General features: G+C 36.1%; 55 protein-coding genes, 1 rRNA gene, 1 pseudogene and 3 riboswitches (1 of these 60 running past the window's edge). Of the genes and pseudogenes, 39 read left to right on the forward strand and 18 right to left on the reverse strand.

Going from position 1 to position 57671, the window contains the following annotated elements; all coding sequences use genetic code 11:
* Window positions 1-114: 114 nt before the first annotated feature.
* Window positions 115-230 (forward strand): 5S ribosomal RNA (gene rrf / locus ACK1U5_RS24140).
* Window positions 231-273: 43 nt separating this feature from the next.
* Here the strand turns inward: rrf and ACK1U5_RS24145 are convergent.
* Window positions 274-525, reverse strand: coding sequence for a hypothetical protein (locus tag ACK1U5_RS24145; protein ID WP_000953258.1), 252 nt, complete (start codon window positions 523-525; stop codon window positions 274-276).
* Between the two features lie 274 nt (window positions 526-799).
* A riboswitch (purine riboswitch) is annotated at window positions 800-901 on the forward strand.
* 110 nt (window positions 902-1011) lie between these two features.
* Between ACK1U5_RS24145 and purE the strand changes: the two genes are divergently transcribed.
* The 12 genes from purE (at window position 1012) to purD (ending at window position 14271) form a co-directional block, all read left to right on the forward strand.
* Window positions 1012-1497: a 5-(carboxyamino)imidazole ribonucleotide mutase gene (purE, locus tag ACK1U5_RS24150; RefSeq protein ID WP_000839367.1), complete on the forward strand. Its 486-nt coding sequence runs from the start codon at window positions 1012-1014 to the stop codon at window positions 1495-1497.
* Complete coding sequence (gene purK, locus ACK1U5_RS24155; protein ID WP_000196770.1) at window positions 1494-2645, forward strand: 5-(carboxyamino)imidazole ribonucleotide synthase; 1152 nt, start codon at window positions 1494-1496, stop codon at window positions 2643-2645. Before purE ends, purK begins: the two co-directional genes overlap by 4 nt.
* A complete protein-coding gene (gene purB, locus ACK1U5_RS24160; RefSeq protein ID WP_000625682.1) occupies window positions 2642-3949 on the forward strand; it encodes an adenylosuccinate lyase in 1308 nt (435 codons plus the stop codon). Before purK ends, purB begins: the two co-directional genes overlap by 4 nt.
* 88 nt (window positions 3950-4037) lie before the next feature.
* Window positions 4038-4757 (forward strand): phosphoribosylaminoimidazolesuccinocarboxamide synthase, encoded by a 720-nt coding sequence (gene purC, locus ACK1U5_RS24165; RefSeq protein WP_001170544.1) that lies wholly within the window; start codon window positions 4038-4040, stop codon window positions 4755-4757.
* Entirely contained in the window at window positions 4750-5004 is a 255-nt protein-coding gene (purS, locus tag ACK1U5_RS24170; RefSeq protein WP_000278823.1) for a phosphoribosylformylglycinamidine synthase subunit PurS, read from the forward strand. Before purC ends, purS begins: the two co-directional genes overlap by 8 nt.
* Window positions 5001-5684, forward strand: a complete 684-nt coding sequence (gene purQ / locus ACK1U5_RS24175) for a phosphoribosylformylglycinamidine synthase subunit PurQ (RefSeq protein WP_000666787.1) — start codon at window positions 5001-5003, stop codon at window positions 5682-5684. Before purS ends, purQ begins: the two co-directional genes overlap by 4 nt.
* Window positions 5668-7887 (forward strand): phosphoribosylformylglycinamidine synthase II, encoded by a 2220-nt coding sequence (purL, locus tag ACK1U5_RS24180; protein ID WP_000055565.1) that lies wholly within the window; start codon window positions 5668-5670, stop codon window positions 7885-7887. The genes purQ and purL overlap by 17 nt, the downstream gene beginning before the upstream one ends.
* Complete coding sequence (gene purF / locus ACK1U5_RS24185) at window positions 7872-9287, forward strand: amidophosphoribosyltransferase (RefSeq protein WP_000879025.1); 1416 nt, start codon at window positions 7872-7874, stop codon at window positions 9285-9287. The genes purL and purF overlap by 16 nt, the downstream gene beginning before the upstream one ends.
* Window positions 9288-9392: 105 nt before the next feature.
* Window positions 9393-10433: a phosphoribosylformylglycinamidine cyclo-ligase gene (gene purM / locus ACK1U5_RS24190; RefSeq protein WP_069604877.1), complete on the forward strand. Its 1041-nt coding sequence runs from the start codon at window positions 9393-9395 to the stop codon at window positions 10431-10433.
* Complete coding sequence (gene purN, locus ACK1U5_RS24195) at window positions 10430-11017, forward strand: phosphoribosylglycinamide formyltransferase (protein ID WP_000088596.1); 588 nt, start codon at window positions 10430-10432, stop codon at window positions 11015-11017. The genes purM and purN overlap by 4 nt, the downstream gene beginning before the upstream one ends.
* A 24-nt stretch (window positions 11018-11041) precedes the next feature.
* On the forward strand, window positions 11042-12577 hold the full coding sequence (gene purH, locus ACK1U5_RS24200; protein WP_000745436.1) for a bifunctional phosphoribosylaminoimidazolecarboxamide formyltransferase/IMP cyclohydrolase: 1536 nt from the start codon (window positions 11042-11044) through the stop codon (window positions 12575-12577).
* A 422-nt stretch (window positions 12578-12999) separates the two neighbouring features.
* A complete protein-coding gene (gene purD, locus ACK1U5_RS24205; protein ID WP_057528538.1) occupies window positions 13000-14271 on the forward strand; it encodes a phosphoribosylamine--glycine ligase in 1272 nt (423 codons plus the stop codon).
* Window positions 14272-14307: 36 nt separating this feature from the next.
* On the opposite strand, the gene ACK1U5_RS24210 is transcribed toward purD, so the two are convergent.
* The 3 genes from ACK1U5_RS24210 to ACK1U5_RS24220 all read right to left on the reverse strand — a co-directional run bounded on the left by ACK1U5_RS24210 (window position 14308) and on the right by ACK1U5_RS24220 (window position 15930).
* Window positions 14308-14472: a toxin-antitoxin system HicB family antitoxin gene (locus ACK1U5_RS24210; protein ID WP_001085171.1), complete on the reverse strand. Its 165-nt coding sequence runs from the start codon at window positions 14470-14472 to the stop codon at window positions 14308-14310.
* A gap of 15 nt (window positions 14473-14487) precedes the next feature.
* Entirely contained in the window at window positions 14488-15333 is an 846-nt protein-coding gene (locus tag ACK1U5_RS24215; RefSeq protein ID WP_000660669.1) for an SPFH domain-containing protein, read from the reverse strand.
* Window positions 15334-15552: 219 nt separating this feature from the next.
* A complete protein-coding gene (locus ACK1U5_RS24220) occupies window positions 15553-15930 on the reverse strand; it encodes a YgaP family membrane protein (protein WP_000812345.1) in 378 nt (125 codons plus the stop codon).
* A gap of 337 nt (window positions 15931-16267) precedes the next feature.
* Between ACK1U5_RS24220 and ACK1U5_RS24225 the strand changes: the two genes are divergently transcribed.
* From ACK1U5_RS24225 to pruA, 6 genes are all read left to right on the forward strand, one after another.
* Complete coding sequence (locus ACK1U5_RS24225) at window positions 16268-16957, forward strand: heptaprenylglyceryl phosphate synthase (RefSeq protein WP_000272103.1); 690 nt, start codon at window positions 16268-16270, stop codon at window positions 16955-16957.
* Between the two features lie 12 nt (window positions 16958-16969).
* Window positions 16970-19219, forward strand: a complete 2250-nt coding sequence (gene pcrA, locus ACK1U5_RS24230) for a DNA helicase PcrA (protein ID WP_002100669.1) — start codon at window positions 16970-16972, stop codon at window positions 19217-19219.
* Between the two features lie 15 nt (window positions 19220-19234).
* A complete protein-coding gene (gene ligA, locus ACK1U5_RS24235; RefSeq protein ID WP_061140000.1) occupies window positions 19235-21244 on the forward strand; it encodes an NAD-dependent DNA ligase LigA in 2010 nt (669 codons plus the stop codon).
* A 16-nt stretch (window positions 21245-21260) separates the two neighbouring features.
* Window positions 21261-22457 (forward strand): CamS family sex pheromone protein, encoded by a 1197-nt coding sequence (locus ACK1U5_RS24240; RefSeq protein WP_000717034.1) that lies wholly within the window; start codon window positions 21261-21263, stop codon window positions 22455-22457.
* 96 nt (window positions 22458-22553) lie between these two features.
* A complete protein-coding gene (locus ACK1U5_RS24245) occupies window positions 22554-23324 on the forward strand; it encodes a TSUP family transporter (RefSeq protein WP_000391975.1) in 771 nt (256 codons plus the stop codon).
* Window positions 23325-23476: 152 nt separating this feature from the next.
* Complete coding sequence (pruA, locus tag ACK1U5_RS24250; protein WP_000259555.1) at window positions 23477-25024, forward strand: L-glutamate gamma-semialdehyde dehydrogenase; 1548 nt, start codon at window positions 23477-23479, stop codon at window positions 25022-25024.
* Between the two features lie 250 nt (window positions 25025-25274).
* Here the strand turns inward: pruA and ACK1U5_RS24255 are convergent.
* Window positions 25275-25839, reverse strand: a pseudogene (locus tag ACK1U5_RS24255) (cysteine hydrolase family protein).
* Between the two features lie 242 nt (window positions 25840-26081).
* A riboswitch (SAM riboswitch) is annotated at window positions 26082-26187 on the forward strand.
* A 123-nt stretch (window positions 26188-26310) separates the two neighbouring features.
* On the opposite strand from ACK1U5_RS24255, the gene ACK1U5_RS24260 reads away from it, so the two are divergent.
* The 3 genes from ACK1U5_RS24260 to ACK1U5_RS24270 are packed head-to-tail and all read left to right on the forward strand — an operon-like array spanning window position 26311 to window position 28861.
* Entirely contained in the window at window positions 26311-27330 is a 1020-nt protein-coding gene (locus tag ACK1U5_RS24260) for a methionine ABC transporter ATP-binding protein (protein WP_000622969.1), read from the forward strand.
* The gene (locus tag ACK1U5_RS24265) at window positions 27320-27985 is read left to right on the forward strand and encodes a methionine ABC transporter permease (protein ID WP_001261865.1); all 666 of its coding nucleotides are present in this window, start codon (window positions 27320-27322) and stop codon (window positions 27983-27985) included. Before ACK1U5_RS24260 ends, ACK1U5_RS24265 begins: the two co-directional genes overlap by 11 nt.
* A 21-nt stretch (window positions 27986-28006) precedes the next feature.
* Complete coding sequence (locus ACK1U5_RS24270; RefSeq protein ID WP_069604761.1) at window positions 28007-28861, forward strand: MetQ/NlpA family ABC transporter substrate-binding protein; 855 nt, start codon at window positions 28007-28009, stop codon at window positions 28859-28861.
* A 164-nt stretch (window positions 28862-29025) separates the two neighbouring features.
* Here the strand turns inward: ACK1U5_RS24270 and ACK1U5_RS24275 are convergent, their stop codons facing one another.
* From ACK1U5_RS24275 to ACK1U5_RS24290, 4 genes are all read right to left on the reverse strand, one after another.
* On the reverse strand, window positions 29026-29493 hold the full coding sequence (locus ACK1U5_RS24275) for an HXXEE domain-containing protein (protein WP_001986283.1): 468 nt from the start codon (window positions 29491-29493) through the stop codon (window positions 29026-29028).
* A gap of 61 nt (window positions 29494-29554) precedes the next feature.
* Entirely contained in the window at window positions 29555-29746 is a 192-nt protein-coding gene (locus ACK1U5_RS24280) for a DUF3926 domain-containing protein (RefSeq protein WP_000544105.1), read from the reverse strand.
* Window positions 29739-30920, reverse strand: coding sequence for an ArsA family ATPase (locus tag ACK1U5_RS24285; RefSeq protein ID WP_080481821.1), 1182 nt, complete (start codon window positions 30918-30920; stop codon window positions 29739-29741). Before ACK1U5_RS24285 ends, ACK1U5_RS24280 begins: the two co-directional genes overlap by 8 nt.
* Before the next feature lie 76 nt (window positions 30921-30996).
* The gene (locus ACK1U5_RS24290; protein WP_000942482.1) at window positions 30997-31479 is read right to left on the reverse strand and encodes a MarR family winged helix-turn-helix transcriptional regulator; all 483 of its coding nucleotides are present in this window, start codon (window positions 31477-31479) and stop codon (window positions 30997-30999) included.
* Window positions 31480-31710: 231 nt separating this feature from the next.
* On the opposite strand from ACK1U5_RS24290, the gene ACK1U5_RS24295 reads away from it, so the two are divergent.
* From ACK1U5_RS24295 to ACK1U5_RS24345, 11 genes are all read left to right on the forward strand, one after another.
* The gene (locus ACK1U5_RS24295; RefSeq protein WP_001254393.1) at window positions 31711-31947 is read left to right on the forward strand and encodes a YiaA/YiaB family inner membrane protein; all 237 of its coding nucleotides are present in this window, start codon (window positions 31711-31713) and stop codon (window positions 31945-31947) included.
* A 141-nt stretch (window positions 31948-32088) separates the two neighbouring features.
* On the forward strand, window positions 32089-32379 hold the full coding sequence (gene gatC / locus ACK1U5_RS24300; RefSeq protein ID WP_000086999.1) for an Asp-tRNA(Asn)/Glu-tRNA(Gln) amidotransferase subunit GatC: 291 nt from the start codon (window positions 32089-32091) through the stop codon (window positions 32377-32379).
* Window positions 32380-32394: 15 nt separating this feature from the next.
* Window positions 32395-33852, forward strand: a complete 1458-nt coding sequence (gene gatA, locus ACK1U5_RS24305) for an Asp-tRNA(Asn)/Glu-tRNA(Gln) amidotransferase subunit GatA (protein WP_000051455.1) — start codon at window positions 32395-32397, stop codon at window positions 33850-33852.
* A gap of 14 nt (window positions 33853-33866) precedes the next feature.
* Window positions 33867-35294, forward strand: coding sequence for an Asp-tRNA(Asn)/Glu-tRNA(Gln) amidotransferase subunit GatB (gene gatB, locus ACK1U5_RS24310; protein ID WP_001047685.1), 1428 nt, complete (start codon window positions 33867-33869; stop codon window positions 35292-35294).
* 558 nt (window positions 35295-35852) lie between these two features.
* Window positions 35853-36758, forward strand: coding sequence for a diacylglycerol kinase (locus tag ACK1U5_RS24315; protein ID WP_000977679.1), 906 nt, complete (start codon window positions 35853-35855; stop codon window positions 36756-36758).
* 139 nt (window positions 36759-36897) lie between these two features.
* Window positions 36898-37641: an HAD family hydrolase gene (locus ACK1U5_RS24320; protein WP_000416668.1), complete on the forward strand. Its 744-nt coding sequence runs from the start codon at window positions 36898-36900 to the stop codon at window positions 37639-37641.
* A gap of 154 nt (window positions 37642-37795) precedes the next feature.
* Entirely contained in the window at window positions 37796-39160 is a 1365-nt protein-coding gene (gabT, locus tag ACK1U5_RS24325) for a 4-aminobutyrate--2-oxoglutarate transaminase (RefSeq protein ID WP_001093007.1), read from the forward strand.
* A 115-nt stretch (window positions 39161-39275) separates the two neighbouring features.
* A complete protein-coding gene (locus tag ACK1U5_RS24330; protein ID WP_061140003.1) occupies window positions 39276-40643 on the forward strand; it encodes a sigma-54 interaction domain-containing protein in 1368 nt (455 codons plus the stop codon).
* The gene (gene gabD, locus ACK1U5_RS24335; RefSeq protein WP_000358127.1) at window positions 40636-42087 is read left to right on the forward strand and encodes an NADP-dependent succinate-semialdehyde dehydrogenase; all 1452 of its coding nucleotides are present in this window, start codon (window positions 40636-40638) and stop codon (window positions 42085-42087) included. The genes ACK1U5_RS24330 and gabD overlap by 8 nt, the downstream gene beginning before the upstream one ends.
* A 47-nt stretch (window positions 42088-42134) precedes the next feature.
* On the forward strand, window positions 42135-42458 hold the full coding sequence (locus tag ACK1U5_RS24340) for a DMT family transporter (RefSeq protein ID WP_000263262.1): 324 nt from the start codon (window positions 42135-42137) through the stop codon (window positions 42456-42458).
* 132 nt (window positions 42459-42590) lie between these two features.
* On the forward strand, window positions 42591-43082 hold the full coding sequence (locus ACK1U5_RS24345; protein WP_000915112.1) for a DUF4352 domain-containing protein: 492 nt from the start codon (window positions 42591-42593) through the stop codon (window positions 43080-43082).
* Between the two features lie 45 nt (window positions 43083-43127).
* On the opposite strand, the gene ACK1U5_RS24350 is transcribed toward ACK1U5_RS24345, so the two are convergent.
* The 3 genes from ACK1U5_RS24350 to ACK1U5_RS24360 all read right to left on the reverse strand — a co-directional run bounded on the left by ACK1U5_RS24350 (window position 43128) and on the right by ACK1U5_RS24360 (window position 45877).
* Window positions 43128-44357, reverse strand: a complete 1230-nt coding sequence (locus ACK1U5_RS24350; RefSeq protein WP_000007357.1) for an aminopeptidase — start codon at window positions 44355-44357, stop codon at window positions 43128-43130.
* A gap of 116 nt (window positions 44358-44473) precedes the next feature.
* Complete coding sequence (locus ACK1U5_RS24355) at window positions 44474-45556, reverse strand: polysaccharide deacetylase family protein (RefSeq protein WP_001233715.1); 1083 nt, start codon at window positions 45554-45556, stop codon at window positions 44474-44476.
* Between the two features lie 147 nt (window positions 45557-45703).
* Window positions 45704-45877, reverse strand: coding sequence for a hypothetical protein (locus tag ACK1U5_RS24360; RefSeq protein WP_000643592.1), 174 nt, complete (start codon window positions 45875-45877; stop codon window positions 45704-45706).
* 216 nt (window positions 45878-46093) lie between these two features.
* Here ACK1U5_RS24360 and ACK1U5_RS24365 point away from each other — a divergent pair, with 216 nt between their 5' ends.
* Window positions 46094-46801 (forward strand): hypothetical protein, encoded by a 708-nt coding sequence (locus tag ACK1U5_RS24365; RefSeq protein ID WP_069604851.1) that lies wholly within the window; start codon window positions 46094-46096, stop codon window positions 46799-46801.
* A gap of 51 nt (window positions 46802-46852) precedes the next feature.
* Here the strand turns inward: ACK1U5_RS24365 and ACK1U5_RS24370 are convergent, their stop codons facing one another.
* Window positions 46853-48049 (reverse strand): NupC/NupG family nucleoside CNT transporter, encoded by a 1197-nt coding sequence (locus tag ACK1U5_RS24370; RefSeq protein ID WP_069604852.1) that lies wholly within the window; start codon window positions 48047-48049, stop codon window positions 46853-46855.
* Between the two features lie 202 nt (window positions 48050-48251).
* Window positions 48252-48353: riboswitch (purine riboswitch) on the reverse strand.
* 121 nt (window positions 48354-48474) lie between these two features.
* Between ACK1U5_RS24370 and rlmD the strand changes: the two genes are divergently transcribed.
* From rlmD to ACK1U5_RS24385, 3 genes are all read left to right on the forward strand, one after another.
* Window positions 48475-49851: a 23S rRNA (uracil(1939)-C(5))-methyltransferase RlmD gene (gene rlmD / locus ACK1U5_RS24375; protein ID WP_069604853.1), complete on the forward strand. Its 1377-nt coding sequence runs from the start codon at window positions 48475-48477 to the stop codon at window positions 49849-49851.
* Between the two features lie 161 nt (window positions 49852-50012).
* Window positions 50013-51002, forward strand: coding sequence for a tRNA dihydrouridine synthase (locus ACK1U5_RS24380; RefSeq protein ID WP_000566706.1), 990 nt, complete (start codon window positions 50013-50015; stop codon window positions 51000-51002).
* 351 nt (window positions 51003-51353) lie between these two features.
* Complete coding sequence (locus tag ACK1U5_RS24385) at window positions 51354-51872, forward strand: YehS family protein (protein ID WP_053565385.1); 519 nt, start codon at window positions 51354-51356, stop codon at window positions 51870-51872.
* Window positions 51873-52110: 238 nt separating this feature from the next.
* Here the strand turns inward: ACK1U5_RS24385 and ACK1U5_RS24390 are convergent, their stop codons facing one another.
* From ACK1U5_RS24390 to ACK1U5_RS24400, 3 genes are read right to left on the reverse strand one after another with little or no spacing between them, the layout of a single operon-like run.
* A complete protein-coding gene (locus ACK1U5_RS24390) occupies window positions 52111-52878 on the reverse strand; it encodes a hypothetical protein (protein WP_113710824.1) in 768 nt (255 codons plus the stop codon).
* A 3-nt stretch (window positions 52879-52881) separates the two neighbouring features.
* Complete coding sequence (locus tag ACK1U5_RS24395; protein WP_113710823.1) at window positions 52882-53475, reverse strand: hypothetical protein; 594 nt, start codon at window positions 53473-53475, stop codon at window positions 52882-52884.
* Window position 53476: 1 nt separating this feature from the next.
* Window positions 53477-54307, reverse strand: a complete 831-nt coding sequence (locus ACK1U5_RS24400) for a ParA family protein (RefSeq protein WP_069604958.1) — start codon at window positions 54305-54307, stop codon at window positions 53477-53479.
* Between the two features lie 737 nt (window positions 54308-55044).
* Here ACK1U5_RS24400 and ACK1U5_RS24405 point away from each other — a divergent pair.
* Both ACK1U5_RS24405 and ACK1U5_RS24410 read left to right on the forward strand, forming a co-directional pair.
* Window positions 55045-55695 carry a hypothetical protein gene (locus tag ACK1U5_RS24405; RefSeq protein WP_069604959.1) on the forward strand — a complete coding sequence of 217 codons (651 nt, stop codon included), beginning with the start codon at window positions 55045-55047 and terminating at the stop codon, window positions 55693-55695.
* A 218-nt stretch (window positions 55696-55913) separates the two neighbouring features.
* On the forward strand, window positions 55914-56621 hold the full coding sequence (locus ACK1U5_RS24410) for a M48 family metallopeptidase (RefSeq protein ID WP_000582099.1): 708 nt from the start codon (window positions 55914-55916) through the stop codon (window positions 56619-56621).
* Between the two features lie 240 nt (window positions 56622-56861).
* Here the strand turns inward: ACK1U5_RS24410 and ACK1U5_RS24415 are convergent, their stop codons facing one another.
* Both ACK1U5_RS24415 and ACK1U5_RS24420 read right to left on the reverse strand, forming a co-directional pair.
* On the reverse strand, window positions 56862-57557 hold the full coding sequence (locus ACK1U5_RS24415; protein ID WP_000217576.1) for a hypothetical protein: 696 nt from the start codon (window positions 57555-57557) through the stop codon (window positions 56862-56864).
* A gap of 14 nt (window positions 57558-57571) precedes the next feature.
* Window positions 57572-57671 carry the 3' portion of a mandelate racemase/muconate lactonizing enzyme family protein gene (locus ACK1U5_RS24420; protein ID WP_050964627.1) on the reverse strand. Its footprint extends 1010 nt past the window's final position, so 100 of the gene's 1110 nt are visible here — the last part of the coding sequence; the start codon falls outside the window, past its right edge; its stop codon occupies window positions 57572-57574.

Here is a 57671-nt window from a genome sequence, read left to right on the forward strand (position 1 = left end):
GTTCGAGGTGGAAGCATGGTGACATGTGGAGCTGACGAATACTAATAGATCGAGGACTTAACCATATAATATGAAGCAATGTTATCTAGTTTTGAAGGAATATACCTTCAATAGTTTGGTGATGATGGCAGAGAGGTCACACCCGTTCCCATACCGAACACGGAAGTTAAGCTCTCTAGCGCCGATGGTAGTTGGGACCTTGTCCCTGTGAGAGTAGGACGTCGCCAAGCAAGAACCTAAGTCATTTTGACTTAGGTTTTTTTGTGTTTATTTCTATTTACCGAATGTTATAATCCATAAATTTAATAAAGCTAAAGACGAAAAAAGAATGAAATAGAGACTGTTTAAAATAATAGCAATAACTTTTAGTGTTCCTGATTTTCCTAATGCCACTAAAGTAATACTTAAAATAGGACACATTATTTCTATCATAAGTATATATTTTAAATAATGAGATGCTATAAATAAGTATTTAATAATTACAGAAATTACTGCAATAGAGAAAAATAAATAGGATGATAGCATAGTTCTTTCTTTAACAGTTATCCTCCTTAGAAATTAAATCGTTATAATAATACAAGAGTATATATATTTTGATTTAAAACATACTGAAGTGCCATTTAAACGATTATACGTAAAATAGATGTCTAGAAATATATATTCTAATTCCCTTTTCTTCTTGCATATAGTTGCAATTCTTCTTTTGAATATAACTAAAACACGAACGTTATTGACTACTAATAAAAAAACATTCGATTATTTATTGACATTGTTTATGAAATATTGTTAATATAGCCATAGAAACAATAATATAAGACCTCATATAATCGCGGGGATATGGCCTGCAAGTCTCTACCTAACGACCGTTATTCGTTAGACTATGAGGGAAAGTCACTCGGTATTTTTCTATTCACAAGGGATACGTATGCCTGAGTAGAGCGCTTTCTCTCATAGTAAAAGAGAAACTGTTCTATTTCAGGCTTTTTTTATTTGAATCGGGGGGATTCTAATATGAAATCACTAGTTGGAGTCATAATGGGAAGCACGTCAGACTGGGAAACAATGAAATATGCTTGTGACATTTTAGATGAATTAAATATACCGTATGAGAAAAAAGTTGTATCCGCTCATCGGACTCCGGATTATATGTTTGAATATGCAGAGACGGCTCGTGAACGTGGATTGAAAGTTATTATTGCTGGAGCTGGTGGAGCAGCACATTTACCAGGAATGGTTGCAGCGAAGACAAATCTTCCTGTAATTGGAGTTCCAGTTCAATCAAAAGCATTAAACGGCTTAGATTCATTATTATCCATCGTCCAAATGCCAGGAGGTGTTCCAGTTGCAACTGTTGCAATTGGTAAAGCTGGTTCAACGAATGCTGGATTACTTGCCGCACAAATACTTGGATCATTCCATGATGATATACATGATGCATTAGAATTGAGACGAGAAGCGATTGAAAAAGATGTGCGTGAAGGTAGTGAGCTAGTATGACGAGAATCATTTTACCTGGAAAAACAATCGGTATTATTGGAGGCGGCCAGCTAGGAAGAATGATGGCATTGGCAGCTAAGGAAATGGGATATAAAATTGCTGTTTTAGATCCTACAAAGCATTCACCATGTGCACAAGTTGCTGATATTGAAATTGTTGCACCATATGATGATTTAAAAGCAATTCAGCATTTAGCAGAGATAAGTGATGTTGTCACATATGAATTTGAGAATATTGATTATAGATGTTTACAATGGCTTGAAAAACATGCGTACTTACCACAAGGTAGTCAGTTGTTAAATACAACGCAAAATCGTTTTACAGAAAAGAATGCGATTGAGAAGGCTGGGTTACCAGTAGCAACGTATAGATTAGTTCAAAATCAAGATCAGCTTACAGAAGCAATTGCTGAGTTATCATTCCCTTCCGTCTTAAAAACGACGACAGGTGGATATGATGGGAAAGGACAAGTTGTTTTAAGAAGTGAAGCTGATGTTGAGACAGCAAGAAATCTTGTGGATAAAGCAGAATGTATTTTAGAGAAATGGGTGCCTTTTGAAAAAGAAGTATCAGTTATTGTGATTCGTAGTGTAAGTGGTGAAACAAAAGTGTTTCCAGTAGCAGAAAATATTCATGTAAATAACATTTTACATGAATCTATCGTTCCAGCTCGCATTACAGAAGAGCTTTCTCAAAAAGCAATTGCTTATGCAAAGGTACTTGCGGATGAATTAGAACTTGTGGGAACACTAGCTGTAGAGATGTTTGCTACAGATAATGGTGAGATTTATATTAATGAATTAGCGCCAAGACCTCACAATTCAGGACACTATACACAGGATGCATGTGAGACGAGTCAATTTGGTCAACATATTCGAGCAATCTGTAATTTACCTCTAGGAGAAACAAATTTGTTAAAACCAGTTGTCATGGTAAACATTTTAGGCGAACATATAGAAGGGGTCCTAAGACAAGTGAATAGATTAACCGGGTGCTATTTACACTTGTATGGAAAAGAAGAAGCAAAAGCACAGCGAAAAATGGGGCATGTTAATATTTTAAATGATAATATTGAAGTCGCTCTAGAAAAAGCGAAGAGTTTGCATATTTGGGACCATCAAGAACAACTGTTGGAGGGAAAAAGATGATTAGTCGTTATACACGCCCAGAAATGGGTGCAATTTGGACGGAAGAGAACAAATTTAAAGCATGGTTAGAAGTTGAGATTTTAGCTTGTGAAGCATGGGCTGAGCTTGGCGATATTCCAAAAGAAGATGTTAAGAAAATTCGTGAGCATGCATCATTTGATATTGATCGTATTTATGAAATTGAAAAAGAAACACGTCATGACGTAGTTGCATTCACTCGTGCTGTATCAGAAACGCCAGCATTAGGTGAGGAACGTAAATGGGTTCATTACGGTTTAACATCTACAGACGTAGTAGATACAGCATTATCTTACATCTTAAAACAAGCGAATGAAATTATATTAAAAGACTTAGAGAACTTTGTAAGCATTTTAGCTAACAAAGCGAAAGAGCATAAATACACAATCATGATGGGAAGAACACATGGTGTTCATGCAGAACCAACAACATTTGGTTTAAAACTTGGTCTTTGGTATGAAGAAATGAAACGTAACGTAGAGCGTTTCAAACAAGCTGCTGATACAGTTCGTGTTGGTAAACTATCTGGTGCGGTTGGTACATATGCAAATATCGATCCATTCGTAGAAAAATATGTTTGTGAAAACTTAGGATTAGAAGCAGCACCAATTTCAACACAAACATTGCAACGTGATCGTCACGCACACTACATGTCAACACTTGCACTAATTGCAACATCTATCGAAAAGATGGCAGTTGAGATTCGTGGTTTACAAAAGAGTGAAACACGTGAAGTTGAAGAAGCTTTCGCAAAAGGTCAAAAAGGTTCTTCTGCAATGCCACATAAACGTAATCCAATTGGTTCTGAAAATATGACTGGTTTAGCTCGTGTTATCCGCGGTTATATGATGACAGCTTACGAAAATGTTCCATTATGGCATGAGCGTGACATTTCTCACTCTTCGGCAGAACGTGTAATTTTACCAGATGCTACAATCGCATTAAATTACATGTTAAATCGCTTTGGTAATATCGTTAAAAACTTAACTGTATACCCAGAGAATATGAAACGCAATATGACAAGAACATACGGCTTAATTTATTCTCAGCGCGTAATGCTTACACTAATCGACAAAGGTATGGTACGTGAAGAAGCTTATGATATCGTACAGCCTAAAGCGATGGAAGCTTGGGAAACACAAGTACAATTTAAAGAGCTTGTAGAAGCTGATGAGCGTATTACAAGCAAGTTAACACAAGAAGAAATTAATGAATGCTTCAACTATGAGCATCATATGCAACACGTTGATACAATCTTTGAACGCCTTGGATTAAACGAAGCGTAAAATTTCATATGGCACAGAATAGAGTCATTCTGTGCCATTCTTTATAAAAACATTATTCACATTTTTCAAACTACAGGGGGCTTGCGAAATGCAAAAGCTAGAATTGCTGTATGAAGGTAAGGCAAAAAGAATTTATCGTACAGAATCAGCAGATATGGTTTGGGTAGAGTACAAAGATAGTGCGACTGCTTTCAATGGGGAGAAAAAAGAGACGATTACAGGAAAAGGTCGTTTGAACAATGAAATTACAACTTTATTGTTCAGAAAGTTACAAGAAGTGGGAATTAAAACACATTTTGTTGAGAAGTTATCTGAAACAGAACAACTTGTTAAAAAAGTGAGTATTATTCCTTTAGAAGTTGTCACAAGAAATGTAATTGCAGGAAGTCTTTCAAAACGATTAGGAATGGAAGAGGGAACTGTACTTGCAGAACCAATCGTAGAATTTTACTTCAAAGATGATGATTTAGGAGATCCGCTTGTAACGGAAGATCATATTCGTGTATTAAACGTTGCATCACCAGAGCAAGTAAGTGTATTACGAGATATGGCTCTACAAATCAATCAAGTGTTGATTGATCATTTCGCAAGCTGTCGTGTAAGATTAGTAGATTTCAAATTAGAGTTTGGTGTAACGGAAGAAGGAGAAATCATTTTAGCGGATGAAATTTCACCGGATACTTGCCGTTTATGGGATGAAACGAGCAATGAAAAGTTTGATAAAGACGTATTCCGTCGCGATCTTGGAAATTTAACAGATGCTTATGAAGAGATTTTAAAACGTTTAGGGGGAATTTCACATGTATAAAGTTAAGGTATATGTAACATTAAGAGAAAGCGTATTAGATCCACAAGGAACAGCAGTAAAAGGAGCACTTCATAGTCTTTCATTCACAGAAGTACAAGATGTTCGAATCGGAAAGTACATGGAACTAACAATTGATAAATCTGTATCTGATTTAGATAGCAAGGTAAAGGAAATGTGTGAAAAACTATTAGCGAACGTTGTAATGGAAGACTTCCGTTATGAAGTTGAGGAGGTTGTCGCACAGTGAAATTTGCCGTAATAGTATTTCCGGGTTCGAACTGTGATGTCGATATGTTCCATGCAATTAAAGATGAGCTTGGCGAAGAAGTAGATTACGTTTGGCACGATACAGAGAATCTAGATGAATATGATGCAATTCTACTACCAGGTGGATTTTCTTATGGTGACTACTTACGCTGCGGTGCTATCTCTCGCTTTGCTAATGCAATGAAAGCAGTGCAAAAAGCTGCTGAGCAAGGAAAGCCGATTTTAGGTGTATGTAATGGATTCCAGATTCTTGTTGAATCAGGATTACTACCAGGAGCGTTAATGAGAAACGAAAACTTAAAATTTATGTGTCGCACTGTTCAGTTGCGTGTTGAAAATAATGAAACGATGTTTACATCACAATATGGAAAAGATGAAGTAATTAATATTCCAATCGCGCATGGTGAGGGGAATTACTATTGTGATGAAGCGACGCTTAAACAATTAGAAGAGAACAATCAAATCGCATTCCGTTACGTAGAAAACCCTAACGGTAGCGTTTCAGATATTGCTGGTATTGTAAATGAAAAAGGAAATGTACTTGGTATGATGCCACATCCAGAGCGTGCTGTAGATGAATTACTTGGCGGTGCTGAAGGGTTAAAAGTCTTTCAATCTATCTTAAAACAGTGGAGGGAAACATATGTCGTTAATGCTTGAACCAAATCCAACACAAATTAAAGAAGAGCGTATATATGCGGAAATGGGGCTAACAGACGAAGAGTTTGCCATGGTTGAAAAGATTTTAGGTCGTCTGCCAAATTATACAGAAACAGGGTTATTCTCTGTAATGTGGTCTGAACATTGTAGTTATAAAAATTCGAAACCAGTTCTTCGTAAGTTTCCAACTACAGGTGAGCGCGTTCTGCAAGGACCTGGAGAAGGTGCTGGAATTGTAGATATCGGTGATAATCAAGCAGTTGTATTTAAAATGGAAAGTCATAACCATCCTTCAGCTATTGAACCATATCAAGGAGCTGCAACAGGTGTTGGTGGTATTATTCGTGACGTATTCTCTATGGGAGCACGCCCGGTAGCTCTATTAAACTCACTTCGTTTCGGTGAATTACAGTCACCACGTGTGAAATATTTATTCGAAGAAGTAGTAGCAGGAATTGCAGGATACGGTAACTGCATCGGTATTCCGACTGTTGGCGGCGAAGTACAATTTGATCCATGTTATGAAGGAAATCCACTTGTAAATGCAATGTGCGTAGGTTTGATTAACCACGAAGACATTAAAAAAGGGCAAGCGCACGGTGCTGGTAACACAGTAATGTACGTAGGAGCATCAACTGGTCGTGACGGTATTCACGGTGCAACATTCGCGTCGGAAGAACTATCTGAAAGCTCAGAAGCGAAACGTCCAGCGGTTCAAGTAGGGGATCCATTTATGGAAAAACTTCTTATTGAAGCGTGTTTAGAATTAATTCAATCCGATGCACTTGTTGGAATTCAAGATATGGGTGCGGCTGGTTTAACATCATCATCTGCAGAAATGGCAAGTAAAGCAGGAATGGGTATTGAAATGTACTTAGATGATGTACCACAGCGTGAAACAGGAATGACACCATATGAAATGATGCTATCTGAATCACAAGAGCGTATGTTAATTGTTGTGAAAAAAGGTAGAGAACAAGAAATAGTAGATTTATTTGAGAAGTATGGTCTTGCAGCGGTTACGATGGGGAAAGTAACGGAAGATAAAATGCTTCGTTTATTCCATAAAGGTGAAAAGGTAGCTGAAGTTCCAGCAGATGCTTTAGCAGAAGAAGCACCAATTTATCATAAGCCATCAAAAGAAGCAGCATACTTTGCTGAATTCCAAGCAATGAAAATGGAAACGCCAAAAGTAGAAAATTATAAAGAAACGTTATTCGCTTTATTACAGCAACCAACAATTGCAAGTAAAGAGTGGGTATACGATCAATACGATTACCAAGTTCGCACAAGCACAGTTGTTACGCCAGGTTCAGATGCTGCAGTTGTACGTGTACGCGGTACAGAAAAAGGATTAGCAATGACGACAGATTGTAACTCTCGCTACATTTATCTAGACCCAGAGATGGGCGGTAAAATTGCAGTAGCAGAGGCAGCGCGTAATATCGTATGTTCTGGAGGAGAGCCACTTGCAATTACAGATTGCTTAAACTTCGGTAACCCAGAAAAACCAGAAATCTTCTGGCAGATTGAGAAATCAGTAGACGGTATGAGTGAAGCTTGTCGCACATTACAAACACCAGTTATCGGCGGAAACGTATCGATGTATAACGAGCGTAGTGGTGAAGCTGTATATCCAACACCAACTGTTGGGATGGTCGGACTTGTGCATGACTTAAAACATGTAACAACACAAGAGTTTAAGCAAGCTGGTGATTTAGTGTATGTAATTGGTGAGACGCAAGCTGAGTTTGGCGGAAGTGAATTACAGAAAATGATTCACGGCAAAATTTTCGGTCAATCACCAAGTATCGATTTAGATGTAGAATTAAAACGCCAAAAACAAGTATTAGAAGCAATTCAAGCTGGTCTTGTTCAATCTGCACATGATGTTGCTGAAGGTGGTTTAGCAGTTGCGATTTCAGAAAGTGCAATTGGTGCTAAAGGCTTAGGTGCTACTGTGAAATTAGATGGAGAAGCAACAGCAGCATTATTCGCTGAATCACAGTCTCGCTTCGTGATAACTGTAAAACGTGAAAATAAAGAGGCGTTTGAGAAAGTGGTAGAAGCAATCCAAGTTGGAGAAGTAACAAGTACAAATGAAGTAACAATTCATAATGAAGAAAATGAAGTATTACTTACAGCAAATGTAGATGAAATGAGAAAGGCTTGGAAAGGGGCAATCCCATGCTTGCTGAAATAAAGGGGTTAAACGAAGAATGTGGCGTTTTCGGAATTTGGGGGCATGAAAATGCAGCACAAGTTTCATACTACGGATTGCACAGTTTACAGCACCGTGGGCAAGAAGGCGCAGGCATTGTCGTAAATAATGGGGAAAAAATCGTCGGTCACAAGGGGTTAGGTTTAATATCAGAAGTGTTTTCAAGAGGTGAGCTAGAAGGATTAAATGGAAAATCAGCAATCGGACATGTACGATATGCAACAGCTGGTGGAAGTGAAGTTGCTAACGTTCAACCATTGTTGTTCCGTTTTTCCGATCATAGTATGGCGTTAGCTCATAACGGAAATTTAATTAACGCAAAAATGCTTCGTCGTGAATTAGAAGCAGAGGGCAGTATTTTTCAAACTAGTTCAGATACAGAAGTACTTTTACATCTTATTAAACGTAGCACGAAAGATTCTTTAATTGAAAGTGTAAAAGAGGCTTTAAATAAGGTGAAAGGTGCGTTTGCGTATCTTTTACTAACTGGAAATGAAATGATCGTTGCATTAGATCCGAATGGGTTCCGTCCGCTTTCAATTGGAAAGATGGGGGATGCTTACGTTGTAGCATCTGAAACATGTGCTTTTGATGTAGTAGGTGCAACATACATTCGTGATGTAGAACCGGGTGAATTACTTATCATTAATGATGAAGGAATTCACGTAGATCGTTTCACCAACGATGTAGAACATGCAATTTGTAGTATGGAATATATTTACTTTGCACGACCAGATTCTAATATTGCAGGCGTTAATGTTCATGCAGCACGTAAGAATATGGGGAAACGTTTAGCGGCAGAAGCTCCTATTGAAGCAGATGTTGTTACTGGTGTACCAGACTCTAGTATTTCAGCTGCGATTGGCTATGCGGAGGCGACAGGTATTCCATATGAGTTAGGATTAATTAAAAATCGTTACGTTGGACGTACGTTTATTCAACCTTCTCAAGAACTGCGCGAGCAAGGGGTTAAGATGAAGCTTTCCGCAGTAAGAGGTGTAGTTGAAGGGAAACGAGTTGTTATGATTGATGACTCTATCGTAAGAGGAACGACAAGTAAACGAATTGTTCGTATGCTTCGTGAGGCTGGAGCGACAGAAGTTCACGTAAGAATTGCTTCACCACCTCTGAAATATCCATGTTTCTATGGCATTGATATTCAAACGAGAAAAGAATTAATTGCAGCAAATCATACAGTAGAAGAAATCCGTGAAATGATCGGAGCAGATTCTTTAACATTTTTAAGCGAAGATGGATTAGTAGATGCAATTGGACGTCCATATGAAGGGAAATATGGCGGCCTATGCATGGCTTACTTTAATGGGGACTATCCAACAGCTCTTTATGATTATGAGCAAGAGCTTTTAGAAAGCATGAAATAAGAAAAGTGAGAAAAGCTTCTACTTCTTTTGATGTAGAAGCTAGATCCTTTCTTAAAATAGCCCGCCCTGGATGGGGAGAAATTAAAAGACGAGGTGTAAATAACGATGGCGAATGCATATAAGCAAGCAGGAGTAGATATTGAAGCTGGATATGAAGCGGTATCTCGCATGAAAAAACACGTACAAACAACTATGAGAAAAGAAGTACTAGGCGGTTTAGGCGGTTTTGGAGGTATGTTTGATCTATCAAAATTTGCATTAGAAGAACCTGTATTAGTATCTGGAACAGATGGCGTGGGAACGAAATTGATGCTCGCTTTTATGGCAGATAAACATGACACAATTGGTATTGATGCAGTAGCAATGTGTGTAAATGATATTGTTGTCCAAGGAGCAGAGCCGCTTTTCTTCCTTGATTATATTGCTTGTGGTAAAGCTGAACCTAGTAAAATTGAAAACATCGTCAAAGGTATATCAGAGGGCTGTCGCCAAGCTGGTTGTGCATTAATCGGTGGAGAAACAGCTGAAATGCCAGGAATGTATTCTACGGAAGAATATGATTTAGCTGGTTTTACAGTTGGGATTGTTGATAAAAAGAAAATTGTAACAGGTGAAAAGATTGAAGCTGGTCACGTGCTAATTGGCTTAGCATCTAGCGGTATTCATAGCAATGGTTACTCTTTAGTACGAAAAGTGTTATTAGAAGATGGGGAACTATCTTTAGAGCGTATTTATGGCCGCTTAGAACTACCTCTTGGTGAAGAATTATTAAAACCAACGAAAATTTATGTCAAACCTATTTTAGAACTATTGAAGGAACATGAAGTATACGGTATGGCGCATATTACAGGTGGTGGATTTATTGAAAATATTCCACGCATGTTGCCAGAAGGAATCGGTGCTGAGATTGAACTAGGATCTTGGGAAATTCAGCCGATCTTTAGTTTGCTTCAAGAAGTTGGAAAACTGGAAGAGAAAGAAATGTTCAATATTTTTAACATGGGTATTGGTATGGTAGTAGCAGTGAAGGAAGAAGATGCAAAAGATGTTGTTCGTCTTCTTGAAGAGCAAGGAGAAATGGCTCGTATTATTGGACGTACTATACAAGGAGCTGGCGTTACTTTTAATGGGGGCACAGCACTATGAGTAGATTAGCAGTTTTTGCTTCTGGAAGTGGATCTAACTTTCAATCTCTCGTTAATGCGGTAGAAGAAAAAAGATTGGGTGCAGAAATTAGTTTATTAGTATGTGATAAACCAGAAGCACGAGCTGTTGGACGGGCAAATTATCATCATATTCCGTGTTTTGCTTTTTCAGCGAAAGCATATGAGTCAAAAGAAGCGTTTGAAAAAGAGATATTAAAGAAGCTAGAAGAATATGAAATTGATTATGTTATTTTAGCTGGATATATGCGTTTAATCGGGCCGACGTTACTAGAAGCATACGGCGGGAAGATTATTAATATTCATCCATCATTACTACCGAGCTTTCCGGGTAAAGATGCTGTCGGTCAAGCGTTAGAAGCAGGTGTGAAAGTAACTGGAGTAACAATTCATTATGTAGATGCAGGTATGGATACAGGGCCAATTATTGCACAAGAAGCAGTGGTTGTTTCTGAAGGGGATACGAGAGAAAGCTTACAAAAGAAAATTCAACAAGTTGAACATAAATTATACGTAAATACAGTGAATCAAATTGTTCAGTCTGTGAAAGAATCAACTGTTAACTAACATACAACCAGGGGTGAAGGATAAATGAAAAAGCGTGCATTAGTAAGTGTTTCAGATAAAACAGGAGTAGTAGAATTTGTTAAAGGGTTACTAGAACAAGGGATTGAAGTTATTTCAACAGGTGGTACGAAAAAGTTACTAGAAGAAAATGGCTTACAAGTAATCGGCATTTCTGAAGTAACTGGTTTCCCTGAAATTATGGATGGCCGTGTGAAAACATTACATCCAAATATTCATGGTGGTCTATTAGCAGTTCGTGATAATGAAACACATGTAACACAAATGAATGAGTTAGGTATAGAGCCAATTGACTTTGTTGTTGTTAACTTATACCCATTTAAAGAAACAATCGCTAAGCCTGATGTAACATTTGCTGATGCAATTGAAAATATTGATATCGGTGGCCCGACAATGATTCGCTCTGCTGCGAAAAATCATAAATTTGTATCGGTAATTGTAGATCCAGTAGATTACGATGTTGTATTAGCAGAACTGAAAGAAGACGGTGAAGTAAAAGAAGAAACGAAACGTAAATTAGCAGCGAAAGTATTCCGTCATACAGCGGCATATGATGCGTTAATCTCTAACTACTTAACAGAGCAAATGGGTGAAGAAAGTCCAGAAACATTAACTGTGACATTTGAGAAAAAGCAAGACTTACGTTATGGCGAGAACCCACATCAAAAAGCAACTTTCTATAAAGCGCCATTTGCAGCAACTTCTTCTGTTGCATACGCAGAACAATTACACGGTAAGGAATTATCGTATAACAATATTAATGATGCAGACGCAGCGCTTAGCATCGTAAAAGAATTTACAGAACCAGCAGTAGTAGCAGTAAAACATATGAATCCATGTGGTGTTGGAGTAGGAACTAATATTCACGAAGCATATACTCGTGCTTATGAAGCAGATCCAGTATCAATCTTCGGCGGTATTATCGCAGCAAATCGTGAAATTGATAAAGCTACAGCAGAAAAGTTACATGAAATTTTCTTAGAAATTGTTATCGCACCTTCGTTCTCACAAGAAGCTTTAGAGGTGTTGCAAAGTAAGAAGAACTTACGTTTATTAACTATAAATATTGAAAAAGCGACAAGTGCAAGCAAAAAACTAACTTCTATACAAGGTGGACTTCTCGTTCAAGAGGAAGATACGTTATCATTAGATGAAAGTACAATTTCAATTCCAACGAAACGTGAACCTTCAGAGCAAGAATGGAAAGATTTAAAACTAGCTTGGAAAGTTGTAAAACATGTGAAATCAAACGCAATTGTTTTAGCGAAAGATGATATGACAATTGGTGTTGGTGCGGGACAGATGAACCGTGTAGGTTCTGCAAAAATCGCAATTACACAAGCTGGTGAAAAAGCACAAGGTAGCGCACTTGCATCTGATGCTTTCTTCCCAATGCCAGATACATTAGAAGAAGCAGCAAAAGCAGGAATTACAGCAATCATTCAACCGGGCGGATCAATCCGTGATGAAGATTCTATTAAAGTGGCAGATACTTATGGGATTGCTATGGTGTTCACTGGCGTACGTCATTTCAAACACTAATAGAGGATGTTTAAAAAGTCCGGTTAAGAGAACCTTCGCATGTCGTCGTTGCATCGCCAGTGCGGTACTCATGTAGGAAAGCTACACTCCGTGTCCTCCTGGCAAATGCGCCTCGACCTGCTTGGTTCTCTTAATCCTCCTTTTTAAACCTTTATTGATATGGATGTTAAAAAAGTCCGGTTAAGATAACCTTCGCATGTCGTCGTTGCATCGCCAGTGCGGTACTCATGTAGGAAAGCTACACTCCGTGTCCTCCTGGCAAATGCGCCTCGACCTGCTTGGTTCTCTTAATCCTCCTTTTTAAACCTTTCTTGATATGGATGTTTAAAAAGTCCGGTCGAGATAACCTTTTATTGATATGAAAAAGCAAACTAGGAGCATAGCTTCTAGTTTGTACTTATTTAATTATTGGGGGATGAAATATGAATGTTTTAGTAATTGGCCGCGGTGGGCGTGAGCATGCTTTAGCTTGGAAGTTTGCACAATCTGAAAAAGTAGAAAAGGTATATGTAGCACCAGGTAATGAAGGTATGAGAGATGTTGCAACACCAGTTGATATTGATGAAAATGATTTTGATGCATTAGTTTTATTTGCAAAAGAGAATAATGTTGAGTTAACTTTCGTTGGACCAGAAATTCCGCTTATGAATGGAATTGTTGATCGTTTTAAAGAAGAGGGACTTCGCGTATTTGGTCCGAATAAAGCGGCTGCTGTTATTGAAGGTAGTAAAGCTTTTACAAAAGAGCTTATGAAAAAGTATGATATTCCAACTGCGGCGTACGAAACTTTTACAGATTATGAAGAAGCAGTACAGTACATTCAAAAAGTTGGTGCACCAATCGTTATTAAAGCTGACGGCCTAGCTGCTGGTAAAGGTGTAACGGTAGCGATGACGCTTGAAGAGGCATTACAAGCTGTGAAAGAAATGCTGCAAGATGTGAAATTCGGCGCGGCAAGTAAGAAGGTTGTTATTGAAGAGTTTTTAGATGGACAAGAATTTTCATTAATGGCATTCGTGAATGGAACAACTGTACATTCAATGGTAATCGCCCAAGATCATAAAAGAGCTTTTGATGGTGATAAAGGTCCAAATACGGGTGGAATGGGTGCATATTCTCCAGTACCACAAATTCCAGAATCAGCAGTTCAAGAAGCGATTCAAACCGTATTGCATCCAACTGCTAAGGCGATGATTGAAGAAAACCGTTCGTTTACAGGTATTTTATACGCAGGTCTTATTTTAACAAATGATGGTCCGAAGGTAATTGAATTTAATGCACGCTTCGGTGATCCTGAAACAGAAGTTGTATTACCTCGATTAGAAAACGATTTAGTTGATGTATGTAACGCTGTATTAGATGAAAGTGAACTAACGTTACAATGGTCAGAAGAAGCGGTAATCGGTGTTGTACTTGCTTCTAAAGGATATCCAGAAGCATATAAAAAAGGTGATATTATTAGCGGACTAGATGCACTGCAAGATGTGATTGTTTTCCATGCAGGTACAGCAATGAAACATGGGGACTTTGTAACGAACGGTGGCCGTGTATTATTTGTTGCTTGTAAGGCAAATAGTTTACAAGAAGCAAAAGATAAAGTATATAAAGAAATCGGTAAAATTGAGAGTGATGGTCTATTTTATCGAAGTGATATAGGATATCGTGCAATTGGGCATGAGATGACGAAAAGTTAATATGTAAAAATCCCGCTGAGGAATCAGCGGGATTTTTTATGCATCTTTATCTTTTTTTAATTTCCCTTTTTGCTTTGCCATTTCTCGAAGTAAATACTCGATGTGTGCATTGACGCTACGAAATTCATCATTTGCCCATTTTTCGATGACTGCGTGTAATTCAGGATCAATACGTAATGGAAAGCTTTTCTTTTTAGCCATAATTACTTATAGCCCTTAGTATAGGCTTCCTGTATTAATAACTGGCTGCGCACCTTTATCTGAAACGATGGCAACTAATAAGTTGTTTACCATATTTGCTTTACGCTCGTCATCGAGTTCTAGTACGCCTTCTTCATCTAACATATGGATGGAATCTTTCGCCATCTTCACAGCACCTTCAACAATTTCTTTTCTAGCAGCTAATACTGCTTTTGCTTGCTGGCGTTGTAGCATTGCATGGGCAATTTCTGTTGCGTAAGCTAAGTGCGTTAAACGAGTTTCTAATACTTCTACACCAGCAATTTCAAGACGCGCCTCTAACTCACGTTTTAATTCTTCAGAGATTTCTTCAGTATTTCCGCGTAACGTAACGCAGGTTTCATCCTGGAAATTGTCATAAGGATATTTTGTTGCAACATGGCGGATTGCCGTTTCGCTTTGAATTTCTACAAATCGATCATAATGTTCAACACCAAACATTGCTTTTGCAGAATCAACAACTTTATATACGATAACAGCTGCAATTTCAATTGGATTTCCATCAACGTCATTTACTTTTAATTTTTTACTGTTAAAGTTTTCAACACGTAAAGATACAGTTTGACGGAATGCGAACGGAATCGTTAAAAATAAACCGTTTTGACGAATTGTTCCTAAATAATTACCGAAGAACGTAATAACCTTCGCTTGATTCGGTTGAACAATACCGATACCTGTAGCGAGAACTGCGGCTAATATAATAGTTAGTGCCGCTCCTATGAAAATTTCTTGTGCAAGGAAAAATACACCGATAGCAGCTAAAATCAAAATTCCAATAATACCGAGAAAACCATTTACATAAAATACTTGTTTTTCTTTCATATGATCGCCTCCTGATATAAAAATGATATCACTTTTATATCATTTTAAGCAAGAGGTATGCATCTAATTTTCTGAATTTTATTGGTTGATATCTTTTATATACATTTTAAGGTTCAAAAAGAGAATATATGTTCTGTTTTATGGTAAAATAAAGAAGACTTAACCGCCCACTGCAGCAGCTAAGTCCCTTTGAGAGCATCTTACATCGTGACAAATGATTCAAAGCGGTTTTGCCAGGATTATATCTTCAATCGCTGACTCAATCTCTTTGTCAGAAGCGTCATAACTTCCTTTTGACTCTGGCTTGTCATGAGTGGAAGTTTGATTCACTTCTTCTTTAGCATGTCCTTTTTCAGCAAAATTCATGCTAGGCATTTTAAATGCCCCCATGTTCATGTATTTTCCGAATTTCCACATTTCAACAACAGGGCAGAAACGAACAATTCCTTCTGCAACTTTCATTGCACCAATCCATAGAAAAATGTTAGACCAAGTGCACCACGGCTTGCGTACAAGTTTAGTTGCACTACATCCGAAGAGGACGAGCCCAAGTGTAATTCGAATTAGAGCGTTTATTGTCCCGATATTTTGCTTCATTAGAAAAACACTCCTTTTTATGAAAGTTGAAATAGATAATACTATTTCTTTTATTAGTATCCCGTTTGATTTTTGGGATATGTAATCCAACATTTGACGTGGAAAAAGATGTTGGATTGTGCGTGTGTGTAAGTAACTTTTTTTGTTATAATGAAAGAATGCATAAAAGGAACTTCAAAATTAAATCCTCTAGTTTAAAAAATATGGAAGAGGTAATTCCAAACTTAATTCTCCGTTTTAAACAAATATTTAAGATGAAGTTAAAACAATAATGATGAAAATAAACTGTTATTTTGAACAGAAATATATATAACTAGAGAAAAGGAAGGGTGTTTTCATGTACGATATTTCCGGATGGAAACATGTATTTAAGCTTGATCCAAATAAGGAGTTAAGCGATGAACATTTAGAAATGATTTGTGAGTCTGGAACTGATGCGGTTATTGTAGGCGGAAGTGATGGAGTTACAATTGATAACGTATTACACATGCTAGTTAGCATTCGTAGATATGCAGTTCCTTGTGTATTAGAGGTTTCTGATGTAGAAGCAATTACACCAGGATTTGATTTTTATTACATCCCAAGTGTTTTAAATAGCCGAAAAGTAGAATGGGTAACAGGTGTTCATCATGAGGCATTGAAAGAATTTGGGGATATTATGGACTGGGACGAAATTTTTATGGAAGGGTATTGTGTTTTAAATCCAGAAGCGAAAGTAGCCCAGCTTACAGAAGCGAAATGTGATGTAACAGAAGATGACGTTATTGCATATGCTCGTTTAGCAGACAAGCTATTACGTTTACCGATATTTTATTTAGAATATAGCGGTACGTATGGAGATGTTGAACTTGTTAAAAATGTAAAAGCAGAATTGAAACAAGCTAAGTTATATTATGGCGGTGGTATTTCTAATGCAGAACAGGCGAAAGAAATGGCACAATATGCTGATACAGTAGTTGTTGGAAATATTATTTATGATGATATAAAATCGGCGTTAAAAACAGTTAAAGCAGTAAAAGGAGAGTAGGTGCAGGCGTATATGAGTATGACAGATAAGTTATTAAACGGTTTAAATCCACAGCAACAAAAAGCAGTACAAACAACGAATGGACCACTTCTATTAATGGCAGGTGCAGGTAGTGGTAAGACACGTGTGTTAACACATCGTATTGCGTATTTACTTGGTGAAAAAGGTGTAGCACCATGGAATGTACTAGCTATTACCTTCACAAATAAAGCAGCTCGTGAAATGCGTGAGCGTATTGATACACTTGTGGGACCAGAAGCAGAAGATATTTGGATTTCGACGTTTCACTCTATGTGTGTACGTATTTTACGACGCGATATCGATCGTATTGGTATTAATCGTAACTTTACAATCTTAGATTCAGGTGATCAGCTAACTGTAGTCAAAAAAATTATGAAAGAGCGCAATGTTGATCCGAAGAAATTTGAGCCGCGCTCTATTTTAGCGGGTATTAGTAATGCGAAAAATGAACTGTTATCTGCGGATAAATATGCAAAAAAAATTACAATGGCTGATCCATATGAAAAATTAACGAGCGATGTATATACAGAGTATCAAAAGCGTCTTTTGAAAAATAATTCATTAGACTTTGATGATTTAATTATGACGACGATTCAGCTATTTGAACGTGTTCCAGAAGTATTAGAGTTTTATCAGCGTAAGTTCCAATATATTCATGTTGATGAGTATCAAGATACGAATAAAGCGCAATATCTTCTTGTTAAACATTTGGCAGCGCGTTTTAAAAATCTTTGCGTTGTGGGTGACTCTGACCAGTCTATTTATCGCTGGCGTGGTGCAGATATTTCTAACATTTTGTCATTTGAAAAAGACTATGAGAATGCACAAGTAATTCTGTTAGAACAAAACTATCGTTCGTCACAAAATATTTTAAATGCAGCGAATGCTGTTATTGAAAAAAATACGAATCGTAAGCCGAAGAAATTATGGACAGACAATCAAGTTGGAAGTAAAATCTCGTATTATCGTGCTGCAACTGAAAAGGACGAAGCGTATTTTGTTGCAAAAAAAATTCGTGACGATATTCAAATGGGGAAACGAAAATATACTGATTTTGCAGTGCTATATCGTACGAATGCTCAGTCTCGTATGGTCGAGGAGATTTTCCTTAAATCCAACATTCCATATAAAATTGTCGGGGGTACGAAGTTCTACGATCGTAAAGAGATTAAAGATATTTTGGCGTACTTACGTTTAATCGGTAATCCAGATGATGAAATTAGTTTTGCACGTATTATAAATGTGCCAAAGCGTGGCATTGGTGCGACTTCTATCGATAAAATTATTAATTACGGTGTGCAAAATGGAATTTCATTAACTGCTGTATTTGATGAGATTGAGCATGTTGGAGTAAGTGCAAAAATTACAAAGGCAGTAAAAGAATTCGCGAATTTATTAAATAACTGGGTAAATATGCAAGAGTATTTATCTGTTACAGAATTAGTAGAAGAAGTTATTGAAAAAACAGGCTATCGCGATATGTTGAAAAATGAACGTTCTTTAGAAGCGGAAGGTCGTTTAGAAAACTTAGACGAGTTCTTATCTGTTACGCAAACATTTGAATCTCAAAGCGAAGATAAGAGCCTTGTTGCATTCTTAACAGATTTAGCACTTGTTGCTGATATTGATCGTGTAGATGAAGACCCAACTGCTGGTGAAGAAGTTATTTTAATGACGATGCACTCGGCGAAAGGATTAGAGTTCCCGGTTGTCTTTATTGTTGGCTTAGAGGAAGGGATATTCCCTCATACTCGTTCTCTTATGGAAGAGGATGAAATGCAAGAAGAACGTCGTCTTGCTTATGTAGGTATTACTCGTGCAGAAGAAGAGCTATATTTATCTAACGCGCAAATGCGTACATTATTTGGTAGAACAAGTATGAACGCTGCGTCTCGATTTATTACAGAAATCCCGACAGAACTAGTGGAATCATTAAATGAAACAGCGCCGAAGCGTGAAACATCGTTTGGTACAAAAGGCAGAACGGCAAGTAGCGGCAAAACGACAATCACAACAGCAACACGCTCTCGTTCAGCTTTCGCGCGCCCTGCAGCTAAGACGACAGGCGGCGAACAAATTGGCTGGGCAGTAGGAGATAAAGCTTCCCACCAAAAATGGGGAGTCGGTACAGTTGTAAGTGTAAAAGGTGAAGGTGATGCAAAAGAATTAGATATTGCGTTCCCAAGCCCAATTGGTGTTAAACGTTTGTTAGCAAAATTTGCGCCTGTGACGAAACAATAGGAAAGGAATGAGGATATGTCAAAAGAGATAGTAAAAAAACGTATAGAAGAATTACGTGACTTGTTAAATACATTTAACTATCAATATCACGTATTAGACAATCCTTCTGTTTCTGATGCGGAATATGACCGTAATATGCAGGAGCTTATAAAATTAGAAGCAGAGAACAAAGAGTTTATGAGTGAAGATTCTCCCTCCGTTCGCGTTGGGGGGACTGTTCTTGATATATTTGAAAAAGTAACACATAAGTCACCAATGTTAAGTTTAGGAAATGCATTTAACGAAGGAGATTTACGTGATTTCGACAGAAGAGTACGTCAAGGAATTGATGGTGCGAATGTAAGATATATATGTGAATTAAAAATTGACGGGCTTGCCGTTTCGCTTCATTATGAAAAAGGACGCTTCATTCAAGGGGCGACACGTGGTGATGGTGTAACAGGTGAAGATATTACTCAAAATTTAAAAACGATTAAAGCTATCCCACTTCGTTTAAATGAAGAAGTAACGTTAGAAGCAAGAGGCGAAGCTTATATGCCGAAGCGTTCATTCGTTAAACTAAATGAAGAAAAAGAGCAAAATGGAGAAGATGTATTTGCGAATCCGCGTAATGCAGCAGCAGGTTCAATACGTCAACTTGATCCGAAAATTGCAGCGAAGCGTAACTTATCTATGTTTGTGTATGGTCTTGCGAATGTAGAAGAAAAAACAATTTCATCACATAGTGAATCGCTGGATTTCTTAGGTGAACTCGGATTTAAGACAAATCCAAATCGCCGTACATGTGAAACAATTGAAGAAGTTATAGCTTATGTAGAAGAATGGCAAGAAAAACGTCCGCATCTTGATTATGAGATTGATGGAATCGTTATAAAAGTAGATGATGTTGCTCTTCAAGAAAGTCTAGGAACTACAGCGAAGAGTCCAAGATGGGCGATTGCTTATAAATTCCCAGCTGAAGAAGTTGTAACGAGATTAACAGGCATTGAATTAAGTGTTGGCCGAACAGGGGTTGTAACACCGACTGCAGAACTAGAGCCAGTGAGAGTTGCTGGTACGATTGTTCGTCGTGCTTCTTTACATAACGAAGATTTAATTCGTGAAAAAGACATTCGAATTGGTGACTACGTTGTTGTGAAGAAGGCTGGAGATATTATTCCTGAAGTTGTGAACGTTATTTTTGATAAGCGTACTGGTGAGGAAGAAGAATACCGCATGCCAACTCATTGTCCAGCATGTGAGAGTGAACTTGTTCGTTTAGAAGAAGAAGTAGCACTTCGTTGTATAAATCCAACTTGTCCTGCTCAAATTCGAGAGGGATTAATCCATTTCGTTTCAAGAAATGCGATGAATATTGATGGACTTGGAGAACGTGTCATTACACAACTCTTTGATGCAGATTATATTCGTACATTTGCTGATTTATATGCATTGACGAAAGAGCAATTATTACAGTTAGAACGTTTTGGTGAAAAATCAGCAACAAACTTAATACAAGCAATTGAAAATTCTAAAGAAAACTCGTTAGAGCGATTATTATTTGGTCTTGGAATTCGCCACGTTGGAGCGAAAGCAGCACGTACATTTGCAGAGCACTTTGAAACGATGGATGAGCTTGTAAAAGCAACGGAAGAAGAACTAAAAGCAATTAATGAAATTGGCGAAAAAATGGCTCAATCTGTTGTGACATATTTTGATAATGAAGATGTATTAGAGTTATTACAGCAGTTTAAAGAGTATGGCGTAAATATGACATACAAAGGTATAAAAATTGCAGATTTACAAAATGTTGAATCTTACTTCGCAGGAAAAACGGTTGTTTTAACAGGTAAGCTAGAAGTTATGGGACGAAGTGAAGCGAAGAAGAAGATTGAGGCATTAGGTGGAAAAGTAACAGGAAGTGTTAGTAAGAGTACGGATTTAGTTGTTGCAGGTGAAGCAGCTGGTTCGAAATTAGCACAAGCGGAGAAACATAATGTTGAGGTTTGGAATGAAGAGAGGTTCTTACAAGAGCTAAATAAGTAAGAGGTGCAAACTTACCATGAAAAAAATAGCATTAGCGGTATTAAGCCTTGGCCTACTTGTAAGTGGGTGTAGTGCAGGTGCCGACAAAGATGAAAAAGTGGCTGGGAAATCGGGGAAAGCAAAAGAACAATCAGTTGTTCCAAAATACGCTATTTCGGATGAATATTATAAGACGACTATTCCATTTGATGGTGGAAAGGCACGTGGTTTAGTGGTGCAAGGGTTAAATAGTCGCCTTGATATAGATGAATTTGAAACAGGATTAATGCGAATTGCAAAAGAATCATTTAGTACGAAAGATAATTTTTTAAAAGGCGGAAAAGCTCTAGATACTCAAACTATACAGATGCTTGTTAAAAGAAAACGTACAGATGCTGAACAAAAGGAACTAGAGGAAAAATTAAAAAAAGATGCAGTTAAATTTCCTAATATAGGATTAAATCCTGCATTAGGAACAGGATCCGAATCACTAGAAGTGAAAAATAAAAAAAATCCAATATATATTTCAAATATTTTAGAGCATGATTATTATGTGAAAAAAGGCGATAACGGCGAGGAACGTGTTGGTATGGTAGTTGGATTAGCGATGAATTCTGTTCAATATTTTAACGAAGAGCATGGTTACCCACGTGAAGCTGCAATCCCAGATGAAAAGATGTTAGCTGAAGGGAAAAAAATGGCGCAAGAAATTTTGAAAGTCATACATCAAAAAGAACCTGAAACAAAAAATATTCCGATAACATTTGCGATTTATCGCCAAGCTCCAAAGTCTTCGCTCGTGCCAGGTAATTTTGTTTCTTATGCAAATGTCGAAAAAGGTAGTGAAACGGTTGAAGATTGGAAACAAATTAATGAAAAATATTATTTGTTCCCATCAGAGCAAGCGAAAACAGATAATAAACGTGAAGATCTTGCAAGAGTATCCAACTTTAAGGCAAAACTAAGCGATTATTTCCAAGGCGACTATACAGCTGTTATTGGTACTGGTATGTATAGAGATGATGAATTAAGAGAAATGAAGCTTGATATTCCTGTCCAGTTTAATGGAAAAGCGGAAATAGTTGGTTTTACACAATATGTGGCAGGGCTTGTTATGGAATACTTCCCGAATTATATGAAAGTACAAGTAACGATTAAATCTGTAGAACGCCCAGAAGCTATTATTATACGTGAAGCAAAACAAGATGAACCACTTGTGAAAATTTTAGATTAAATATGAAGGCTGTTCCTCTATGGAACAGCTTTTTTCCTTATGTAATTTTGTTATAATTTAAAATGTTGTAAAAAATAGGGGTAAGGGGTAAAGCTCATGGAAGAATTAAGTTTTCAAGTCATTATTTTATTAATTGCATTCGGTTTTTTAGCAGCTTTTATTGATTCCGTTGTTGGAGGAGGAGGGTTAATTTCGCTTCCTGCACTTATGTTTGTTGGCCTATCGCCAGCTTCGGCAATTGCAACGAATAAATTAGCGGCAACAATGGGGACGTTTACGAGTGCGATGTATTTCATTCGATCAGGAAAAGTTGATTTTAAAATTGTAGGAAAGTTAATCCCGTTAACTATTGTTGGAGCTGTTGCAGGTGCTTTAGTAGTAAAATTTATTCCATCGGATATTTTACGCCCATTAGTACTTGTAATGTTGGTATTTATTGCTATTTATATTATTGCAAAAAAGAATTGGGGAAGTGTGTCTACCTATAAGAAGATGACGCAAAGAAAAACATTAATATTTTTCTTTGCTATTTTAATGATAGGATTTTATGATGGGTTTTTTGGACCAGGGACAGGATCGTTTTTAATTTTTGCATTTTTATTAATTGGCTTGGATTTTATTCAAGCGGCAGCATCTGGAAAACTTTTGAACTTTGTTAGTAATATTGTATCTTTAATTACTTTTTTATTCTTAGACATAATTCATTTTGAATACGGTATTATCATGGGGTTATCAATGATCTTAGGTGCTTATTTTGGATCGAAGTTTGCGGTTCAAAAAGGTGTTGGATATGTAAGGACTTTATTTTTATTAGTTACTATATTATTGATTGGGAAAAATGTTTTGGAATATACTCATATTTTGTAGATTCATACGCATGTATGAATCTCTTTTTTTATTATATTTTAAAAATTTATTAATTTTTAAAATATAAGTCTAGGAATATTTGAATAAATCTAAATTATCGTGTAGAATAATGTTGTAAAATGTAAACGTTTTTCTAAGGGGAGGCTAAAAAAATGGTAGTAGCATACAAACATGAGCCATTTACAGATTTTTCAGTGGAGGCTAACAAATTAGCGTTTGAAGAAGGTTTAAAGAAAGTAGAATCTTATCTTGGACAAGACTATCCATTAATTATCGGGGGAGAAAAAATCACTACAGAAGACAAAATTGTTTCTGTAAACCCTGCAAATAAAGAGGAACTTGTTGGTCGTGTTTCAAAAGCAAGCCGTGAGTTAGCTGAAAAAGCAATGCAAGTAGCGGATGAAACATTCCAAACTTGGAGAAAATCAAAGCCAGAAATGCGTGCAGACATTTTATTCCGTGCTGCAGCAATCGTTCGTCGCAGAAAACATGAATTCTCTGCTATTCTTGTAAAAGAAGCAGGTAAGCCATGGAATGAGGCAGATGCTGATACAGCAGAAGCAATCGACTTTATGGAATATTATGGTCGTCAAATGTTAAAATTAAAAGACGGTATTCCAGTAGAAAGCCGTCCAATTGAATATAATCGTTTCTCTTACATTCCATTAGGAGTAGGTGTTATCATTTCTCCTTGGAACTTCCCATTCGCAATTATGGCAGGTATGACAACAGCTGCTTTAGTTTCTGGTAACACAGTATTACTAAAACCAGCTAGTACAACTCCTGTAGTAGCAGCGAAATTTATGGAAGTATTAGAAGAAGCTGGCTTACCAGCTGGCGTAGTAAACTTCGTTCCAGGTAACGGTTCTGAAGTTGGTGACTACTTAGTAGATCATCCTCGTACACGTTTCGTAAGCTTCACGGGATCTCGTGATGTAGGTATCCGCATCTATGAGCGTGCAGCGAAAGTAAACCCAGGACAAATTTGGTTAAAACGCGTTATCGCTGAAATGGGCGGTAAAGACACAATCGTTGTTGATAAAGAAGCAGATCTTGAATTAGCAGCTAAGTCTATCGTTGCATCAGCATTCGGATTCTCAGGACAAAAATGTTCTGCATGTTCTCGTGCAGTAATCCATGAAGATGTATACGATCACGTATTAAATCGTGCTGTTGAATTAACAAAAGAATTAACAGTTGCTAACCCAGCAGTATTAGGTACAAACATGGGTCCTGTTAATGACCAAGCTGCATTTGATAAAGTAATGAGCTATGTTGCAATTGGTAAAGAAGAAGGTAGAATCTTAGCAGGTGGCGAAGGAGACGATTCTAAAGGCTGGTTCATCCAACCAACAATCGTTGCTGACGTTGCAGAAGATGCTCGCTTAATGAAAGAAGAAATCTTCGGACCAGTAGTAGCATTCTGTAAAGCGAAAGACTTCGATCATGCACTTGCAATTGCAAACAATACGGAATACGGTTTAACAGGTGCTGTTATTACTAACAACCGTGACCATATTGAAAAAGCACGCGAAGACTTCCACGTTGGTAACTTATACTTCAACCGTGGATGTACTGGTGCAATCGTAGGTTACCAACCATTCGGTGGCTTTAACATGTCTGGTACAGACTCTAAAGCTGGTGGACCTGATTACTTAGCACTTCACATGCAAGCAAAAACTACTTCTGAAACTTTATAAGAAATAGTAGAGGAGCTCTTCACAGAATGTGAAGAGCTCCTTTTAAAATTGAACCCCCATATATTACCGTCGTTCGAAGAGAATGAGCTAAAACCTATTAATAGCGGGATAAACATGTAAACAGAAATAAAATAATGAGAAAAGTTGACTTATTAGTCATATTTTTTAGTATTCATTTTGAGAATTTCCTGTATAATACAATTTGAAAGAAAATCTATGGTTCGACAAGGAACACTCCTTTCGGTTTTGCTCACTGAAAGGAGTGTTTTTTATGTAGCTAAAAATTCTTGCGTGCTTATTACATTTGCATATACGCCATTTAAACTAGCTAAAATTGTATTGTGAATATAAACAGCTGGTATAGTAGCGTTCTTAAAAGAAAGGTCTTTTGTAGCACAAGCGTCATGTATAACGGTACATTGAAAGCCAAAATCGAATGCAGCCCTTACTGTTGCATCGATACACATATGAGTCATCATCCCGCATACAACGACATGTTCAATATTAAAACGTTTTAATTGCTCTAGAAGATTAGTTTCTCGGAAGCTATTTGGATAATGTTTGACTATAACTGTTTCTTCTCTAAGTGGACGTACGCTTTCGTGAATATGTACACCTTCTGTATTAGGTAGGAAAAAAGTAGCGTCATCTTTTATAGCTACGTGTTGGATATGAAAAATAGGTTCGCTGTTTGTTCTAAAGTATTGTAATAACTGATTAGCATATTCGCTTGCTTCTACTGGATTACGCAATTCCATCTTTCCATTTGGAAAATAATCGTTTTGAATATCGACGAGTAAAAGAGCTGTTTTCATATATTTATCTGCCTCCGAGTTTCATATTCAAATAAATTTATTCAATTCGTGGAGAGGATTCTCCTGTTTAAAAATATGAGGAAGAAGAATTTTAAATAACCTTGAAAGTTACTATTTTCTCATGAATTTTCATCTGAAAATTTTAATAAATGAATAATTAATATTTTTCTAAAAAATGTATTGACTCTTATTATTCTGAGTTCTATAATGAGAATTAATTAAATGACAATTAAATCGATACATTCTTATCCAGAGAGGTGGAGGGACTGGCCCTACGATACCTCAGCAACGGGTTTTTTAATACCGTGCTAACTCCAGCAAGCCATATAAAGGCTTGGAAGATGAGAAGATGTGAATGAGTACATATAAGTGCTCTCCTTCTTATCTTTATGGTTGATAAGAAGGAGAGCACTTTTTATTTTACCTCGAAAGCTCTACTTCAAGTTTTTACAGCATATAGGAGGGGGAAAAATGATTTCTTTTAACAACGTAAGTAAAGTGTATGAATCAGCTGGGCAATCTGTTCATGCGGTGGAGGATGTAACATTATCAGTTGAGAAAGGCGAAATTTTTGGCATTATCGGTTTTAGTGGCGCTGGAAAGAGTACGTTATTACGCTTAGTAAATATGTTAGAGAGACCGACGGCAGGAACGATTTCAATAGATGATAAAGACATTACATCATTATCGACGAAAGAATTACGTAAACTGAGACAAAGAATTGGAATGATTTTTCAAAGTTTTAATTTATTTAATTCAAGAACAGTATTTGGAAATATTGCTTATCCATTAAAGTTAGCGAAAGTACCAAAGAATGAGATAAAAGAAAGAGTAAATGAACTGCTGAAGTTTGTAGGGTTAGAAGATAAAGCAAACTATTATCCAGAGCAGCTATCAGGTGGGCAAAAGCAGCGTGTGGGCATTGCTAGAGCACTTGCGACATCGCCAGATATTCTTATATGTGATGAGGCAACATCAGCTTTAGATCCAGAAACGACGACAGAAATTCTAAACTTATTAAAGAAAGTAAATCGAGAATACAATTTAACAATTCTTCTTATTACACATGAAATGCATGTTGTGAAAGAAATTTGTCACCGTGTAGCTGTAATGGAGAAGGGGAAAGTTATTGAAGAAGGAAAACTGTTTGATGTTTTCACGCAACCAAAAACAAAGACGACTCAAAACTTTGTACGTTCTGTCATTAATGATCATTTACCGGAAAGTGTTCTAGCGAAAATTCAAAATGGTGGTCAAATTTATCGTCTAACATTTACTGGTGAGGAGACAGGACAACCGGTACTATCATATATCGCAAAAAACTATAACGTCGATGTAAATGTACTGTACGGAAATATTATTGAACTTCAAAATGTGCTATTTGGAAATCTTCTTGTAGAGTTGCAAGGTGAGCAGAGGGAAATTCAAAAAGCATTACAACATCTAAGACTGCAAGTGCAGCTGAAGGAGGTAGAAGCTCATGCGAGTTGATTGGAGTATATTTTGGCCGCGCATACTAGATGCGACGGGGGATACCCTCTTAATGGTAATTGTAACCCTTATATTCGCCACAATTCTGGGTATACCTCTAGGTTTACTTTTATATGTAACGAGAAAAGGAAACTTTTTAGAAAATAAATGGGTCTTTTCTATTCTTAACATCATAATTAATACAATTCGCCCGGTACCATTCATTATCTTTTTAGTAGCCTTAAGTCCACTAACAAGAAGTGTTATCGGAACGACGATTGGAACAGCAGCGGCAATTTTCCCGATGACGTTAGTCGCATCAATTGGTATTGCTAGAATGGTTGAAACAAACCTTGTTTCCGTTCCGAAAGGAGTAATTGAAGCAGCGCAAGCAATGGGCGCCTCGCCAATTAGAATTGTTTTTGAAATCCTTGTACCAGAAGCGTTAGCACCATTAATCTTAGGTGTCACATTTATGACAGTTGGTTTAATTGAATTTTCTGCAGTTGCTGGGCTTGTCGGTGGTGGCGGTCTTGGTGACTTGGCAATGACATATGGTTATCAACGTTTTGATACATCAGTTATGTTCGTAACGGTCGTGTTACTTATCATTCTCGTACAGATAGCTCAAAATTTAGGAAACTACTTTGCGAAAGTCTTGTTACGCAGATCATAAAAAGGAAGAGAGGAAAAGAAAATGAAGAAAATTTTAGCATTTGCATTATCAGCAATTGTAGGAGTCTCAGCATTAAGCGGCTGCTCAAGTGGAGACACGGGTGCAGGAGCGAAAGAAAAAGTAGTTCGCGTCGGTGTAACTGGAACGGATGGAGACGCTTGGGAAATTTTGAAGAAAAAAGCTGAAAAAGAAGGGATTAAGATTAAACTGGTGGAGTTCTCTGATTACACAACGCCAAATAAAGCGTTAGCTGATGGAGATATTGAATTAAACTCATTCCAGCATATTGCTTTCTTAGAGCAATTTAAAAAAGAGCATAAGTTAGATATTACAGCTGTTGGTACAACGCAAATTGCGCCAATGGGTTTATACTCTGAAAAATATAAGAAAGCAAATGAAATCCCAGATGGTTCAGAAATTGCAATTCCAAACGATCCAACGAATCAAGCACGTGCATTAAAACTTCTTGATGCAGCTGGATTATTAAAGCTTAAAAAAGACTTTGGTCTATTTGGAGATCCAAGTGGTATTGCTGAAAATCCGAAGAAATTAAAAATTACACCGGTTATCGCACAGCAAACACCTCGTGTGTTAAAAGATGTTGCAGCATCAGTTATTAATAACGGTGTTGCTGGTCAAGCTGGATTAGATCCAGCGAAGGATCCTATTTTCTTAGAAGATCCAAACAATGAAAATGCGAAGCCATATATTAATATTTTTGCAGGTCGTACGAAGGATAAAGATGATCCAACATTAAAAAAAGTAATTGAACTATATCATTCAAAAGAAGTAACAGATGCAATTAAGAAAGAAACAAATGATGGTTCCATTTCAGTAGATCTTTCACTTGATGAGCTTGAAAAAATCGTAAAATAATCATTGGGTTTAATGGACTAACAGAAGGAACCCCTCCGCTGTTAGTTCGTTCAACATATAAACTTAACAAACAAACCCTAATTCTGTACCTTCCAATTTTGTATAACGTAGAATCCAATGTTTGTTAAGTAGAGTAATGGACCAGGAGTTTTCCTGGTCTTTTTTTATGAATGAAAATAGCTAGCGAACAGTAAGGTGATCCAAATTATAATGGGATAAGAAAATAAGCTGAAAAGGAGTGTAATTACGAATTGCTTTGGATGAATTAAGTGTTTTTTTGATAAAAAAAAGAAAATAGAAAAGAGAGTAATGAAAAATGCTGATATTACGCCGGGGTTATAAGAGCGATAAATGAAAAACAAAATAATATGTTGAACAGAGTTGAAGAAGATGGCCCCTTGTATAAAAATAATCCAGCATATAGAAGACAAGAAGTTAAGTTGATATAGAAAGACGATAAGTAATACAAAGATTGTTAATACGGAAATGGCGATGAAAAATTGTTGGCTAGTTATAAGACGGATTGAAAATTGATTAGCAAGGTATTGTGGCATTTGGAAAGCTTCTTCAAGGTTATGAATGAAAAATAATAAGGGAATGATCCAGAATATAGTAGTGGAATGTTTTTTCATCAATTTACATCACTCCAATAAAGTATAGAAAGCCTAAAAAAGGCCCTCTATACAGAGATGGTTATTCAATTATGATATTTTTTAAATTAACTTCATGATGCTCTCGTTCTTTCAGATAAGCAGCTAGTTCCTCTTGTAAAATATTTAATATTTGCTTAGCTGATTGTTGGATTGGATTAGGTAGCTCTTCTAATATATGCATCCCGACTTTTACTTTTGTACGAATTACCCTTCGTAGTAATTCCTCATGCATGTACTACACCTCCAAACCGAATATTTAGTATATCTTCTTCAAATTTTGCTCCTTGAATAGAAAGGTGTGTTAATGTTTTTGGTAACGTGATGTTCCGTTTAACAGAACCCGCTCGAATAATAAGTTCATCACCTTTTTGATTTAAGGAAAGTTCACTTTTGTTTGAGAAGGGAATGGACAGAACGAAAATATACTCATCGCCATCCTTTTTTACATATTGAGTGCGCCCGTTAAATTTCACTTCTGTAGGGGAATGATCAGTTTTAAATAAAGAATCTCCTACACGTTCTAACATAGACAAACCAACAACTTCTTGTTCAAACATTGGAGCTTCGTAAATAGGAAGGGGTTGAAAACTATCTTGAATTAATGTTGTATATTTCTTCTGTGTATCTTTCCATGCCTGAAAATAAGGATCGGTGACAGTGTTAGGGATGACGCGGTTAATCATAATAGCATCTACGTTATAATCGTATAAATTCAAATAAGTAAAGCTACGCTGGGCTTCTTTAATGACCATTTTTTCAGGATTTACAACGATGCGGATACTTGTTACTTCTCGATTTGATAAAATATCTCTCATTTCTCCGAGCTGTTCAAGTGTACTTGTTAATTCGTCCATAATATCGTCGGTTGGAAGAGGGACACCAAGGAGTGGTTGAGCTACAGGACGAACGACTTTTAAAACTTTTCTTTTAATAGGAAATAATTTTTCCATCCACCAGCCGAGCATGTCTGGAAAGCTTAGCATTGCTAATGTTTCTCCTGTTGGAGCACAATCAATGATAATAACATCATATGTGTTTTGTTTATAATAATCGAGTACGCGAAGTAGGCTAATTAAATCTTCCATACCAGGAAACATCGTTAACTCTTCTGTTGTAATATCATCAGCTGCTTTGGAAGTGAAGAGTAGTGTAATATATTTCTGTAATTTTCCCCAGCCTTTTTCCATTTCATAAATCGTATTAATTTCTTGTGCCCACAAATTTTCACGAATTTCTAGTGGTTCAGAAGATAGCCTTATACCAAATGAATCTCCTAAACTATGAGCAGGATCTGTGCTCATTACTAATGTTTTTAATCCTTGTTTCGCACTTTGAATTGCTGTTGCTGCTGAAATGCTAGTTTTTCCTACGCCGCCTTTACCTGTATACAAGATAATTCTCATCATTCATATCCCCTTTGTTTCGAATGTCGAATATTACGAGTGTCGAAGTAAATAGTTGAATAAAAACCCAGACAGGGTTTTATTCAATCGGAATGTTTTTCATTTTAGGTGTAGAAACTTTTTCTTCTGTTTTCTGCTGTGACGTAGCGATGTGATTCATGATTTTTTGGAAGATTTGTAGTAAGAATGCTTTTTCTTCTTCTGATAATGCTTCTGTTACTAAGCTAAAGTAATGGGCCGCATTTTGTTTTACTTCTTGAACGAGCATTACGCCGTTTTCTGTTAACCGAATTAATACAATACGTCGGTCATTTTCATCACGGTAGCGTTCAATATATCCCTTTTTTACAAGGCGATTTACAACGCCCGTTGTTGTACTCATCGGTATATCAAGAAGATCAGCAATTTTCGTCATTGTAATATCTGTATTTCGTTCCATCCAAAGTAAACAAAATACTTCTGTTTTAGAAAGTGTTAAATCTAGGCTTACCCATTCTTCAGGATAGAAAAGTTTCTTGGCGTTATCTAGCAGTAAGTCTAAAAAATGTTCATATTGCAACAATTAATTCCACTCCCGTATATTTCGAGGTTCGTAATATTTATTTTTATTTTATGTAGAATAGAAATAATTGTCAATGATTTTAATTGTTTTTTCAGATTAGGCAGAAAACTTTCTTTAAAATAGTATTCTTTTATGATAGATTTATAAATATAAAACTAGAATTTACATAAAAATCCATCATGGTAAATATACTTATCTATAATGGGTATACAGCTAACGAGGGGGAGAACGATGAGAAGACGTAATACGCAAGCGTTCACGTTTTTAGCATGGACTTCATTTGTTTGTGCGCTTTCAGGTATGCTAATTGGGATTTATACGTTAGATGAAACGCTTAGTGTAAAAGGATACTATTTAATTGGAACATTATTTTTAACGATGTCTTGTTTTGTATTACAAAAAACAATTCGTGATAATGAAGAAGATAACGAGAGATTTCCGAAAAATAAACCGTTAGATAAAGAGTAAATTGTAAAGAAAGGCATTTGCCTTTCTTTTTTTATGTAAAAATGGCGTAAGTACTCTGTGTTGACTTGCTTGAAGTACTGAAAATTTGGTATCATCAATAGTATTGTAGATTGAACGATATATTATGGAGGTGGCCTAGCCGTGTCAAGAATTTCCGTTGAGAATGTAAAGCACGTAGCACATTTAGCACGTCTTGCAATTACTGATCAAGAAGCAGAAAAATTTCAAAAACAACTAGATGCAATTGTTACATTTGCAGAACAGTTAAATGAATTAGATACAACAGATGTAAAACCAACAACTCATGTATTAACTATGAAAAATGTTATGCGTGAAGATGTACCAGAAAAAGGTTTACCAGTTGAAGAAGTATTAAAAAATGCACCGGATCACAAAGATAATCAAATCCGTGTTCCAGCAGTATTAGAATAGAGGAGGGGAATTTCGATGTCATTATTTGATCATTCAGTATCAGAGTTACATAAGAAGTTAAACAGCAAAGAAATTTCCGTTACGGATTTAGTAGAAGAATCTTACAAACGTATTGCGGATGTTGAAGATAACGTAAAAGCTTTTCTTACATTAGATGAAGAAAATGCACGCGCAAAAGCGAAAGAATTAGATGCAAAAATTGGCGCTGAAGATAATGGTTTATTATTCGGTATGCCAATTGGTGTAAAAGATAACATTGTAACTAACGGTCTTCGTACAACTTGTGCGAGCAAAATGTTAGCAAACTTCGATCCAATTTATGATGCGACAGTTGTGCAAAAGCTAAAAGCTGCTGACACAATTACAATCGGTAAATTAAACATGGACGAGTTCGCAATGGGTTCTTCAAATGAAAACTCAGGATTCTACGCTACGAAAAACCCATGGAACTTAGATTACGTTCCGGGCGGATCTAGTGGTGGTTCTGCAGCAGCTGTAGCAGCAGGAGAAGTACTATTCTCTCTAGGTTCTGATACGGGTGGTTCTATCCGTCAGCCAGCTGCATATTGCGGTGTTGTAGGTTTAAAACCAACTTATGGACGCGTATCTCGTTACGGATTAGTAGCATTCGCATCTTCACTTGACCAAATCGGACCGATTACACGTACAGTAGAAGACAATGCATACTTATTACAAGCTATTTCAGGTATTGACCGCATGGATGCAACTTCTGCAAACGTTGAAGTTGGAAACTATTTAGCTGGTTTAACAGGCGATGTTAAAGGTTTACGCATTGCTGTACCGAAAGAATACTTAGGCGAAGGTGTTGGCGAAGAAGCTCGTGAGTCAGTACTAGCTGCTTTAAAAGTATTAGAAGGTATGGGCGCAACTTGGGAGGAAGTATCGCTTCCACACTCTAAATACGCTCTAGCAACGTATTACTTACTATCTTCTTCTGAAGCATCTGCGAACCTTTCACGCTTTGATGGCGTGCGTTACGGTGTTCGTTCTGATAATGTAAATAACTTATTAGATCTTTACAAAAACACACGTAGTGAAGGTTTCGGTGATGAAGTTAAACGTCGTATTATGCTTGGTACATTTGCGCTTAGCTCTGGTTACTATGATGCATATTACAAGAAAGCACAACAAGTACGTACATTAATTAAAAACGACTTTGAAAATGTATTTGCTAACTATGATGTTATTATTGGACCAACAACGCCAACTCCGGCATTTAAAGTGGGCGAAAAAGTTGATGATCCAATGACAATGTATGCAAATGACATTTTAACAATCCCAGTAAACTTAGCGGGTGTTCCAGCGATTTCTGTTCCATGTGGATTCGGTGCTAACAACATGCCACTTGGTCTACAAATCATTGGTAAACACTTCGATGAAGCGACAATTTACCGCGTTGCACATGCGTTTGAGCAAGCAACAGACTATCATACAAAAAAAGCAAGTCTGTAAGGAGGCGAGCATAGATGAATTTAGAAACAATTATTGGTTTAGAGGTTCACGTTGAGTTAAAAACAAATTCGAAAATTTTCTCTGCGAGTCCAACAGAATTCGGAGCGGAGCCAAATACACAAACAAGTGTAATTGACTTAGGATACCCAGGGGTACTTCCTACTTTAAATAAAGAAGCAGTTAACTTTGCAATGAAAGCTGCAATGGCATTAAACTGTGAAATCGCAACGGAAACGAAGTTTGACCGTAAAAACTATTTCTATCCAGATAACCCGAAAGCTTACCAAATCTCTCAATTTGATAAGCCAATTGGTGAAAATGGTTGGATTGAAATCGAAGTAGACGGTAAAAAGAAACGTATCGGTATTACACGTCTTCATTTAGAAGAAGATGCTGGTAAATCAACGCATACAGCTGATGGTTCATTAGTAGACTACAACCGTCAAGGTATGCCTTTAATCGAGATCGTATCTGAGCCAGATATGCGTACGCCAGAAGAAGCATATGCATACTTAGAGAAGTTAAAATCAATCATTCAATACACTGGTGTATCTGATTGTAAGATGGAAGAAGGTTCATTACGTTGTGATGCGAACATTTCTCTTCGTCCAGTTGGACAAGAGAAGTTCGGTACAAAAGCGGAACTGAAAAACTTAAACTCATTCACTTACGTACAAAAAGGTCTTGAGCATGAGCAAGTGCGCCAAGAAAAAGAACTGTTATCTGGTGGCATCATCCAACAAGAAACACGTCGTTATGATGAAGCAACAAAGAAAACAATCTTAATGCGTGTGAAAGAAGGATCTGACGATTACCGTTACTTCCCGGAGCCAGACTTAGTTGAACTTTACATCGATGATGAGTGGAAAGAAGCAGTTCGAGCTTCTATTCCAGAACTTCCAGATGCACGTAAAGCTCGCTACGTTGCAGAACTAGGCTTACCAGCTTATGATGCACACGTGTTAACATTAACGAAAGAAATGTCTGATTTCTTTGAAGCAACTGTTGCAGACGGTGCTGATGCGAAATTAACATCGAACTGGTTAATGGGTGAAGTACTTGCATACTTAAACAAACAACAAAAAGAATTAAAAGACGTTGCATTAACGCCTGCTGGTTTATCTAAAATGGTTCAATTAATTGAAAAAGGTACAATTTCTTCTAAAATCGCGAAGAAAGTATTTAACGAATTAATTGAAAAAGGTGGAGACCCAGAAGAAATCGTTAAAGCGAAAGGTCTTGTTCAAATTTCTGATGAGGGTACACTTCGTAAAGTTGTAACAGAAATTCTTGATAATAATGAGCAATCTATCGAAGACTTTAAAAACGGTAAAGACCGTGCAATTGGCTTCTTAGTTGGTCAAATTATGAAAGCTACAAAAGGACAAGCAAATCCACCACTTGTTAACAAAATCTTACTTGAAGAGATTAATAAGCGATAATAGTAGTGACTTTTAAAGATTAAGCAGAAAAACACCCGTACATGGGTGTTTTTCTAGGTTAATCAAACGTTTGTTTAAATGAGACAAAATCGTTTAAACAAACGTTTGATTAACTGTCAAAAGTGGAAAAATGTTTGTATAGCAACTATGGTATGATAGTTGCAAAAAGGTGGGAATAATGATAAATCTAAACATAGAGGTTTTTTTCATCTCATGAAATAATAGATAGTTATTATTCGTTATATGTAAATTTTTATGGAAGAATGGATAGAAATAAAGTGAAACTTTAATCAGTAGGAGGTTCATCCACCATTGATTATTAGCCCTCACCAATCGGGCATTTACTGCCCGCAAATAGCGGGATAAATTTTGGAGTCAAATAAAAAAACCATTGAAATGAATATTTACTTTTGATGGACTACACGAATCGGGTTCTTACTGCCTGTTTGAGCGGGATAAAAGAAGGATAGCAAGATGAGAGGAGGTAGGCATGGGAATACTGAATAGAAGTTCAGTATGTTCTTTTTCGATACATAAAGAAATTTCCTGTGCTAATAAATGATGAAGCGAGCAAGAATTATTTATAATCCTACTTCTGGGCGTGAGCTATTTAAGAAGAGCTTACCAGAAGTATTACAAAAATTAGAACAAGCTGGCTATGAGACATCTTGTCATGCGACAACGGGGCCTGGAGACGCTACTGTGGCGGCGAGGCAAGCTGCGGATCGTAAGTTTGATGTTGTTATTGCGGCTGGTGGCGACGGTACATTAAATGAAGTAGTAAACGGTTTAGTTGGGCATGAATTCCGTCCGAAATTTGGAATTATTCCAGTTGGAACGACAAATGACTTTGCACGTGCAATTGGTGTACCTCGTTCTATTGAAGAGGCAGCAGATATTATTTGCGAAGGAAAAACAGTGCCATTAGACCTGGGTAGAGCGAACGATACATATTTTATTAACATCGCTGGTGGCGGTCGTATTACAGAATTAACATACGAAGTACCGAGTAAGTTAAAGACAGTATTAGGACAACTTGCTTATTACCTAAAAGGTATCGAGATGTTACCATCATTGCATCCGACATATGTTGAAATTGAGTATGATGGAAAGTTACTACAAGAAGAAATTACGATGTTTTTAATTACGAATACTCGTTCAGTAGGTGGATTTGAAAAGGTAGCACCGTATGCATCTATTAACGATGGGTTATTTGACCTATTAGTACTGAAAAAAGGTTCTATCGCTGATTTAATTAAAGCAGCAACACAAGCACAACGTGGTGAACATATTAATAATCCAAAAGTGTTATATACACAAGCGAACCGAATTAAAGTACATTCACCAGATAAACTAATGATTAATTTAGATGGTGAGTATGGTGGAGATGCACCGATGGAATTCGAAAATATATATCATTGTTTAGAACTATTTGTTCCTGAACATCAAGAGGATGCCCTGTAAAGGCATCCTTTTTACTTTGTTAAAATGAATTGTAAATTGGGAGTTAGTTTGATTTTTATGGTATTTTTACAATTCTTTTATTTTACATCCATACTTTATTGATACACTGGAAGAGATAAGAAATGAGAGGTAGGGTGCTATGGAGAAGGTAAAGGCGATATTATTTGATAAAGATGGGACATTAATGGATTTTCATTCAATATGGATAAAAGTAGCTGAAGAACTTGTAGCTGAATGTATAAGTTTATATCATTTACCAAGTACAATGCGGCAGACCTTATTAGAAGAGATCGGTGTAGAGGGAGCATTTGTTAATCCGAGGAGTGCAATAGCTGCTGGAACAAGCCTTGATGTAGCGAAGGGGCTTTGTAATTATATTGAGTCTGCTAGAGAAGAAGAGATGCATCATTGGGTAAGTGAGAAGTTATTTTCCCTTATGTATGAGCATCGTTCGCATATGAAAATGACAGCAGATTTACCGAAAGTGTTACAGGCATTAAAAGATAAAGGGTTTATATTAGGGGTTGTCACGGCGGATGATTTCGCACCAACAGAATTATTTTTAAGACAATATAAGTTGGAGAACTTTTTTGATTATATTATAGCCTCGGATACATTCCCTGCGCAAAAACCAGATAAAAAGATTATAGAAGTGTTTTGTGAGAAATTTAATTTAGCATCATGTGAGGTTGCGGTTGTTGGAGATACGCCAACTGATTTACATTTAGCCAAAAATGGCGATTGCTATGCAATCGGGGTGCTATCTGGTACGGGAGACCGTCCAACATTAGAACCACTTGCTGATTTAGTGTTAGATTCTGTTGGAGAGTTTATTTCTCAATCGGGTGAGTTTTTCTGGGAGAAAGAAAAGTCTAATGTGTAAGGAAAATAAGTCTATAAAGACTCTTAATGAGTCTTTATAGACTTATTTTTTATGCCTGGATACAAAGAATATAGGATAAATGCTAGAAAAGAAAGTTGGCATACATTTTGCAATAAAAAGAGAAAACAATGTAAAGAAAAGGATGGGGTACGCAATGAACACAAAAAAATTTGCTAAAGTAAATGAACAAATTCCAGGACCGAAAGCGGCATCTTTATTAGAACGCCGTCAAAATATAGTACCAAAAGGAGTAAGTAACGGCATCCCAACGTTTGTACAATCTGCAAATGGTGCTCTTGTAACAGATGTTGATGGTAATCAGTACATTGATTTTGCAGGAGCAATCGGGACAATTAACGTAGGGCATTGTCATCCAGCGGTTAAAGAAGCGCTCCATAAACAAGTCGATCAATACATTCATACTGGATTTAATGTCATGATGTATGAGCCATATATTGAATTAGCGGAAAAGCTTGCGGCATTGGCACCAGGAAGTTTCGATAAGCAAGTCCTCTTTTTAAATAGTGGTGCAGAAGCAGTTGAGAACGCGGTGAAGATCGCTCGTAAATATACGAAGAGACCTGGTATTATCGCATTTTCTAAAGGTTTCCACGGGCGTACATTAATGACAATGACGATGACAAGTAAAGTGAAGCCATATAAATTTGGGTTTGGTCCCTTTGCTCCAGAAGTATATAAAGCACCATTTCCATACGAATACCGTCGCCCAGAGGGATTAACGGAAGAGCAGTATGATGATTTTATTATTGAAGAGTTTAAGAACTTCTTCATATCGGAAGTAGCACCAGAAACAATTGCAGCTGTTGTAATGGAACCTGTTCAAGGGGAAGGTGGATTTATCGTCCCAAGTAAGAAATTTGTTCAAGAAGTACGCCGCATTTGTTCAGAGAACGGCATCTTATTTGTAGCGGATGAAATACAAACAGGCTTTAGTCGTACAGGAAAATATTTTGCAATTGATCACTATGATGTCGTTCCAGATTTAATTACAGTGTCTAAATCATTAGGTGCTGGTGTACCGATAAGTGGTGTCATTGGACGTAAAGAAATTATGAATGAGTCTGCACCAGGTGAACTTGGTGGAACGTATGCAGGAAGTCCATTAGGATGTGCGGCTGCATTAGCTGTTCTCGATGTAATAGAAAATGAGAAATTAAATGATAGAGCGATAGAATTAGGAAAAGTCGTAATGAACCGATTCGAAGAGATGAAAAATAAATATCATTGCATCGGTGATGTGCGTGGGTTAGGAGCAATGTGTGCATTTGAGGTCGTTCAAGATCGTAAGACGAAAGCACCTGACAAAGCGTTAACAGCTAATCTATGTACAGAAGCAAATAAGCGTGGGTTACTGTTATTATCAGCAGGAACATATGGAAATGTTATCCGTGTGTTAATGCCTTTAGTTATTACAGATGAGCAACTTGAAGAAGGATTAACAATAATTGAAGAATCGTTGCAAGCTTGTTATGAACAAACAAACATCGCTCGCGTTTAAAAACTGAAGTATAAATAGCAAACATTCTAGCTGACTCTATATTAAATGCAGAAAATTCACTTTATAATAAAGGTAGTGAAGTGGATCGATGGATTTGAAGTTAGGGGGGGCTAGGATGGTTGCAGAAAAGGAACGAGTGTTAATGGATTTAAAAGATGTATTTGAATATGCGTTTGACGAAATTTTTGTTACAGATGAGCAAGGGATCGTTGTGCGTGTAAATAGTACATGTGAAAGGCACTACCAACTAGCTGCCGAAGAGTTAGTTGGTAAGCATGTAAAAGAACTACAAAAGGATGGAATCTTTTATCCATCAGCGACATTAGAAGTGATTGAAAAAAAGAGGCCAATTGAACTCGTTCAAACTACAAAATCAGGAGAGTATTTACACGTTCGTACAAGGCCTGTTTTTGATGATGAGGGAAATTTAAGAAGAGTGATTAGTTATTCTCGGGACCTTACTGAACTCTATCAATTACGTCAAAAGGTAGAGGAAATGGATAATCAGCTAAAAACATATAAAAAAGAATTAAGAGAAACATATGAGCATGAAGGACTTATTTTTAAAAGTCTAGCTATGCAAAAAATAGTCGATACAATCAAAAAAGTATCTGTAGTGGATAGTACTGTTCTCGTTTTAGGCGAGACTGGAGTTGGGAAAAGTCGATTAGTACGCCATTTACATGAAGTGAGTCACCGTAAGAATGAAAGTTTCTATGAAATTAATTGTGCGGCATTGCCAACTAATTTAATTGAATCAGAGCTTTTTGGATATTCAGGTGGATCTTTTACAGGTGCGAATCGTGAAGGGAAAAAGGGACTATTAGAATCCGCGCATAAAGGAACTCTTTTTTTAGATGAAATCGGTGAAATGCCGCTTGAAATTCAAGCGAAGCTTTTGCAAGTATTGCAAGAAAAAACATTTCGTCCTATAGGCGGAAGAGAATTAAAAAAAGTGGATGTCCGAATTGTGGCGGCAACAAATAGAGATTTAAGTATGATGGTGAAACAAGGAACATTTCGGAAAGATTTATACTATCGTTTGAATGTCATTCCAATTGCAATTCCCCCGCTTAGGGAAAGAACAGAAGATATTTTGCCGCTTATTTATCATTACTTGCAGCAATTTAATAAAAAGTACGGACGTGATGTGAAACTAGCGCCGAGTACGTTACAAATGTTTGTTGGATATCCGTGGGAAGGAAACAATAGAGAAATAGAGAATGTAATTGAGAGAATTGTTATTACTGTCGATGATGTTGTAACGGTAGAGGATTTGCCACTCTCTATGCAAGAGGCTGCAGTTGAACAATCGGGGCAAAGCCTTTATAAAATGCTGGAAGAGGTAGAGAGAAATATTATTCTTAAAGCGTATAAAACGTATGGATCAAGTTATAAAGTAGCTGAGTTTTTGCAAATTAGTCAATCTGCTGCTACTAGGAAAATTAAGAAGTTCATAGAGGAGGAAGAAAACATTGGATAAAAAGGCGACTTTCGTAAGTATAGATAAAAAGGCGATGTATATAAATGGTGAGTGGATTACACTACAAGAACAAATTGAAGTAAATAATCCTGCGACGAAGGAAATATTTGCAACTGTACCAAAAGGCGGAGTAACAGAGGCAAAGCAAGCTGTTGATGCTGCACATGAAGCTTTTAAAACGTGGTCTAAGTTAACGGCAGCAGATCGTGCCACGAAGTTAAAAAAGTGGTTCATGCTTATTGATAAAAATAAAGAAGAGATCGCAGCGATTATGACGAAGGAACAAGGAAAGCCGTTTGCAGAAGCGCTTGGTGAAGTAAATTATGCAAATAGTTTTGTTGAATGGTATGCAGAAGAGGGGAAACGTGTATATGGTGAAATGATTCCTGCTTCTCATCCGAATAAGCGCATTTTAGTTATGAAGCAACCAGTTGGCGTTATGGCAGCTATTACACCTTGGAACTTCCCGGCAGCGATGATTACGAGAAAGGTAGCCCCAGCGCTTGCAGCAGGCTGTACAGCCGTTGTGAAACCGGCGAGTCAAACGCCATTAACTGCATTGAAATTAGCTGAATTAGCTCATGAAGCAGATATTCCAAAGGGCGTAATCAATATCGTAACAGGTAGTGCAAAAGCAATTGCCGATACGTGGATGGAAGATAGTCGTGTTCGAAAAGTGTCCTTTACAGGGTCAACGGAAATCGGGAAAGAGTTAATGGCTAGTGCTGCGCAAACGATGAAAAAAGTTTCACTTGAGTTAGGTGGTCACGCTCCGTTTATCGTAATGAATGATGCAGATTTAGATAAAGCGGTAGAAGCGGTGATTGGTTCGAAATTCCGTAACGCAGGACAAACGTGTATATGTACAAACCGAGTATTCGTTCAAGAAGAAGTATACGAAGTATTTGTAGAGAAGTTCCAAAAGGCAGTAGGGCAGTTGAAAGTAGGAGACGGTTTCGGTGACGGAACGACTGTCGGACCACTTATTGATGAGAATGCAGTTTCAAAAGTACAAGAACATATTGAAGATGCTATTCAAAAAGGTGGAACAGTTTTATATGGTGGTCAAAAGGTCGCAGAGTTAGAGGGACATTTCATTCAACCGACTGTAATTGGATTGGCAAATGATACGATGCTTTGTATGAATGAAGAAACATTTGGGCCAGTGGCACCAGTTGCGAAATTTAAAACAGTTGATGAAGTAATCGAACGTGCAAATAATACACCATACGGTTTAGCTGCGTATATTTTCACGAAAGACATTAGCCAAGCATTCCAAATTAGTGAAGCGTTAGAGTACGGTATTATCGGTCTAAACGACGGTCTTCCATCAGTTGCACAAGCACCATTTGGTGGATTTAAAGAAAGTGGTATCGGTCGTGAAGGAGGCCATTTCGGCATCGAGGAATATTTAGAAATTAAATATATTTCATTGGGACTATAAGTAGTATACTAGAATCTCTATAAGGTAACAGAGAAGGAGATTTTAGTATGGTATATTGGCTATTATTACTTGTTACAATTATTTTTGAAGTAGCTGGAACAATTGCGATGAAACTATCAAATGGTTTAACAAAGCTCGTTCCGAGTGTACTAATTTTCGTATTCTATGGTATTTGTTTTAGCGTATTTGCTATCGTCGTTAAAAAGATTCATTTAAGCATTGCTTATGCTATTTGGTCTGGCGTTGGAACATTACTTATTACAATCATTAGTGTTTACTTTTTTAAAGAGCATATTAGTTTATTTCAAGCATTTTGTATTCTTTTTATTGTTTTGGGTGTCATTGGGCTTAAGGTTTCATCGGCATCATGAAAGCTATCTTTTGTAGAAGATAGCTTTTTTCTATTTGTGCAGTTAGCAATTAATACGACAAAATATGACAAGAAAGCGTAAAGCATTTTGTTATGATACATATGAAATATTGTCTTATGTGGGGGAAATAGTATGTTAAAAAAGGTGAGTCGAATTTTTTTGATTTCTGGCATAGCTTTTAGTTTAAGTGCTTGCACTGAGACTAAAGATAGTAATGAAAGTAAACAAGAAGATGTTCAAGATAAAGTGTATAAAATAGGGGAGACGGTAGACGTAGATGGTTTGCAAGTAACTATCGATTCAGTTAAATTAGGATATCCAAATTATGATGAGGATAAAAAGAAAGAGGAGATTTTGGGGATTATTTTCAAAGTGGAAAATAATAGTGAAAAGGAAATGCCTTTTGCATTTTATGAATTTGAGATTACCGATAAGAAAGGTACAAGATTTAAAGAATATAATAACCCTGATAGCTTTATTAGTAAAAAGTTAGCACCAGAAGAAAAAATTCAAGATATCATGCTATTTGACGTAGCGAAAGAAAATACGTATATCGCTACGTATAGACCAGAGTTTACGCATGAAAATAGAACAATAAAATTTGAATTGAAACCAAATAAATAAAGAAACACATTGGATTATCCAATGTGTTTCTTTATGGTAATAAATTTAAAACGCCCAGTTACCTTTACGGAAGATAGGCTCATGTCTGCCATCAGCAGTAATACCGTCAATATCAAGCTCAGCTGATCCAATCATGAAGTCGTTGTGTGTAATACTAGCGTTTGCGCCGTTTTCAGCAAGTTCTTCTTTAGACATTGTTTTTCCGCCAACTAAGTTAAATGCGTAAGCATTTCCAATCGCAAGGTGGCAAGATGCATTTTCGTCAAATAGTGTATTGTAGAATAAAACATTTGTGTTTGAAATTGGTGAGTCATGAGGTACTAAAGCTACTTCCCCTAAGAAGTGAGAACCTTCATCTGTTTCTACTAAATGTTTTAAAGCTTCTTCACCAGCTTCAGCTTTATAGTCTACGATACGTCCGTTTTCAAATGTTAACGTGAAATTATCGATAATATTACCTGCAAATACTAACGGTTTTGTACTAGAAACTTGGCCGTTTACACCTGTTTTAAGTGGCATTGTAAATACTTCTTCAGTTGGAATATTAGCCATAAATGGTACGTTCTTTTCATTTAAGCTACCAGCACCAGCCCATACATGTTTTTCTGGAAGTTCGATTGTTAAATCTGTTCCAGGACCTGTATAGTGAAGAGCTTTATAATGCTTTTCGTTTAAGTAATCCACTTTTGTATGTAATGTTTCATCATGTTCTTTCCATGCTTCTACAGGGTTTTCTAAATCAGCACGAGTAGCTTTGAAAATAGCATCCCATAACTTTGCTTCTTGTTCTTCTGGCGCTACGTCAGGGAATACTTTCGCAGCCCATTCTTTCGTAGGAACAGAAATGACACACCAGCTTACTTTATCTGCTTGTACGTAATCACGGTATACTTTCATTGCTTCTCCAGCTACTTTATGAGCTGTTGCGATACGCGATGGTTCTACACCTTTTAATAAATCAGGGTTTTCTGCATAGATAGACATAAATGCAGCGCCTTCTTTTGCTAATTCTTCACGAGCATGTGCTTTCCAAGATGGAAATTCAGCGAAAGCTTCTTCAGGAGCTAGATCGAATTTTAAGCGTGTTAACGTCTCATCATTCCAATCTACATATACGTGTTTTGCACCAGATTTATATGCTTTTTCTGTAACGAGGCGTACAAATTGTACAGCTTCAAGAGGTGCACTAATTGATAAAGTTTGTCCAGGTTGAATATTAACACCAACATTAACTGCAAGAGCAGCATATTTCTCTAACGTTTGTTCAAATGACATATGTATAATCTCCTTTAATTTGAAAGATTTCTTACTATATATAATACAAGAAAATTCTAAAAATATATATAAATATAAAGTAAAAAGAGAGCTCAAAATGTGTTGAGCCCTTATATTTACTTAATTGAAGAAGCAAACTGCTCTACAGTCGTTGTATGGTGTATACGAACGCGCTTCATCTTTAACAATTCATCAGGTTCACCCTTCGTAATGAATTGCCCAGGCTTTGTCGTCGTCGCAAATTGATAATACTTCTTCGTTTCTGCAACAACCTTATCATCTACATGACCGAATGGATAAGCAATCGCGATAACAGGCTTACCTGTTATTTTTTCTAGCTTTTCTTTTGAACCTTTTAACTCTTCCTCATAGTTTGTAATTTTCGGTAAGTCTGCATGTGTTGCAGTATGAGATTGCACCGAGAAAATGCCGGAATCAACCATTTCTTTTATTTCAGAAGTAGACAATGCTCCTTCTACATCAACGTTATCAACAATCATATATTCTGTTGCTGCCGGTTTAAAAGTATCATCTTTTAGCTTTTGTAAAATGCGAAATGCATTCATATTATTTTTCATACCGTCATCAAATGTAACGAAAATCGGTTTATTTACTTTATTTATATCGCCCCAGCGTTCAAACGTTAAAAGCGTATAACCATTGTCCTTTAAATGTTTCATTTGTGCTTCAAAGTTAGCTGGTGATACGAATAAGTCTTTAATGCCTTGACCATGATAATCATCAATTGCGTGATACATAAGAACAGGAACCTTTTGTTCGAAAGTAATAGTAGATTTCGTAAGCGGGATTGTTTTCCCATCTTCTTTCATTCCTGTTGCTTCAATTTGGAACTCACCGCGTTTTCCTTCAAATTCCTTTATATCAAAAGGAAGTGTGAATTGTTTCTCTTTTTCTTTAGAAGAAAAAGATTTAGCACTTTCCTTGCCATCAGCTGTGCGCCAAATTTTATATTGTACTTCATTTAAAGAATCTTTTATGTCTGTAATATGAATACTTGTGTTTGTAGATTCGTGTGTAACTGAATTATATGAGATTTTACCTTGTTCTTGCACAGTCTCTCCTTGTTTCTTAATCCCTTGAGCCGTTTTCTCTTTTTTAGGTTCTGGACTTACATTGTTAGTATTACAGCCTGCTAGAATGGCAGACGTACATAAAGCAATTGCTGCGTATTTTCTCATAAAAATCACCTTCTATTGTGTAGTATGTTGCATATTGATATTAAAATCCCCACCGCTATAAGAGTGGTGGGGATATACCCTTGTTCATCATATCATTTGAAGAAAATGAGGGGAATATGATTTTTAGGAGGCTATTAATGTAATAGTTTAGTGACTTTGAATAGATGTATTTTTTTGTTTCTTATTAGAATTAATAATAATATAACCGACTACAAAGATAAGAGGAATAATGAAGACATAGATAGGCATTCCCCATACATAATAGCTTTTCAGTGTTAAGACTAGTAAATGTAAGAAATCAAAAATTGCGTGAGCTTTCATAATATCCTCCAATGGTTTTTTGAAAATTATAACATTTTAAACTTGTTATTTGTATAATTTGGAAAGTTATTTAAGCTAATTTTAAAGTAAGAAGAATACATATTAATATGCAATTTTGCATAAGGATATGTATTTTATTAAAATATATAGATTTTATACTATAATGAAAACCGCTATAAAACTAAGTAAGAATAATATATGGAGTGGAGAATAGAAATGAAATATAAAAAAATAATATATATCTTTTTCATATCACTATTTATAGTTGGTTGCCAAAGTGAAGTGAGTAAAGTGAATAGTGTGGAAGAGTATATTCCACCGCATCTTATGAATGCGGAAGTGACGGCGGATATTATGACACTTGAGATGGAACCAGATACTCTTAAAAAGGTAGGGAGTATTGGTCAAAGAATGAGAGAGCATCTAGCAAGTAATATGGAATGGTATTTAAAATATGTAGAAGAACATGCAGAGAAAAAAAGTTTTCCATATCATCCTAATTTCGGTGTTACAAAAGAAGAGTATGAGTTTGTACTAAATGCAATTGATCAAAGTAAATTGGTTAATACAAAAGATGGAAAGCTGAAATTTAAGAAAAAAAATGATCATGAAGTAGAGATTTTTTCAAGTGAAAGTATAAAGCTCCTTAAATATGTAGTTATTGATACGAAGAAGAATACAGTAAAAACATCTCTAGGCGAATGTGAATATTTTGGAGAAATACTAGCGTCACCAGAACAGAAGTTAACTGGTCCTTGGCACGGAAAACAATGGATGTTAAAAAAAGATGACTTAATATATATATTTTCTTTAGGGAAAATTGAAGCAGAAAATAAATCAATTATTGATATTTCCGTGAAAGGTAAATATAAGGGGGAAATTATTAATAAGGAAGAGGCATTAGAGTTTTCTTCAGTTTCTTAAATGATGATAATAAAAAAATCACCTTGCTGTCTAAGCAAAGGTGATTTTTTATTAAATAAACAATCCAGCGATTGTCGCAGATAAAATAGAAGCAAGTGTTGATGCAAATAGCATTTTCCAACCAAATTTAGAAACAACGCTTCCTTGTTTTTCAGAAAGGGCACGGATTGTACCAACGATTGCACCAATTTGGCTAATACTTGCGAAGCTAATTAAGAATACTGTAACGATTCCAACTGTACGTGGAGCTAATGTTGTAGCTGTGTCTTTTAAATCAAGGATTGCTACAAACTCATTTAAAACAATCTTCGTACCCATAATACCACCAGCTGGGATAATATCTTGAGTTGGAATACCCATTAAGAATGCGAATGGAGAAAGTACGTAACCGAAGATTTGTTGTAAAGTAACAGCATGTCCCATTGCGCCTGAAGCTGCACTAATTACGTAGTTTACAACTTCCATCACACCGATAAAGGCGATCATTAATGCGGCAACGATACCAGCTACTTTTAAACCATCAAGCGCACCGTTAATCATTGCACCGATAAAGCTGTCCCCGAATAGCGTTCTATCAAATTTTTGAATCACTTCATCTTCTTTCTTCGTATCAACTGGTGTTAATAACGAACAAACGATTAAGCTTGAGAATAAATTTAGCGGAAGAGCTGCTAGTACGTATTTTGCATCTAACATCATTACGTATGATGCTGTAACAGAAGCAGAAACGGAGCTCATCGCAGAACAACAAATGATAAACATACGGTTTTTATTGAAATGCTGTAAATCGTTTTTAATAACGATTAACGCTTCACTTGAACCGAAGAATACAGAGTTTACTGCATGGAATGACTCAACGCGTGGTAAACCAGTAATTTTTGAAATTGCACCGCCGACAACGCGAACGATGAATGGTAAAACACCTAAATAACTAAAGATTGAAAGTAGTGCTGAGAAAAATACGATAATTAATAATACGTTTAAGAAAAAGACAAAATCTCTTTGAATTCCATTAAAGAGAAAATCGACACCTGTCGTACCAAGTTTAATTAGTTTGTTGAAAACCTTACTAATGAAAATAATGATTTGTTGACCAATCTTTGTAGCAAACATAAACCAACCGATTAAAATTTGGAAACCAATCATAATTGCAATTGCACGGAAGTTGATTTTACTTTTGTTGTTTGACAAAGCAAAACATAAACCTAACACGGCAAGAATACCGATAATGCTCATTACATATTGCATGTAGTTGCCCCTTTCAGAAGTTCGTATAAAGTTTGTACATAAAACGCTCGTTATATTACTAAAAATAAAGGAATGAGGTTTTATGTCATACGTAAGATGTCTGACCTTTTAGAAAAATAAAAATAAAAAAAGACCCATATGGATTCACTTTCATCTATGAGAGAAAGCTAATCAATATGAGTCCTTTTTTGCGCATAGGCTAATATTCATTAGTTTTCCCCATAGTCCAGCAATTTAAGGTTGCCGGGTAGAAACTCTCGATCCATATTATCAAGTATATATGAGGTAACATCGTCCGTATTAAATTAGTAGTAGCGTAACATTAACAGAGAACTATCGTCAATAGCTTTTTTTCTTCCAATAGAAAAAGACCATATAAGTATGATAAAATGTAACGCAGTGTTATGAAAAAGAGAGGTCGGAAAATGAGTACTAAAATGACGCCACCAGTTGAGAAAAACGAGTTTATAGATGTAGTATTTGAAGATTTAACACATGATGGTGCCGGTGTTGCGAAAGTAAAGGGCTATCCTATTTTCGTTAAAAACGGATTACCAGGTGAAGAAGCGCAAATTAAAATTATTAAAGTGAAGAAAAACTTCGCATTTGGTCGTTTAATGAAGCTTCATACAGAAAGTCCATATCGTAAAGATGCTGAATGTCCAGTATATAATCAGTGCGGCGGTTGTCAGCTTCAGCACTTAACTTATGAAGGACAATTACAAGCGAAAGAAAAACAAGTACGTGACGTTATGCAACGTATCGGAGGACTAGGTGATGTTCCTGTTCATCCTGTACTTGGCATGGAAAATCCGTGGGTATATCGCAATAAAGCACAAGTACCAATCGGAGAACGTGAAGGCGGACTTGTAGCTGGTTTCTATCGCCAAGGAACGCATGACATCATTAATATGGAATCATGCTTAATTCAGGCAGAAGAAAACGATACATTAATTCAAGAAGTAAAACGTATTTGTGAAAAGCACGGTATCACTGCGTACAACGAAGAGCGTAACAAAGGAACACTTCGTCACGTAATGGCTCGTTACGGACAAGTAACAGGGGAAATTATGCTTGTTTTCATTACACGTACAGCAGAATTGCCGAACAAAAACGCAATCATTGAAGAAATTGCAGCGAAATTCCCAGAAGTAAAATCCATTGTTCAAAACGTAAATACGAAGCGTACGAATGTAATCTTCGGAGATAAAACGACAGTACTGTACGGATCAGAATATATTTATGACTTTATCGGTGACATTAAATTTGCGATTTCAGCACGTTCATTCTATCAAGTAAACCCAGAACAAACGAAAGTGCTATACGATAAAACGTTAGAGTACGCAAAATTAAACGGTAACGAAACAGTAATTGATGCCTATTGCGGAATCGGATCAATCTCGTTATTCCTAGCGCAAAAAGCGAAAAAAGTGTACGGCGTTGAAATCGTCCCAGAAGCAATTGAAGACGCAAACCGAAATGCAGCACTAAACAACATGACAAACGCTGAATTTGGCGTAGGAGAGGCAGAAGTAGTCATTCCAAAATGGTACAAAGAAGGCGTAATTGCTGACACAATGGTCGTAGACCCACCGCGTAAAGGCTGTGACGAAGCATTACTAAACACAATCATCGACATGAGGCCAAACCGTGTCGTATACGTATCATGTAACCCAGCAACATTAGCACGTGATTTAAAAGTACTAGAAGAAGGCGGATATAAAACACAGGAAGTACAACCTGTTGATATGTTCCCGCATACGACTCATGTGGAGTGTGTGGCTTGGCTTAAGTTAGTATAATAGGAAAGCAGTTGATATAGAAAAAATCTATACCACCTGCTTTTTGGTTTACAAAAATACCATTCATAAGCGATTTTAGTTAAAATAAATATTGCTGATTTTCACAAATTATAAATTTAGATTTTGAAATTGTATTCATAGTGAGAGGATTTGAATTTGAAATGATAGATAATTTTTGGCGTGAATTACCACGACCATTTTTCGTACTTGCACCAATGGAAGATGTGACAGACGTTGTTTTCCGTCACGTAGTAAGTGAAGCAGGTCGTCCGGACGTATTCTTCACAGAGTTTACAAACTCGGATAGCTATTGCCATCCAGAAGGTATGAAAAGTGTACGTGGCCGTTTAATTTTTACAGAAGACGAACAACCGATGGTAGCACATATTTGGGGAGACAATCCCGAATACTTCCGTCAAATGAGTATCGGTATGGCAGAACTAGGATTTAAAGGCATCGATATTAATATGGGTTGCCCAGTACCGAATGTAGCATCAAGAGGGAAAGGTAGTGGCCTTATTCTACGTCCAGACGTTGCAGCAGAACTTATTCAAGCAGCAAAAGCGGGCGGACTACCTGTCAGCGTAAAAACAAGACTTGGCTTTAAAGAGTTAAGCGAGTGGGAAGATTGGTTAACGCACATCTTCAAACAAGATATTGCGAACCTTTCTATTCATTTACGCACAAGAGAAGAAATGAGCCAAGTAGATGCGCATTGGGAACTAATTCCGGAAATAAAAAAATTACGTGACCGCATTGCACCAAATACGTTAATAACAATCAATGGAGACATCCTTGATCGTAAAATGGGGCTGGAACTTGCTGAAAAATACGGCATTGATGGCGTAATGATCGGACGAGGCATCTTCAAAAATCCATTTGCGTTTGAAAAAGAGCCAAGGGAACATAGCAGTAAAGAACATCTAGATCTTTTAAGACTACAACTTGATTTACAAGATCAATATGCAGAAGTACTGCCACGCTCAATCACAGGACTTCATCGCTTCTTTAAAATTTATGTAAAAGGCTTCCCAGGAGCTGCTGAATTGAGAAATCAATTGATGAGTACGAAGTCGACGGATGAGGTGCGTGCTTTGTTGGATAAGTTTGAGGATAGTGTTGGTGAGGCTCAGGATAGTGAGACGGTTTAACTTTTAAGCACTTAAATCATTTCATATGTAGTGCATGACATGAGTGAGTTGAAAATAAGTGCAGAGCTGGAAAAGAACAGTGTATTTGAGAAATCAAAACACTGTTTTTTTCTTTTAGTTAATGTTAAGAGAGAAATCTTTTTATAGGCATATAAAAAACATGTAAGAGCTCTGTAGATACAATGATAGAGAAAAGTTCGGGTAAGACTATAAAACATATCTTTAAAATGTTAAAGTATTAATTTAGCGGACAATAACTAAAAGGTTAGATTAAACATGATAATTTAAAGCAGGTTATAGCATAAACTTTAACCGCTGAATAAATAATCAACATTTCAGGAGGGAAACCCAATGGCAATGAGCAACAACGATATATTAAAAAGAGTACGATACGCTTTAGATATAAGAGATATAGATATGGTGGAAATCTTTAAACTTGGCGGGATGGAAGTAACGAAAGAAGACGTAGTTGATATGCTTACAAAAATAAAGAGAGCTCCTCAGCATGAAGCTGAAAATGATGAGGTAGCTGAAGATGAGTACGTAAAAACATGCGATATGATGATGTTAGAGGCATTTTTAAATGGATTTATTACTTTAAAAAGAGGAAAGCAAGATCCGAAACCAGGGCAGCCTGCACCTGTACAGAGCAAGGAGAGTGCCAATAACCTTCTTCTAAAAAAAATGAAAATCGCACTATCTTTAACGAGTGAGGATGTACTTGATATATTAGATAGCGTAGGCGTTACGGTAACAAAAGGAGAGTTAGGCGCTCTATTAAGAAAAAAAGGCCATAAAAATTACAAAGAGTGCGGCGATAGATACGCAAGGAATTTCATTAAGGGATTAGGTGTAAAGTATAGAGGTTAAAAATAAGTATTGGATCATTTTTAGTTTAATACAGTGAAAAAAATTATATAAATTCTAAAAAAGTATTCATTTTAGATAAAATACAAATGAAAAAACTAAAATATGTGGAAAGCATTTAATTTCTCCGCATATTTTAGTTTTTGAAAGGTGATTTTTGACAACTCTATTCATAATCAGTATTGATATAAATAGGGTTGCTGCTGAATAAAGAATATTAATTAACTATTTTATGGTATTCTTATATTTCTCCAAAAATTTCTTGAATGTTTCTTTTATATCCATCTTGAGTAATTGCGCGTCTTATAACTTGTTTTTCTTCTTCTGAAAATTCATTTGCGTACAAGCTAGAGAAAAATATAATATTTAAAGTGTTAACAATGCTACTAAATGTCAATATATGATTTTCTATTTTTTTTAATGTATCGCTATGAGGAAGGATTTCTTCTACAAAGCTATTCAAATCAAAATATTTATCATTAGAACCGTGAACAAACTTCGAAAGTTCTTGATATTCACTTTTCCATAGTCCCATAATTTGAGAGGTAAAGTTATTAATTAAATTTATTTGCGTGGTATCATAGTAATAACTATAGGGATATTGCTTAATGTAGTCTCCCATTTCTTTTACAGATAAGTTTTTATATTCAGGGTCCGTTTTCTTTTTTGCGAATTCAATTGGATGGTCCTTGAAATAAATAAAACTAATGATGTTTTCTAACGACCTTCTAATCATTGAGTATGAAGGGCTCTTAAAACCTAAAACACCTAAAATTAAAACTTGATTAATATTGGATATCGTTTCTTTCAAATACTGTGATGGACCATCGGAGATTGAATTACTTCTATCTAATACTCTATTCCATAGCTTGAAGGATACAATACTCTTCAGTATAGAGGAAGAAAAGTTATTATAATAAGTTAGATTTTCAGTATTAAGGTTATATGTTTTTTCCAAATGCTTATTAAGTTGTTCCCGTTGCTGAATAATGTGATCATCTGCTAACATGATTTATCGCTCCTTATGAAACTTGAAAAACTCTAACCAAACATCAACAAAATTACTTTCTTTGTTATCAATAGAGTTGTCGTTAGAATAAGTGTTTTTGATAGTTAACTTATCATTTGATAGAGAGCTATTATAATCAAACTTATTAATTGTATTATTTTTCATGAATTTTCTCCACAATTTTAAGAATAAATCTAATTCGTTGTTTTCTTTTTGGGCTATTTCGCTGACAATAATGCCTATTAGTTCATTTCGACTTCTTTTTCTTTTGCTTAGTCCTTGAATGTTTAATGAAAATTCAGCGAGTTTAATAATATCGTTATTTGATGGAAACTTTGTTTTATCAATTAAAACTAATGGTAGCAAACCTATTAGTTCTTCTCTTTCGTTTTTCTTCTCTTTTTTGTCAGGGGAAATTTGCATTTCATTTTTTTCTATTACGGAACCAGCTAATAATTGGAATAATTCATCTCTGACATCATCTAGTATTTTGTTGTCAACTTTAATGAAATGATGACCTTGGTCGGAGGATGAAGAGTTAATTGAATCCAGTATGTCTAAGGCCATATAAATAACACTTTTTGTCTCTTCTCTCATTTTAAACCCTCGCCTTTCTCATGAATTCTTGCGTAATAGCTATCATTTGTTTGGTAGTCTCTTCGTCTCCTAAGTCAATTATATATGTTTTTCCATTTTTTTTGTTTTCAGGTGAAAGGGCTTTTTCTATCAATGTTCGTGCTTTTAATTCAGAACTAAACAGTTTTCGTTTCCACTTAACATCTTTCTTTATTAACGCCTTTACATCTTCATAAATATTCCAATTAGATTTAACCATTGTAAGGGTAATACCTAAAAATTCAAGATCTTGTTCAAAATCATCCTTTAAACTACGAATGTAATTTTCTAATAATGGTAAGCCGAAAAACGATAAATAATCTGTTTTCATGGGCACGATATATCCATCGGAACTTAATAGGGATAACTTAGTATACCCTGAGATTGTTGGAGGACAGTCTAGGATAATAACATCATATATTTCATTGAGCTTTCTCTCCCTAATAAATTGTTTTAATCTTAACGGCCTTTCATTTAGATTTAAACTCATTAGTTGTAAATGAGAAGGGATAATATCAAAATTCTCATAAATTGGATAAATAAACTCAGGTTCTTCTTCTTTCCCACCCTTAATGACCCCTGGTAAATCTAATTGTGGAGATAAGATTCCAAATATTGAATTTGTGGGTTTAGTAAGAATAGATCTAACTTGTTCGTCATTTAATGTGTATTGAGTTGCATTCATTTGTGGATCCATATCAATTAATAAGACCTTTAATTTGTACATTTTGGCCATGGTGTATCCTACATTAACGGCAAGTGTAGTTTTACCTACGCCTCCTTTCATGTTAATAAATGTTATTATTTTTCCCATATTATTGTTCCTCCTCTATATATATACAATTTTTATTTTATCATTTATTGCTCCGAAAGAGACAAGGAGTTTGTACTGTACCTTTGTATGGAAGAACAGATAAGGAAAAACTCAATATAAGTTGGAATAAATGGTATAGAGTATCGATTTGTAGTATTAATTATAGTCTAGGCATGAGTCCATGTAATTTTTAATAAATATTTAGTGAAAATAAGACATGCGCATAAAAGGGAATTGGGATTTTTCTTATTGCAACTAATCATAGGGGGAAACGAATAAGATGTTATTGTTTAAATTATATGAAACATCTAATGTTTTGTAGAAGCCTCCTGTTATAATAAGTTTTGACGATTAATTGGTAGAGGAGTAGGTGACTTGGTAAGTATTAAAGAGAAAATAAAATGTAATTTAATAGAGTTTATAACAAAAAACTTTAGTATTAATGAGAATGCGTTAAATGTTTTGATTGATACTGAATCCATTATGAGCGGAATATAGATGTATTTAAATACGACGGAGGATATGTATATTAAGGATACTAAAATAGATGAAATTATTAATTTAGTTATTGAAAAAATATAATCATAAAGGAAATCCAATTTAACATGGGGAGCAAGGTAGAATTTAGGGGGTATAAATTTTTTTATAATGCTTTTTTATTTATATAATGAGTGTATTAGTGTAAAAAAAGAATATATTTTATATTGACCGGAATGTATTGTGAAGAAGGAGAAAAAATGGGGAAAAATAGAAATAAGACTAATAAAATAAATAATAATCAAAAAAAGAATAAGACTGATTATTTAACTATAATTGTAACAGCTTTGATTACAGGGGGGATTTCCTTTGCAGGAAATTATATGATTTTAAATAGGCAATTGGAACAAGAAACTGTGAAAAGGGATTATGAAGTGAAAAAATCCATTTACACCTCTTTTTTAGATAAAATAAACCAAAAAGATGATTTATTAATTCAAGAACTTTTGGTTATTGGGTCTTTATCAAGACAAATCGATACAGATAGTAGTATAAGGGTTTTAGAGGATAAAATATTCGAATTTCACTCTAAGTATCAGTGGATGGAGATATACTCAAAATTGAATTTGTATTTAAATAATCTCAATTTAGTCTCAAATCCTAAAATAAAAATGTATGTAAAGGATATTATAAATGTAATATCTTATAGAAAAGATTTGATTGATTATGAAAAATATCCGAGCGACTTTAGGAAGAAAGGACTAGATTGGATTGCATCTGAAGGGGGAGAAATGGTGGAGAATTATGGATCAAATGGAAAACTGTCTAATGATGTATGGTACTCAATGATGATGGCATCAGAAATATTAGATATATTAATAGAAGAGATGAGTGAAGACTTAAATAAATGATAAAAATTTAGTTTTAACAATTTAGGTCGCAAAGAGAAGAATAGAATTTGTATAAAAATGAGAACTTAATTAGCAGTTCTCGTTTTTTATTAGGTGATAAAGGGTGTAAGGTATAGAGGGTGATAAGCTTGCTAAAGCAGTAAATGATATAATAGGTAGAGTAGGACGTTTGTATCCTACTCTTTTTTATTTGTAAAAATACTATGCTAGGTGATGAAATGATACATACATATTTAGGTGAGACAATTAATTTTCATATAACTTATAAGAAGAAAAAGTCCGTGCGTCTTTTTGTAGATTCATACGGAAATGTGGAAGTACAGGCTCCGAAAGGGACACCTGTTGAATACTTAGTCCAGTTGCTAGAGGAAAAGTGGGATTGGATTCAGACAACTCGTAAGGAAATGGCGGAGCGAGCGCGTGGACCACAGGAAAAGGATTACGATCAAGGAGAAGGCTTTTTGTATTTAGGGAATACGTATCCGATACAGATTTCCCAAGATGTAAGCATTGAGCAAGACAATGCGATTTTTGAAGGGGATAAGTTACATATTTATGTAAAAGAGCTAAAGGATGAGAAAATACAGCAAGCTTTAAAACGATTTTATTATAAGCAGTGTAAAGCTTTAGTAGAGAAAAGCATTAAAGCGCATCAAAGTAATTTCAAAACAAAACCACGTTCTATTCGTATTAAAGATAGTAGTCGTACTTGGGGTACTTGCGATTCGAATTTACAACTAACATTCAATTGGAAGCTAGCAATGGCACCACAGCGAGTAATTGACTATGTAGTTGTTCATGAAATGTGTCATATGGTTCATTTAAATCATGATCGATCGTTTTGGCGTCTTGTCGGGAAAATCATGCCCGATTATAAGGAAATGGAGAACTGGTTAGCTTTATCTAGTTGGAAGATGACGGTTTAATGTTGCGCTTTGTATAGGTTGCAATTATTGTCAATCTTTGTCGGTAAGTCGATATATTTCGAAAATCGCTGATATATTTGAAGTTGCGCCGATATATTTCGAAAATCGCTGATATATTTGGAGTTGCGCCGATATATTTCGAAAACCGCTGATATATTTGGAGTTGCAATCGATATGTTCAATGAAGAGAAAGTAAAAGGAGAGGTCACAGCAGACATCTCCTTTTTTCGAGTATATAGATTATCGTCCAAACTTCACAACAAAATCCCCATCCACTTTCGCCATCTCATACCCACGATACCCCTCCAAAAGCAAAGCCTGCTGTCCACTAGCATCACTCATTAGAATACTTTGAACATCCGTCAAATCGCTTTCTTTATCTCCGCGCAATTTCTTCACAAAAACATACCGCAGACTACCACCATACTTTTCCTTCAGCGCAGCAATCTCCATTCCTTGCGCAAATTTATCCTTCAAGCTCGGAATGTTAAAAGGAGCAACGGTGCAGCATACGTAATCATATTTGCTGTCTTCTTTTTGCAATTCTTCCATAATGACTTTCGCTAATATTTTTTGCATCCCATTTCCTCGGCAGTTCGGATGAACGTTTGAGATTTCTTGATAGATGACGCGGTGCAGTTCACTTTCTGATAGACCAATATCAAGCCCTAAATGTTCATCGTCGATAGGAGGGACGAGTAGAGCGCGAAATGCGATGAGTTTGTTTTCGATAAAAGCACCGATCATCATGCCGTTTCCTTCTAGAATGTATTGAAATTCTTCTTGTGAGAGTGGTTGTAAACGACTTTTATCTTCTAGTGCTTCAATTACGATGTTTTGTAGTGATAAAATTTGTTCGATGTGCTCTAGTGATAGTAATGTAACGTGAAATGATTCGTTATTTTGTTTTAATGTTCCTTTGTATAGAACTGTCATATGATAGTCCTCCTTTAGCGTACAACGTCTTGAAAGACGGTTAGTTCTTGTAGTGTATCTTCGTTTATTTCAATGCCGAGTCCGGGCTTTTCGTTTAGGCGAATGAATGGTACA

This window comes from Bacillus sp. XB1 (assembly GCF_053557995.1).

Bases quoted from the DNA above. Each gene is read 5' to 3' on its own strand.
- ACK1U5_RS24210 (WP_001085171.1), bottom strand. From the start codon at position 14,472: ATGGCTAAAAAGAAAAGCTTTCCATTACGTATTGATCCTGAATTACAC.
- ACK1U5_RS24145 (WP_000953258.1), bottom strand. From the start codon at position 525: ATGCTATCATCCTATTTATTTTTCTCTATTGCAGTAATTTCTGTAATT.
- ACK1U5_RS24270 (WP_069604761.1), top strand. From the start codon at position 28,007: ATGAAGAAAATTTTAGCATTTGCATTATCAGCAATTGTAGGAGTCTCA.
- ACK1U5_RS24330 (WP_061140003.1), top strand. From the start codon at position 39,276: ATGGTTGCAGAAAAGGAACGAGTGTTAATGGATTTAAAAGATGTATTT.
- ligA (WP_061140000.1), top strand. From the start codon at position 19,235: ATGTCAAAAGAGATAGTAAAAAAACGTATAGAAGAATTACGTGACTTG.
- ACK1U5_RS24320 (WP_000416668.1), top strand. From the start codon at position 36,898: ATGGAGAAGGTAAAGGCGATATTATTTGATAAAGATGGGACATTAATG.
- rlmD (WP_069604853.1), top strand. From the start codon at position 48,475: ATGAGTACTAAAATGACGCCACCAGTTGAGAAAAACGAGTTTATAGAT.
- ACK1U5_RS24295 (WP_001254393.1), top strand. From the start codon at position 31,711: ATGAGAAGACGTAATACGCAAGCGTTCACGTTTTTAGCATGGACTTCA.
- ACK1U5_RS24410 (WP_000582099.1), top strand. From the start codon at position 55,914: ATGATACATACATATTTAGGTGAGACAATTAATTTTCATATAACTTAT.
- purH (WP_000745436.1), top strand. From the start codon at position 11,042: ATGAAAAAGCGTGCATTAGTAAGTGTTTCAGATAAAACAGGAGTAGTA.
- purB (WP_000625682.1), top strand. From the start codon at position 2,642: ATGATTAGTCGTTATACACGCCCAGAAATGGGTGCAATTTGGACGGAA.
- ACK1U5_RS24360 (WP_000643592.1), bottom strand. From the start codon at position 45,877: ATGAAAGCTCACGCAATTTTTGATTTCTTACATTTACTAGTCTTAACA.
- ACK1U5_RS24225 (WP_000272103.1), top strand. From the start codon at position 16,268: ATGTACGATATTTCCGGATGGAAACATGTATTTAAGCTTGATCCAAAT.
- purF (WP_000879025.1), top strand. From the start codon at position 7,872: ATGCTTGCTGAAATAAAGGGGTTAAACGAAGAATGTGGCGTTTTCGGA.
- purL (WP_000055565.1), top strand. From the start codon at position 5,668: ATGTCGTTAATGCTTGAACCAAATCCAACACAAATTAAAGAAGAGCGT.
- ACK1U5_RS24415 (WP_000217576.1), bottom strand. From the start codon at position 57,557: ATGACAGTTCTATACAAAGGAACATTAAAACAAAATAACGAATCATTT.
- ACK1U5_RS24260 (WP_000622969.1), top strand. From the start codon at position 26,311: ATGATTTCTTTTAACAACGTAAGTAAAGTGTATGAATCAGCTGGGCAA.
- ACK1U5_RS24395 (WP_113710823.1), bottom strand. From the start codon at position 53,475: ATGAGAGAAGAGACAAAAAGTGTTATTTATATGGCCTTAGACATACTG.
- gabT (WP_001093007.1), top strand. From the start codon at position 37,796: ATGAACACAAAAAAATTTGCTAAAGTAAATGAACAAATTCCAGGACCG.
- purK (WP_000196770.1), top strand. From the start codon at position 1,494: ATGACGAGAATCATTTTACCTGGAAAAACAATCGGTATTATTGGAGGC.
- purS (WP_000278823.1), top strand. From the start codon at position 4,750: ATGTATAAAGTTAAGGTATATGTAACATTAAGAGAAAGCGTATTAGAT.
- ACK1U5_RS24275 (WP_001986283.1), bottom strand. From the start codon at position 29,493: ATGAAAAAACATTCCACTACTATATTCTGGATCATTCCCTTATTATTT.
- ACK1U5_RS24285 (WP_080481821.1), bottom strand. From the start codon at position 30,920: ATGATGAGAATTATCTTGTATACAGGTAAAGGCGGCGTAGGAAAAACT.
- ACK1U5_RS24345 (WP_000915112.1), top strand. From the start codon at position 42,591: ATGTTAAAAAAGGTGAGTCGAATTTTTTTGATTTCTGGCATAGCTTTT.
- ACK1U5_RS24215 (WP_000660669.1), bottom strand. From the start codon at position 15,333: ATGAAAGAAAAACAAGTATTTTATGTAAATGGTTTTCTCGGTATTATT.
- ACK1U5_RS24400 (WP_069604958.1), bottom strand. From the start codon at position 54,307: ATGGGAAAAATAATAACATTTATTAACATGAAAGGAGGCGTAGGTAAA.
- ACK1U5_RS24315 (WP_000977679.1), top strand. From the start codon at position 35,853: ATGATGAAGCGAGCAAGAATTATTTATAATCCTACTTCTGGGCGTGAG.
- ACK1U5_RS24380 (WP_000566706.1), top strand. From the start codon at position 50,013: ATGATAGATAATTTTTGGCGTGAATTACCACGACCATTTTTCGTACTT.
- ACK1U5_RS24405 (WP_069604959.1), top strand. From the start codon at position 55,045: ATGGGGAAAAATAGAAATAAGACTAATAAAATAAATAATAATCAAAAA.
- ACK1U5_RS24280 (WP_000544105.1), bottom strand. From the start codon at position 29,746: ATGCATGAGGAATTACTACGAAGGGTAATTCGTACAAAAGTAAAAGTC.
- ACK1U5_RS24240 (WP_000717034.1), top strand. From the start codon at position 21,261: ATGAAAAAAATAGCATTAGCGGTATTAAGCCTTGGCCTACTTGTAAGT.
- gatB (WP_001047685.1), top strand. From the start codon at position 33,867: ATGAATTTAGAAACAATTATTGGTTTAGAGGTTCACGTTGAGTTAAAA.
- ACK1U5_RS24350 (WP_000007357.1), bottom strand. From the start codon at position 44,357: ATGTCATTTGAACAAACGTTAGAGAAATATGCTGCTCTTGCAGTTAAT.
- pruA (WP_000259555.1), top strand. From the start codon at position 23,477: ATGGTAGTAGCATACAAACATGAGCCATTTACAGATTTTTCAGTGGAG.
- purC (WP_001170544.1), top strand. From the start codon at position 4,038: ATGCAAAAGCTAGAATTGCTGTATGAAGGTAAGGCAAAAAGAATTTAT.
- ACK1U5_RS24385 (WP_053565385.1), top strand. From the start codon at position 51,354: ATGGCAATGAGCAACAACGATATATTAAAAAGAGTACGATACGCTTTA.
- purN (WP_000088596.1), top strand. From the start codon at position 10,430: ATGAGTAGATTAGCAGTTTTTGCTTCTGGAAGTGGATCTAACTTTCAA.
- ACK1U5_RS24370 (WP_069604852.1), bottom strand. From the start codon at position 48,049: ATGCAATATGTAATGAGCATTATCGGTATTCTTGCCGTGTTAGGTTTA.
- ACK1U5_RS24365 (WP_069604851.1), top strand. From the start codon at position 46,094: ATGAAATATAAAAAAATAATATATATCTTTTTCATATCACTATTTATA.
- ACK1U5_RS24340 (WP_000263262.1), top strand. From the start codon at position 42,135: ATGGTATATTGGCTATTATTACTTGTTACAATTATTTTTGAAGTAGCT.
- purE (WP_000839367.1), top strand. From the start codon at position 1,012: ATGAAATCACTAGTTGGAGTCATAATGGGAAGCACGTCAGACTGGGAA.
- pcrA (WP_002100669.1), top strand. From the start codon at position 16,970: ATGAGTATGACAGATAAGTTATTAAACGGTTTAAATCCACAGCAACAA.
- ACK1U5_RS24245 (WP_000391975.1), top strand. From the start codon at position 22,554: ATGGAAGAATTAAGTTTTCAAGTCATTATTTTATTAATTGCATTCGGT.
- purM (WP_069604877.1), top strand. From the start codon at position 9,393: ATGGCGAATGCATATAAGCAAGCAGGAGTAGATATTGAAGCTGGATAT.
- ACK1U5_RS24265 (WP_001261865.1), top strand. From the start codon at position 27,320: ATGCGAGTTGATTGGAGTATATTTTGGCCGCGCATACTAGATGCGACG.
- ACK1U5_RS24390 (WP_113710824.1), bottom strand. From the start codon at position 52,878: ATGTTAGCAGATGATCACATTATTCAGCAACGGGAACAACTTAATAAG.
- ACK1U5_RS24355 (WP_001233715.1), bottom strand. From the start codon at position 45,556: ATGAGAAAATACGCAGCAATTGCTTTATGTACGTCTGCCATTCTAGCA.
- ACK1U5_RS24220 (WP_000812345.1), bottom strand. From the start codon at position 15,930: ATGAAGCAAAATATCGGGACAATAAACGCTCTAATTCGAATTACACTT.
- gatA (WP_000051455.1), top strand. From the start codon at position 32,395: ATGTCATTATTTGATCATTCAGTATCAGAGTTACATAAGAAGTTAAAC.
- purD (WP_057528538.1), top strand. From the start codon at position 13,000: ATGAATGTTTTAGTAATTGGCCGCGGTGGGCGTGAGCATGCTTTAGCT.